This is a genomic window from Clostridium omnivorum (assembly GCF_026012015.1).
Taxonomy (GTDB): domain Bacteria; phylum Bacillota; class Clostridia; order Clostridiales; family Clostridiaceae; genus Clostridium_AX; species Clostridium_AX omnivorum.
Map to the genome: position 1 here is coordinate 510,686 of NZ_BRXR01000001.1, position 57,671 is coordinate 568,356.

General features: G+C 31.8%; 57 protein-coding genes, 1 tRNA gene, 2 riboswitches and 2 other annotated features (2 of these 62 running past the window's edge). Of the genes, 3 read left to right on the forward strand and 55 right to left on the reverse strand.

Translation table 11 applies throughout. The features are described 5' to 3' along the window. The 14 genes from bsdE14_RS02300 to bsdE14_RS02365 all read right to left on the reverse strand — a co-directional run. On the reverse strand, positions 1–119 hold the 5' portion of the coding sequence (locus bsdE14_RS02300) for a BMP family lipoprotein (protein ID WP_264848319.1). Its footprint begins 1,003 nt before the window's first position; only the first 119 of its 1,122 coding nucleotides appear in the window; it begins with the start codon at positions 117–119; its stop codon lies off the left edge, out of view. Positions 120–544: 425 nt separating this feature from the next. Continuing rightward, positions 545–1,699, reverse strand: a complete 1,155-nt coding sequence (gene grdD, locus bsdE14_RS02305; RefSeq protein ID WP_264848320.1) for a glycine/sarcosine/betaine reductase complex component C subunit alpha — start codon at positions 1,697–1,699, stop codon at positions 545–547. A gap of 27 nt (positions 1,700–1,726) precedes the next feature. Then, the gene (grdC, locus tag bsdE14_RS02310) at positions 1,727–3,274 is read right to left on the reverse strand and encodes a glycine/sarcosine/betaine reductase complex component C subunit beta (RefSeq protein WP_264848321.1); all 1,548 of its coding nucleotides are present in this window, start codon (positions 3,272–3,274) and stop codon (positions 1,727–1,729) included. A gap of 190 nt (positions 3,275–3,464) precedes the next feature. Beyond that, entirely contained in the window at positions 3,465–4,772 is a 1,308-nt protein-coding gene (grdB, locus tag bsdE14_RS02315; protein WP_264848322.1) for a glycine reductase complex selenoprotein B, read from the reverse strand. Between the two features lie 29 nt (positions 4,773–4,801). Beyond that, positions 4,802–5,269, reverse strand: a complete 468-nt coding sequence (gene grdA, locus bsdE14_RS02320; RefSeq protein ID WP_264848323.1) for a glycine/sarcosine/betaine reductase complex selenoprotein A — start codon at positions 5,267–5,269, stop codon at positions 4,802–4,804. 64 nt (positions 5,270–5,333) lie between these two features. Beyond that, the gene (locus tag bsdE14_RS02325) at positions 5,334–6,620 is read right to left on the reverse strand and encodes a glycine/sarcosine/betaine reductase component B subunit (RefSeq protein WP_264848324.1); all 1,287 of its coding nucleotides are present in this window, start codon (positions 6,618–6,620) and stop codon (positions 5,334–5,336) included. 112 nt (positions 6,621–6,732) lie between these two features. Continuing rightward, a complete protein-coding gene (locus tag bsdE14_RS02330; protein WP_264848325.1) occupies positions 6,733–7,065 on the reverse strand; it encodes a thioredoxin family protein in 333 nt (110 codons plus the stop codon). A gap of 84 nt (positions 7,066–7,149) precedes the next feature. Next, positions 7,150–8,082, reverse strand: a complete 933-nt coding sequence (gene trxB / locus bsdE14_RS02335) for a thioredoxin-disulfide reductase (protein WP_264848326.1) — start codon at positions 8,080–8,082, stop codon at positions 7,150–7,152. Positions 8,083–8,107: 25 nt separating this feature from the next. Then, positions 8,108–8,485, reverse strand: a complete 378-nt coding sequence (locus bsdE14_RS02340; protein WP_264848327.1) for a GrdX family protein — start codon at positions 8,483–8,485, stop codon at positions 8,108–8,110. A gap of 113 nt (positions 8,486–8,598) precedes the next feature. Beyond that, positions 8,599–8,655: riboswitch (glycine riboswitch) on the reverse strand. A 3-nt stretch (positions 8,656–8,658) separates the two neighbouring features. Further along, positions 8,659–8,759: riboswitch (glycine riboswitch) on the reverse strand. A gap of 145 nt (positions 8,760–8,904) precedes the next feature. Then, on the reverse strand, positions 8,905–9,744 hold the full coding sequence (locus bsdE14_RS02345; RefSeq protein ID WP_264848328.1) for a DegV family protein: 840 nt from the start codon (positions 9,742–9,744) through the stop codon (positions 8,905–8,907). A gap of 14 nt (positions 9,745–9,758) precedes the next feature. Next, the gene (trmL, locus tag bsdE14_RS02350; RefSeq protein WP_264848329.1) at positions 9,759–10,226 is read right to left on the reverse strand and encodes a tRNA (uridine(34)/cytosine(34)/5-carboxymethylaminomethyluridine(34)-2'-O)-methyltransferase TrmL; all 468 of its coding nucleotides are present in this window, start codon (positions 10,224–10,226) and stop codon (positions 9,759–9,761) included. 47 nt (positions 10,227–10,273) lie between these two features. Further along, the gene (locus bsdE14_RS02355) at positions 10,274–11,095 is read right to left on the reverse strand and encodes a Cof-type HAD-IIB family hydrolase (RefSeq protein WP_264848330.1); all 822 of its coding nucleotides are present in this window, start codon (positions 11,093–11,095) and stop codon (positions 10,274–10,276) included. Positions 11,096–11,240: 145 nt separating this feature from the next. Continuing rightward, entirely contained in the window at positions 11,241–12,341 is a 1,101-nt protein-coding gene (locus bsdE14_RS02360; protein ID WP_264848331.1) for an N-acetylmuramoyl-L-alanine amidase family protein, read from the reverse strand. A gap of 115 nt (positions 12,342–12,456) precedes the next feature. Continuing rightward, a complete protein-coding gene (locus bsdE14_RS02365) occupies positions 12,457–12,726 on the reverse strand; it encodes a hypothetical protein (RefSeq protein ID WP_264848332.1) in 270 nt (89 codons plus the stop codon). A gap of 176 nt (positions 12,727–12,902) precedes the next feature. On the opposite strand from bsdE14_RS02365, the gene bsdE14_RS02370 reads away from it, so the two are divergent. After that, a complete protein-coding gene (locus bsdE14_RS02370) occupies positions 12,903–13,400 on the forward strand; it encodes a hypothetical protein (protein ID WP_264848333.1) in 498 nt (165 codons plus the stop codon). Positions 13,401–13,484: 84 nt separating this feature from the next. Here the strand turns inward: bsdE14_RS02370 and bsdE14_RS02375 are convergent, their stop codons facing one another. Continuing rightward, entirely contained in the window at positions 13,485–14,090 is a 606-nt protein-coding gene (locus bsdE14_RS02375; protein ID WP_264848334.1) for an FMN-dependent NADH-azoreductase, read from the reverse strand. 165 nt (positions 14,091–14,255) lie between these two features. Here bsdE14_RS02375 and bsdE14_RS02380 point away from each other — a divergent pair, with 165 nt between their 5' ends. Beyond that, positions 14,256–14,636, forward strand: coding sequence for a winged helix-turn-helix transcriptional regulator (locus bsdE14_RS02380; RefSeq protein WP_264848335.1), 381 nt, complete (start codon positions 14,256–14,258; stop codon positions 14,634–14,636). 103 nt (positions 14,637–14,739) lie between these two features. On the opposite strand, the gene bsdE14_RS02385 is transcribed toward bsdE14_RS02380, so the two are convergent. The 5 genes from bsdE14_RS02385 to bsdE14_RS02405 all read right to left on the reverse strand — a co-directional run bounded on the left by bsdE14_RS02385 (position 14,740) and on the right by bsdE14_RS02405 (position 20,983). Next, a tRNA-Leu gene (locus bsdE14_RS02385) sits at positions 14,740–14,822 on the reverse strand. Between the two features lie 216 nt (positions 14,823–15,038). Beyond that, entirely contained in the window at positions 15,039–17,312 is a 2,274-nt protein-coding gene (locus bsdE14_RS02390; protein WP_264848337.1) for a transglutaminase-like domain-containing protein, read from the reverse strand. An 8-nt stretch (positions 17,313–17,320) separates the two neighbouring features. Beyond that, positions 17,321–18,487, reverse strand: a complete 1,167-nt coding sequence (locus tag bsdE14_RS02395; RefSeq protein ID WP_264848338.1) for a DUF58 domain-containing protein — start codon at positions 18,485–18,487, stop codon at positions 17,321–17,323. 1 nt (position 18,488) lies between these two features. Next, complete coding sequence (locus bsdE14_RS02400) at positions 18,489–19,427, reverse strand: AAA family ATPase (RefSeq protein ID WP_264848339.1); 939 nt, start codon at positions 19,425–19,427, stop codon at positions 18,489–18,491. A gap of 188 nt (positions 19,428–19,615) precedes the next feature. Continuing rightward, complete coding sequence (locus bsdE14_RS02405; RefSeq protein ID WP_264848340.1) at positions 19,616–20,983, reverse strand: VanW family protein; 1,368 nt, start codon at positions 20,981–20,983, stop codon at positions 19,616–19,618. Positions 20,984–21,166: 183 nt separating this feature from the next. Here bsdE14_RS02405 and bsdE14_RS02410 point away from each other — a divergent pair, with 183 nt between their 5' ends. Beyond that, complete coding sequence (locus tag bsdE14_RS02410) at positions 21,167–22,207, forward strand: M42 family metallopeptidase (RefSeq protein ID WP_264848341.1); 1,041 nt, start codon at positions 21,167–21,169, stop codon at positions 22,205–22,207. Between the two features lie 98 nt (positions 22,208–22,305). On the opposite strand, the gene bsdE14_RS02415 is transcribed toward bsdE14_RS02410, so the two are convergent. The 35 genes from bsdE14_RS02415 to bsdE14_RS02585 form a co-directional block, all read right to left on the reverse strand. Beyond that, positions 22,306–23,376, reverse strand: a complete 1,071-nt coding sequence (locus bsdE14_RS02415) for a TolB family protein (RefSeq protein ID WP_264848342.1) — start codon at positions 23,374–23,376, stop codon at positions 22,306–22,308. 213 nt (positions 23,377–23,589) lie between these two features. Then, on the reverse strand, positions 23,590–24,618 hold the full coding sequence (locus bsdE14_RS02420; protein ID WP_264848343.1) for a patatin-like phospholipase family protein: 1,029 nt from the start codon (positions 24,616–24,618) through the stop codon (positions 23,590–23,592). A gap of 92 nt (positions 24,619–24,710) precedes the next feature. Further along, positions 24,711–25,505, reverse strand: a complete 795-nt coding sequence (locus tag bsdE14_RS02425) for a lipid II flippase Amj family protein (RefSeq protein WP_264848344.1) — start codon at positions 25,503–25,505, stop codon at positions 24,711–24,713. Between the two features lie 103 nt (positions 25,506–25,608). After that, on the reverse strand, positions 25,609–26,271 hold the full coding sequence (locus bsdE14_RS02430) for a B3/B4 domain-containing protein (protein ID WP_264848345.1): 663 nt from the start codon (positions 26,269–26,271) through the stop codon (positions 25,609–25,611). A 57-nt stretch (positions 26,272–26,328) separates the two neighbouring features. Next, a complete protein-coding gene (locus bsdE14_RS02435; protein ID WP_264848346.1) occupies positions 26,329–26,739 on the reverse strand; it encodes a GNAT family N-acetyltransferase in 411 nt (136 codons plus the stop codon). A 39-nt stretch (positions 26,740–26,778) separates the two neighbouring features. Then, complete coding sequence (locus bsdE14_RS02440; protein WP_264848347.1) at positions 26,779–27,324, reverse strand: GNAT family N-acetyltransferase; 546 nt, start codon at positions 27,322–27,324, stop codon at positions 26,779–26,781. A gap of 145 nt (positions 27,325–27,469) precedes the next feature. After that, complete coding sequence (locus bsdE14_RS02445; protein ID WP_264848348.1) at positions 27,470–28,057, reverse strand: GNAT family N-acetyltransferase; 588 nt, start codon at positions 28,055–28,057, stop codon at positions 27,470–27,472. Between the two features lie 15 nt (positions 28,058–28,072). Then, positions 28,073–28,705, reverse strand: coding sequence for a class I SAM-dependent methyltransferase (locus bsdE14_RS02450; protein ID WP_264848350.1), 633 nt, complete (start codon positions 28,703–28,705; stop codon positions 28,073–28,075). Positions 28,706–28,783: 78 nt separating this feature from the next. Further along, positions 28,784–30,034 (reverse strand): MFS transporter, encoded by a 1,251-nt coding sequence (locus bsdE14_RS02455; RefSeq protein WP_264848351.1) that lies wholly within the window; start codon positions 30,032–30,034, stop codon positions 28,784–28,786. Between the two features lie 37 nt (positions 30,035–30,071). Beyond that, on the reverse strand, positions 30,072–30,797 hold the full coding sequence (locus tag bsdE14_RS02460; RefSeq protein WP_264848352.1) for a hypothetical protein: 726 nt from the start codon (positions 30,795–30,797) through the stop codon (positions 30,072–30,074). A gap of 42 nt (positions 30,798–30,839) precedes the next feature. Next, complete coding sequence (locus tag bsdE14_RS02465; protein ID WP_264848353.1) at positions 30,840–31,376, reverse strand: CDP-alcohol phosphatidyltransferase family protein; 537 nt, start codon at positions 31,374–31,376, stop codon at positions 30,840–30,842. A 159-nt stretch (positions 31,377–31,535) separates the two neighbouring features. After that, complete coding sequence (locus tag bsdE14_RS02470) at positions 31,536–33,851, reverse strand: immune inhibitor A (protein ID WP_264848354.1); 2,316 nt, start codon at positions 33,849–33,851, stop codon at positions 31,536–31,538. Between the two features lie 142 nt (positions 33,852–33,993). Continuing rightward, entirely contained in the window at positions 33,994–36,393 is a 2,400-nt protein-coding gene (locus bsdE14_RS02475; RefSeq protein ID WP_264848355.1) for a valine--tRNA ligase, read from the reverse strand. A gap of 72 nt (positions 36,394–36,465) precedes the next feature. Continuing rightward, positions 36,466–36,717 (reverse strand) — a binding site (T-box leader). 94 nt (positions 36,718–36,811) lie between these two features. Continuing rightward, on the reverse strand, positions 36,812–37,249 hold the full coding sequence (locus bsdE14_RS02480) for an NUDIX hydrolase (RefSeq protein ID WP_264848356.1): 438 nt from the start codon (positions 37,247–37,249) through the stop codon (positions 36,812–36,814). Between the two features lie 382 nt (positions 37,250–37,631). Further along, positions 37,632–38,057, reverse strand: coding sequence for an NUDIX hydrolase (locus bsdE14_RS02485; RefSeq protein WP_264848357.1), 426 nt, complete (start codon positions 38,055–38,057; stop codon positions 37,632–37,634). A 30-nt stretch (positions 38,058–38,087) separates the two neighbouring features. Next, positions 38,088–38,618, reverse strand: coding sequence for a GNAT family N-acetyltransferase (locus bsdE14_RS02490; protein ID WP_264848358.1), 531 nt, complete (start codon positions 38,616–38,618; stop codon positions 38,088–38,090). Positions 38,619–38,639: 21 nt separating this feature from the next. Continuing rightward, the gene (locus tag bsdE14_RS02495; RefSeq protein ID WP_264848359.1) at positions 38,640–39,236 is read right to left on the reverse strand and encodes a DUF5071 domain-containing protein; all 597 of its coding nucleotides are present in this window, start codon (positions 39,234–39,236) and stop codon (positions 38,640–38,642) included. Positions 39,237–39,327: 91 nt separating this feature from the next. After that, positions 39,328–39,933, reverse strand: coding sequence for a uracil-DNA glycosylase family protein (locus bsdE14_RS02500; protein ID WP_264848360.1), 606 nt, complete (start codon positions 39,931–39,933; stop codon positions 39,328–39,330). Positions 39,934–40,193: 260 nt separating this feature from the next. Beyond that, on the reverse strand, positions 40,194–41,873 hold the full coding sequence (locus bsdE14_RS02505; protein WP_264848361.1) for a M3 family oligoendopeptidase: 1,680 nt from the start codon (positions 41,871–41,873) through the stop codon (positions 40,194–40,196). A 125-nt stretch (positions 41,874–41,998) separates the two neighbouring features. Continuing rightward, entirely contained in the window at positions 41,999–42,187 is a 189-nt protein-coding gene (locus bsdE14_RS02510) for a hypothetical protein (RefSeq protein ID WP_264848362.1), read from the reverse strand. A 36-nt stretch (positions 42,188–42,223) separates the two neighbouring features. Next, positions 42,224–42,703, reverse strand: a complete 480-nt coding sequence (locus tag bsdE14_RS02515) for a hypothetical protein (protein WP_264848363.1) — start codon at positions 42,701–42,703, stop codon at positions 42,224–42,226. Beyond that, complete coding sequence (locus bsdE14_RS02520; RefSeq protein ID WP_264852207.1) at positions 42,700–42,909, reverse strand: helix-turn-helix transcriptional regulator; 210 nt, start codon at positions 42,907–42,909, stop codon at positions 42,700–42,702. The genes bsdE14_RS02515 and bsdE14_RS02520 overlap by 4 nt, the downstream gene beginning before the upstream one ends. Before the next feature lie 155 nt (positions 42,910–43,064). After that, on the reverse strand, positions 43,065–44,183 hold the full coding sequence (locus bsdE14_RS02525) for a Ger(x)C family spore germination protein (protein ID WP_264848364.1): 1,119 nt from the start codon (positions 44,181–44,183) through the stop codon (positions 43,065–43,067). Between the two features lies 1 nt (position 44,184). Beyond that, positions 44,185–45,264: a GerAB/ArcD/ProY family transporter gene (locus bsdE14_RS02530; protein ID WP_264848365.1), complete on the reverse strand. Its 1,080-nt coding sequence runs from the start codon at positions 45,262–45,264 to the stop codon at positions 44,185–44,187. After that, positions 45,257–46,720: a spore germination protein gene (locus bsdE14_RS02535; protein ID WP_264848366.1), complete on the reverse strand. Its 1,464-nt coding sequence runs from the start codon at positions 46,718–46,720 to the stop codon at positions 45,257–45,259. Before bsdE14_RS02535 ends, bsdE14_RS02530 begins: the two co-directional genes overlap by 8 nt. A gap of 185 nt (positions 46,721–46,905) precedes the next feature. Beyond that, entirely contained in the window at positions 46,906–47,640 is a 735-nt protein-coding gene (locus bsdE14_RS02540; protein WP_264848367.1) for a class I SAM-dependent methyltransferase, read from the reverse strand. A 37-nt stretch (positions 47,641–47,677) separates the two neighbouring features. Then, positions 47,678–48,223 carry a GNAT family N-acetyltransferase gene (locus bsdE14_RS02545; RefSeq protein WP_264848368.1) on the reverse strand — a complete coding sequence of 182 codons (546 nt, stop codon included), beginning with the start codon at positions 48,221–48,223 and terminating at the stop codon, positions 47,678–47,680. Between the two features lie 30 nt (positions 48,224–48,253). Continuing rightward, on the reverse strand, positions 48,254–48,877 hold the full coding sequence (locus tag bsdE14_RS02550; protein ID WP_264848369.1) for a DUF47 domain-containing protein: 624 nt from the start codon (positions 48,875–48,877) through the stop codon (positions 48,254–48,256). Positions 48,878–48,898: 21 nt separating this feature from the next. Continuing rightward, positions 48,899–49,951 (reverse strand): inorganic phosphate transporter, encoded by a 1,053-nt coding sequence (locus tag bsdE14_RS02555; protein ID WP_264848370.1) that lies wholly within the window; start codon positions 49,949–49,951, stop codon positions 48,899–48,901. A gap of 156 nt (positions 49,952–50,107) precedes the next feature. Beyond that, positions 50,108–51,994: a ribosomal protection-like ABC-F family protein gene (gene abc-f / locus bsdE14_RS02560; protein WP_264848372.1), complete on the reverse strand. Its 1,887-nt coding sequence runs from the start codon at positions 51,992–51,994 to the stop codon at positions 50,108–50,110. A 263-nt stretch (positions 51,995–52,257) separates the two neighbouring features. Beyond that, on the reverse strand, positions 52,258–52,383 hold the full coding sequence (locus tag bsdE14_RS02565) for a hypothetical protein (protein WP_264848373.1): 126 nt from the start codon (positions 52,381–52,383) through the stop codon (positions 52,258–52,260). An 88-nt stretch (positions 52,384–52,471) separates the two neighbouring features. Beyond that, positions 52,472–53,677 (reverse strand): tyrosine--tRNA ligase, encoded by a 1,206-nt coding sequence (gene tyrS, locus bsdE14_RS02570; protein WP_264848374.1) that lies wholly within the window; start codon positions 53,675–53,677, stop codon positions 52,472–52,474. Positions 53,678–53,870: 193 nt separating this feature from the next. After that, positions 53,871–54,132, reverse strand: a binding site (T-box leader). Positions 54,133–54,240: 108 nt separating this feature from the next. Further along, entirely contained in the window at positions 54,241–55,554 is a 1,314-nt protein-coding gene (hisS, locus tag bsdE14_RS02575; protein WP_264848376.1) for a histidine--tRNA ligase, read from the reverse strand. Positions 55,555–55,783: 229 nt separating this feature from the next. Further along, the gene (locus tag bsdE14_RS02580) at positions 55,784–56,710 is read right to left on the reverse strand and encodes a patatin-like phospholipase family protein (RefSeq protein WP_264848377.1); all 927 of its coding nucleotides are present in this window, start codon (positions 56,708–56,710) and stop codon (positions 55,784–55,786) included. A gap of 143 nt (positions 56,711–56,853) precedes the next feature. Then, a protein-coding gene (locus bsdE14_RS02585) for an SPFH domain-containing protein (protein WP_264848378.1) crosses the window boundary here: on the reverse strand, positions 56,854–57,671 show its 3' portion. It continues 124 nt past the right edge of the window; only the last 818 of its 942 coding nucleotides appear in the window; the start codon falls outside the window, past its right edge; its stop codon occupies positions 56,854–56,856.

Sequence of the window (57,671 nt, forward strand, 5' to 3'; positions counted from 1 at the left end):
TTAGTTGTTGATGGCTTGTTAGCATCTGTCTTTGGTGCTTCTGTTTTTGAGCAACCAGCAAATAATGTAGCAGCTACTGCTACTGTTGCAAATAATGCAACTAATCTTTTCTTACTCATATTAGTTCCCTCCTAATAATTTTGTTTGTTTGAATTGGTAAAGTATAATATTCTATAAAAGGATTAAAAATCCTTTTTATTAGACAAAAATATATTAACTTTTTTTTAACCGTTTACATAATTTTAATAAATATTTTTCATTCACTCTTAATAATATGTATTAATACACTACTAATTATACTGTATATGTAACCGCTTTATTCTTATAATAATAAAATATCTGTTAATTTAATAGCTGATTTTTTAAAAAATTCAAATATGTAAACGCTTTATCATCGATTAAAAATAATAGGTTGTAATTTAATAGTACAAGCCCACTTAAAAATATATCATAAGTGGGCTTAAAAATCAAGACAATTTGCACAATATTATTGAAATAGTTTTGTGCATAGCTACAAGTCTGTAATTTATTGTGCTCTAAGGAATTAGAACCCAGCTTTTTTCAAAGCTTCTACAGCTTTTTCACTATCTTCTTCATTTACTAATATTATTGGTCCAGTACAGCCCATTCCGCTTTCTGAATAAATGTTTTCCTTCCAAAGCGCCTTACAGGCATTATCAAGTTCAAGAATATCTATTCCTGGAATTGCAAAAGTTACAACCTTTTTTGGTGGCACTTTAACTTCTTCAGTTGAAGCAGCTTCCTTTTCCTTTGTATTTTTAGCAATGATATCTTTCAATCCTGCTTTATTAGCCTTACCAAATTCTTCTCTTGCCTTTTGAAGTACATTATTCTTAGCGCAAGTTGCACAGTATCTTAGAGCCTCACAAATCAGTGGTGCTCCTGATGCTCTGGAAACTATATTTATTAGCTTATCATAGTTCTCACCAATTCCTGGTCCATAACCAAAGCCTACTGTTTCATAATCTCCACCTGTGGTAAAGGATGAGAATATCTTTATAAGCAAGTTTCCTGTTAATGAGTCACATACCATAACATCAGGTGAACCCGCAAGTAAATCATTACCTCTCATTACAGCTCCACCATCAGCTCTTAGTGAATCAGCAAATTGGAACTGATAACCTTTTTCTTGAATTTCTTTTAATATCTTTTCAGTTTTTCTTGCACCATCAATATTTAGAATTCCCACCTTTGGATTTTTAATTCCAAGTGCTTTAGCAGTTGCTATACCTGATATAGCATTCATAACCATTCCTTCTACTCTATTTGTTGATGTAGTACCAGTGGTAGTAGAAATGATCATATCTTTTCCTCTAGCAGGAGTAACAACTCTTCCTACAGTAGACACTCCTATTGGAAAATCAAAGTGCTGAGTTACACAACCATCTAATTCGCCTTTTTCTAGAAGCGAAGTCATTAGTTTATGACCTTCCTCAGCAGTATTTGCTTCAATAGTTTCAAGTCCTGACTCATTTTTAGGCCCTATTAAAACTATTTTAAAATCATCATATTTTTCTGATGCCATTACTGCTGCTTTTATCATTTCATCAATACCATGCTCGGAGCCTAATATTGTTAATCCTATTCTTACTTTTTTACCGAAGCTTCCACTTTTTATTCCGTCAGCAATTTCATTAAAAACTTCAGCAATCATTTTTGAAGCCATGTTTGTATCCATTGTATCACCTCTTTTTTTATAGGAAGGCTACTGCTTTTTATCAGTTAAGTAAGCAGCAAAATCTTTCATAGCGTCTGCTACCATTAATTTGATTTCATCTTTGCTTACTCCTGCACCTTCAGCAGCTTCAGCATTTCCATTATTCTTTTCTACTAGTATTGAAACTCCATCAAATAGGTTAGTCATTCTACCAAGGAATAAGCTTCCTTTACCTATTATCATAAAGTTATCCATTTCACCAGCAAGCATTTTATCTCTTCCATGTCCAACTATTGGCACTCCTGATGGAATATGTCCTTGAGTTGGAGCAAATCCTGGGTATCCATGTTCAGTTACAAAACTTGGAAGATCTTTTCTATCTAATTGTCCTTTCTTAACTGCTAGAGCACCTATCATCTTATAGTTTTGAGTAGGTACATCTCCAGCACCTGCTGGTTCAGTTATATCAGGAGTTTGCATTTCTGGAGCAAACTTATTGATATCAGTAATCTTTAGTCCATTTTTATCTAGTGGATCAAGTACTAATGCTTCTAATACTGCTTGTGGTGAAGCTCCATGTCCAATTGTATGTCTTCCTATTACATCAGTTCTTAATATTGGATTTATGCCATCATTTTCAGTAACTAGGATTGCAAATCCTCCTAAGCAGTCTTCAAGTACTGGAAGTCCTTTTTTTACGTGGTCTTTTCCATTCATACCAAGCTTTGCAGTAGCTCCTCCAGCCACAACTACAACACTCTTGTAAATCCCTGATTTAACTAATGAAGCAGCTGTTATAAGTGCGTGGGTTGGGCCAGCACAGAAGCCTCTCATATCAGCACCAGTTGCAGCTTTAAGGCCAGCAACTTCTCCAATTGACTTAGCTATGTTTCCGCCGCCTCTTTGGTTCATATCACCAATAGCTTCTTCTGAGCACTCAATTATATATTCAATTTCATCAACATTAATTTCTGGATCATTTACTAAATGCATAAGAGCAAGTACTCCTGATGCCTTTACAGCTAAATTTTCCACCATTATATGTGATGAAAGATTCTTATCAAATTCATGCGCTCTTCTTACACATCCAACTAATTTTTCGCCTTCATATAATCCTTCAGCTAAGTGATTTTCAACAAGTGCTGCAATATTCTCAGCAGCTTCACCTTCACCTAAAGCTTCAACTTTTGTCTTTAATACAGGATGTGCATCAAACTTAGCTTTTACTCTGTCAGTAAATTCTTTTTCAAGCTTTACTAAGTCAAAAACATCAGAAAGCTTCATAAGTCCATAAAACTCGTCTTGTGGCATTATTTCTCCAAATTTACCGAATCTGTTTGCACCTTCTACATTTTCATTATGCCATGGTCTTTTTCTAACATTCAATTCTTCAGGTGTCATGTTTCCAATGTAAGTTTGATTAGGAGCATAACCTACAACTTCTTCAAAACTTCTTAAATGTTCTGGTATTTGCTTTAAGTATTCTGAATCTGGGTTAGTTTCTCTTTCTAATGTTTGAGTTGTACCATTATGAGTTATCATATCTGGTGTATTAACTAGGATATAAGATGCTTTTTTAATAACTGGGAAACTCATATTTTGCCCTCCTTATTCCTTATAGAGGCATAACTTTTTTGTATGTCTCTTTAAATATTGATATATATAAATATTTAATCTTGTCATCTCTGTTTTTTATCTATAAAAAATGGAGAATTAGGAGAATTAAATTATGTCATTTCCCCACTTCTCCACTTTTTACTTTATTTATATTTTTAATTAACCTTTACTAGTCTTCAAACACCTTTTGTCCTTCAACTGGAGTTTCAAGTGCTCTAAGAGCTTTTTCAACTAATCTCTTTCTTAAAGCATACTCATCCTTCTTATCTAAGCTTGGGTTTCCAAGTGGGTGAGGTATAGCAATTGTTGGAACTATTCTGTTAGCACCAACTGTTAGAGATATTGGAACTACTGTACACATATGAACAACAGGAAGACCTGCTCTTTCTATTTCTTTAACAAGCGTTGCACCGCAACGAGTACAAGTTCCTCATGTGGACGTTAATATAACTGCAGTAACTCCATCTGCAATAAGTTCTTTAGCAATTTGCTCTCCAAACTTCTTTGATGATGCAACAGCTGTACCATTACCAACTGTACTATAAAAGTATCTGTGAAGGGAACCAATCTTTCCTTCTTTTTCAAATTCTCTTAATACGTCTACTGGTATAACTCTATCATTATCAGCATTAGCATAAGTTGGGTCATATCCACCGTGTGCTGTTTCATAAGTTTCAGAAGTTAAATCATTAACTCCTTCAATATCATACTTACCAAACTTAGATGCACTGGAGGATTCTATATGATCTGGGTTTCCCTTTGGAACTGTACCACCTGAAGTTACTATAGCTATTTTAGCCTTAGTAATATCAGCTACTGGTGGGTTTGGTTCTACTCTATCGAATACTGGCATTTTAAACTCAGTAACGAATTCTTCACCCTTAAGCTTTTTAACAAGCATGTCAACTGCTCTTTTTGATCCTCTTTCAGTAGCAAAGAAATTCTTTCTTATTCCTCTTTCAATGTATCCTTCTTCAGCAGGAGCTCCTATTGCTTCACCCTTAGCTAGCTTAACTGCAAGTTTAGCTATCTTAGGAAGAGCGTCTCTCATACCTACAGCACTGTTTTTAGTTTCAACAATATATACAAATTTCTTGTACATATCAGCACCTGGATTTTCTATATACATAGCAGTTAATGCTGGTATATTTAGAGTTTCTTGTACTGCTGTAGCAATAGCTCCACAAGCAACACCATATCTTCCTGCGTTAAATGCAGGTCCTGCTATAAATAGGTCTGGGTTGTAACCCTTTATCATTTCTATTACTTCAGCCTTAGCTTGATCCATATTTTCATTGAAATATGAGTCTCCGCATATAACTGTAGCAACTATCTCAATGCCTTGAGCTTTTAAAAGACCATTAAGTCCCATACCTGGTCCTACGAATCCTTCTCTAACTTCTGGCTTTATATCTGCTTTTTCTTCTCCACCGATACCGGCGTAAAATTGGTTAATATAGTGAACGACACGTATCAAGTGTGCTCCCCCCTCTCGGAGTATTTTTTTTATTTGTATTGTGAATACTGATCTCTTACGTTCTTAACTTCACTTATTATAGCGTCTACGTCTAGAACCATTTCCATCATTCCGCACTGCTCATCATATACAGCTGCATCAAAATCTTCCTTAACTTCTGGCTCAACTACATGATACACTGCAAGGCCTAGTGAAACTCCTGCTAGTGGTCCTGCAAAAGTTGGGTCTCCAGCAGTTACTGTCTCAGCTGATAGTCCTGAAGCTTCTGCTTCAGCTCCACCTATTAAAACAACTACATTTTCTGCACCATACTTTTCAGTAATGTCTTTAACTCTTTGTTGGATCTCCAGATCCATAGCACCTGCAGCTGTTCAAACGAAGCATTCTGTTGAAGCGAATACTACTTCAGCACCAGCGGATTTAGCACATTCTTCAATAGCTGGTCCTGGTATACCATCTCTATCGCCAATTGCGATAACTTTTTTATCCTTTAACATAATATCCTTCCTTTCAATAAATTCTATTTGATGTATATTACCGTTATTAAAATCTTTTTTGTTATTAGAATCCTCTAGCAGTTAAGTAGTTAAATCCTACTTCACTAGTAGCTCCTGTAATAACTTGAATTTCTGCATTTATAGATCCATCTTCTCTTAAGCTTCCTACATAACCTCCAGCGATTATGTTAGCTGCTTCTGGGTGTCCTATAACTTTCTTCATTACAGGAAGTGTAACAACTTCATTAGCATTTCCTCCTGTTACTACTGCATCTCCCTTTGGAGTTGAGTCAGCTAGTGATTGAGAACTTCCATCTCTACCAGCATATTCATCAGTTATTAGAACAGTCTTTATTCCCTTATCTGTAATCTTGTTGCAGTTCATAACTAGGTCTGCATCAGGATTACCAAAGCCTTCTTCTGAAACTATAACTGCATCTGCTCCTAAGAATTCTACAAGTTTAGCAGTCATATCTGAAGATCTTTGCTTATCAGCAAGGTAAACATTTTCGTTTGTTATTACACAGCCAAGGAAGTTATAATCCTTTCCGTGTCTTTCATATAAATCTTCAATTACTGGGTGATTCATATGAACATATGATGGGTTCTTATCGCAAGCTGAAACACAGTTTCCACTAACTATAGCACCATCAAATACTTCTGTTGGATATATAAATGTTGGTATTATCTTCTTAGCATCTACTCCATAAACATAAGTGTCGTGAAGAAGACCTTGAGTTTGAAGCATATAAACATAAACTACCTTTGGAAGGTCTGGATATTGCTTAACTTGTTCAAGTAATGGCAATGTCTCATATGTTTTAACTTCATCTGGCTGAATATCCTTACCAGCTTTTCCAAGATAAGTAGCAGCTTTAAATCCAACTATTCTTACTGCTTCTTCATGTTCATGTTGTAGAACTCCATCTTTTGGTTCACAGATAATAACAACATTGTTAGTCTTAGAGAATGGAGTATATCTTGCTCCTTCACCACTCATGTCAATAATACCTTCTTGGAAACCAACTATTTTACCAGTAGTAACAACAGCTGCTCCCTTTAAAACATGAGTTCTTCCTGAACCAACTGTATCAACCTTGTTAATGAATCCAGGGAATATGCCACCCTTTCCTTCAACTTTAACTCTTGGTTCAATTACATCTTTTACTGGAATTATTCTTGTCTCCTCACCAGGCTTTGCCAAATCTACATCGATGGATTGTAATCTTTCATCTCCGCCAATTTCCTTTAATAACTCTTCTTTGTTTATATAAAGCACTCCATTTTCAACCTTTGTTGCAGCTGCAAACTGGATATCCTTTATATATATTTTTCCAAGTTCTAGACGCAAAGCGGTCACCTCCCTATAATTTTTGTTTATAATTTTCAACTACTTTTGTAGTTGTAATTACTTTAGTAATTTAGTGGAAAAAGCAGTGCGGTGAATTTTCCACTTTCTATTCTTAAAGAACGTCGTAAGTTTTCTTTATGAAGATTTCTACATCTTCTAAAGTACTGATTTTATCTGGAGTTACAGTATCAATTTTTTCTCCATTTTTGTATATTATCATAGTTGGAAGTCCTAAAACTCTTTGAGCTATAGCAACTCTTCTAGCAACACCAATATTTAAACTAGCAAACTTTATTTTGTCGCCATATTTGTGTTCTAATTCATGTACTCCAGGCATAAGTTCTTTACATATTTCACACTTATCTCCCCAGAAGTCTACAAATACAGGTTTTTCAGTATAATTAATAACTTCTTCTTCAAAATTTTCCTTATTTAATTCTATCATTTTCTTTCCCTCCATTTAATAATAGATTAACTAAACCTTTATTAAAAAATAGTATATATAAATTTAATGCAACCTATTTATGAATTAAGCCTCATTAAATTCATTTTCTATATAGTGTTCAGCAGTTGTAGCTGCAATTGCACCGTCAGCTGAAGCTGTAATTACTTGTCTTAGAGATTTTCTTCTAACATCTCCTGCAGCAAATACTCCAGGTATATTAGTTCTCATATCTTCATCAGTAATAATGTATCCAGTTTCATCAAGATTAATCTTTCCAGTAAATAGTTCTGTAATTGGAAGATATCCTACGAATACAAAGCATCCATCTACCTTTAAATCACTAGCTTCACCAGTCTTAACATTTCTAAGTACAAGACCTTCTAATATTTCATCTCCCTTAGCTTCATCAACTACGGAATCATATATAACTTTTATTTTTGGATTGCTAAGAACTTTATCTTGAATTGACTTAGCTCCTCTAAATTGATCTCTTCTATGAATTACAGTAACATTTTCAGCAAATTTAGTTAGATATAGAGATTCAGTTAATGCGGAATCTCCTCCGCCTACAACTGCTACATCCAATTCAGTAAAGAAATCTGCATCGCAAGTTGCACAGTAGGAAACTCCCTTACCTCTAAGCTCTAATTCATTTTTAAAACCAGCAAGTCTTGGATAAGCTCCAGTAGCTATTATTATAGTCTTAGCTTCATAAGTTTCTTTCTTTCCAACTACCTTCTTAATCTTGCCTGAGAAATCAACTTCTGTTATTTCATCCTTTACAAATGCAGTTCCAAATTCTTCTGCTTGTTTTCTCATTCTTTCTATTAGAGATGGTCCAGTACAATCTTCTATAGATCCTGGATAGTTCTCTAATTCATCAGTAGTAGCTGTCTGACCTCCAAATTTTCCTCTTTCTATTAAAAGAGTATCCATTTTTGATCTTGCAGCATAAAGTCCTGCTGCTAAACCACCAGGTCCTCCGCCAATTATTATGGTGTCATAAATGTGAGCCATAGTTATTCCTCCTCATTTTCTAATGTTATTTTAATACATTGTATATTAAATCATAATCAATAAGTTTAAAGTCCTCTAATACTCTTTCGTTCCAATTTGGAACTGAAAAATCTCTTAAAAATTTTTCTAAAGCACTTATGCTTTCTTCAATTATGTTTAAAGAAAAGTCATCAATAGTATTATCCGCATTTTTGGATATAATAACCGTTCTATAAGGAATTTCATTCGGTTTTATACTACTCATTAGCGGGTGAGTTAATACTCTGTGTCCTTTATGAACATAATCCCTAACTTTTTTGTATACTTCCATTACATTTTTTTCAATGTATTCAACTGTACAATTTTGTGCAAATTTATCCTTTGCCATTGGATTGTTAGTAATTATTATCATAGGTTCTATCATGAGTCTTCTCCTTGTCCATAAAGAATTTTCTTGTTTTTCTGTAAACAGCAGTGCAAATTAGGAACTTTTTTGAAAATAAAAAAACAGAATGCAAAGGCAATATAGCCCTTGTACTCTGTCTTGTTAACCTGAGAGATTTACTCCTTCGGTGCTTCATTAGCTTTCCAGAGGTATGTCCATTATCGGTACTTTTGCCTGAGAGATTCACACAACTCGGCTAGTTGAGCTTATTCCTTCGGCCGTCCATTAAAAGACCCTCTCCCGATAATATCATCCATATCATTATTAATTTAAAAAATCTGAATTAATTAAATGTTATCCTTTTCACTATCATTATATAACATTATTAGAAATATTTCTACTGGTTTATGAAATATTTATGTTAAATTTTTAACTTTTTTGAAGCCATTAATTCACTTTTAGTATTCCTCTATAAAAAAAACACCAGCAGCCCTTGTGCCTGAATGAGTTCCTACTACGCAGCCTACCTCAGCTTCAATAAACTCCTGTCTATTGTGTAACATGTTTTCTCTTAAAGCCTCTAATATTTCTTGATTTTCTGCATTTAAAACCATGCAAAATTCCCCTTGCTTAATTCTTTTTTCATGAACATAATCAATTAATGTTCTAATAGCCTTTTTAGTTCCCCTAACCTTATCCATAACAGCTATTTCTCCATTTTTCACTTCAAGTATAAGTCTTATTCCTAATGCACTTCCTATAACACTAACCGTCTTAGAGAGTCTTCCACCCCTAACCAAATTCTCTAAGCTTTCAAACGCTAATGCACTTTTAACATGAGGAATATCCCTCTTAATTTCATCTTCAATAGCTTCTATATTCTTCCCCTCACCTTTAAGCCTGCATGCTTTTAAAACAATTAAGCCAAGTCCTGAAGTAACATTTACACTATCAATTACTGTTATATCACTAGTTTCAAGCATATCTCTTGCGATACATGCAGATTGAAATGTGCCGCTCATCTTAGAGGATATATGAATGGATAAGATTTTATATCCTTCTTCTAAATATTTCTTATATACATCATAAAACCTGTTTGGATTTATCTGTGACGTAGTAGGAAATATATCACTCTGATTCATTTTAGCTATAAGTTCTTTGAAGTTTATATCAATACCATCTAAATAACTTTCATCACCAAAGGACACTACAAGCGGTAATACTTCAATATCATATTTGTCCACAAGTCCTTTTGGTAAATCCGCTGTGCTGTCCGTTATAATCTTAATCTTCTCCACTCATTCATCCCCCTCTATTTCATGTTTGGAAAATTCATCTGGCGTAGTGCTTCATATGCAAGTATTGCTACAGTGTTTGAGAGATTTAATGATCTAGTGCTGGTTTCTAGCATAGGCACTCTTATTAAATTTTCAGTATTGCTATTTCTAATTCTATCAGGAAGGCCAGCAGATTCTCGTCCAAAAACTACAAAATCTCCTGGTTTATATTGCACATCTGTATATATTTCGCTTCCCTTTGTAGTAGAAAAATAGAAAGTTGAATCCTTATACTTTTCTCTTAATTCCTCATAAGATTCATAAATTTCCATGTCTAAATACTGCCAATAATCAAGTCCAGCTCTTTTAAGATGTTTTTCATCCAAGCTAAAGCCTAAAGGCTTTATTAAGTGAAGCTTAGAATTGGTAAGTACACAAGTCCTTGCTATATTTCCTGTATTTTGTGGTATTTCAGGTTCAAATAAAACTATATTTAAATTCAAAATTTACGCCTCCTAAAACATTCATTTATTCAATAAAACAAATTATACTATATCAGTATAAACTTCTCAATAGCCTTAGCTACGCCACTATTTTCATTAGTATCTGTAATAAAATCTGCGATTTCTAAAACTTTCTCTTCTCCATTAGCCATAGCTATTCCTAAACCTGCATATTTAAGCATGGATATGTCATTTTCATTATCCCCGATACATATTACCTCTTCTTTATTAATATTATAATACCCTGCTAATATTTCTACGGCTCTACCTTTGCTTACACCTTTACACATAATCTCAATATTATTTTCCCTAGAACTTACAACTTCTAGTTCATCCTCTAATGCTAATTCGCTTTTAGCACTCTTTATCTTTTCAATATCATCATCAACAACAATACATTTTAAAATGCATTCCTTATTTTCCTCAAAAGTCTTTTCCCAATTATTAACTACTTGTATTTTTATCTGCATCTCTTTTGGTAGAGTCTTGTTCATCTTAAAGTATACTTCTGAGGAATATATTATTTTTTCAGTAAATACTGTATCTGATGTATTGAAATGTGGATACAATCCATATTTTTTTGCAATACTTAAAACCTTTTTGCAATTATCTGCACCAAGTACTGACATATAAATAATCTCATCCTTGTCTTTCTCCCTCACATAGGCACCATTTGCACATATCAGCGGTACCTTAGTGCCAACAATTTCTGCAAAATAATTTGCAGATGTAAACAATCTGCCGGTACATATTGCGACTTTTACTCCTCTATCCTGTGCCATTTTTATTGCCATTTTATTTTCTTCGCTAACCTTACCTTCATTATTTAAAAGAGTTCCATCCATATCTGTACAAAATAATTTATACATTTCATCAGCTCCTCTTGCTTTTATGATGTCAGATTAATTATAGCAAATATACTAAACTATAACAAAGTCTTCAATTTTATATCAAAAAAAGTTAAAGCATATAGGTTTTTCTTTTTATAATATACCCTATATGCTTTACCAACATTTATTTGTCATCTGCAGTTGCAGTTTTATCCCTACTCATATCAGTTTTTGATTTATTGTAATAATCTATTCCTTTATTTTTATCTGAATTCAAGTAGTTTAAAAGACCATTGCAAATATTGTTACCAAAGTTCTTTAATACTTCTTCTTTAGAAAGCTTATCTCTATCTTCTTCATTACTTAAAAAGCCGCATTCTAAAAGCACTGCTGGAACATTACTATATCTTAAAACTGCTAGCCTATCTTTTATTATACCTCTATCATACCAATTATCACTTTTTAGAATTTCCTTCTGCATTGTCTTTGCCAGTGCCATTCTTTCATCCTTTTGCTCACCTTTATCATTGAAATAATAGTAGGAAGCCACACCTTTATATTTACTTTCTTTATTGCTATTTATATGTACTGAAATAAAGGCTTCAGCATTAGCTTTATTAGTAATATTACCTATCTCCTTAAGATCAACCCATTTATCCTCATACCTTGTCTTAATGATCTTACAACCTTTAAAAATCAATTCTTTTTCTGCATAATTAACAATTTTATTGGTTAGGTCTTTTTCATATATATTTTTCAAATTTGTTCCCTTATCCACTCCTCCGTGTCCGGGATCTAATACAGCTACATGATTATAGGGTTTTTCTTTTTTACTTAATAACACAATTATTTTTTTCTTATCAGCATTATCTATATATATATAGTTATTTTCTTTAAATTGCTTATTAAATTTTAGTATTATTCTATTTTCATTTTTATCATAGGTTACATCCTTACCTTGTACCTTACTACTTGACTTTATATTTACATTGTCTATAGCATCCTTCATAACAGAAACCTCAATCAAGTCATTTTTTTCATCATAATTAAGTTTCTCAATGCTTTTTTTGCAATCAATTGTATATTTTTTATAGAACTCATTTTCTTCTAAAGTGATACTCCCATTTTTATCTGCTGCCAAGGCTACATTATCCATTAAGGCATGTCCACTGGCAGAATTAATTATTAAACTTAAAAGCTTTGATAATAAAATTATCATTATTAAGAAAATTAAACAAGCTACTGCAAACTTTTTTTTATTCACAATCTTAATTTTTTTATTCATTCTTAATCACACCCAGCCCCAATTTATTAATACTATATTATAACATCCTTCCAAAAATTTCAATCAAAAAAAACTTACCTCTATTTTAACATAATATTAAAATAGAGGTAACCTCTTATTCTATATAAGCATCTTCAACTTTAGCTACATAATGATCTAATCCTTCGTTAACAAACATTACAACCTTGGGCTCACCAGTTTTATCTAATCGCGCTGAATAAGCCTTAAGTCCCTCCCTATCCAATTCTTCACTTCTTTTTACCTCTATGTTCCCATCACTATAATAATCGTAATCGGAATAAGCATTAGTTATTTCAGTTTCTAGCTTATCTGCTTGACAATCAATATTTTTGATGTTTTCTAAAACTCTTCTAATGTCTGACATAGCCTTTCCTCCTATTTGCTTTTTTAACTTTAATTTAGTACTATTTTAGTATATCTTGAAATACTAATATTATTAGCTCATAGAAGGTAAAAGGTCTAAACAACCTTTTATGGGTAACTTGCGAGAGGCATTGAGCACGATTAAGTTACCCAGTGTTTCGAGTGGAAGGAGAAACCATGAAAATAGTATTTTTAAAAGTAACTCTAAAAGCTGCCTTTACTGAGAATCAACTTGTTAAAGGTGGATGGCAGGCAAAGGATCCAGGGAAATTATATACAAGATCAAAGGGTATTTATAGATTTAATTATATAGTTAAAACATTTGGCAAAATAAAAGTAAGTGAATTACATGCAGTATTAGATTCTGAAGAAACTATCTTAAACTACAATAATTTATCAGAATTTACTTTTGAAGACTGCTGGAGTATTTTGTGGAATAAAAGTTATACTCCAAATTCAGTTGAAATTATTATGAAAAAGAACCTATTTGATTACCTTATTAATCTAGGTTGGAAGCCTTCAGTACTTGGAGTTATTGATTATCTACAGGAGGATAATGAACTTAGCTACTATTATCCTGCTCCAGAGGGTGAAGAACTCTATAAGCTTGTCGACGACAATCCTTGCGATGTACTGAGTTATATTTCAAAGCTTCGAGCATTAAATATTATATAAACTTATATATAAGCTTTATAATATAAAAAAACTTCAACGCTGGCTTTAACCTAGCGTTGAAGTGCTGTATATATGATTCTCTCATTAAAAATTCTTTGCTTTTTCCTTAGCCTTTTCTATAGTCTTTCCAACAATAGCATTAACATCATTTCCTATTATGTCTAAACCATCTGCTGAAATAGTTGTAAAATCAGTTATTCCTAAGAAACCTAATATTGTTCTTAAATATCTGTCGCCCATTTCATAAGATGCTGCAGGTTCACTTGTATAATCTCCACCTCTTGAAGTAATATTAACTACCTTTTTTCCAGTACATAGTCCTACAGCTCCTGATGCTGTATATTTAAATGTAATTCCAGTAACTGTTATATAATCTATATATGCTTTTAGTATTGAAGGAATGCTTAAGTTCCAAAATGGTTCTGCAATTACATATTTATCTGCTTCTAAAAATTGATATGCATACTTTAATATTGGATGGTCTTTCCCTGTTCCTTCTTTAGGTGTATGCAATTCTCCAAGTTCTCCTTTTGGAAGAAATTCTATTCCTTCTTCATATAAATCCAAAGTGATAATTTCATCTTGAGGATTTAATTTCTTATATTCTTCAATAAAACTATCCGAAATCTTAAAAGTTCTAGATTCTCCCTCTTTCTTTGCATTTGCTTTAATGTACAATACTTTACTCATGTTTTTCCTCCTACCTACAATTAAATATTATTTATGTTTTCTTTATTATTCTCTGTGAATATTTATTTATTATGCTATAATAATATCAATTAAATATCTTTTTAACAAGTAGACACTTTTTAGTGCCATAGTACCCAAAAAGATACTGTAAAAGGAGCTGGTTTTATGAGTGAAGAAATAAAAAAACATGAGTCTTGTCATATGAAGGAACAATGCTTAAAATATGATACATGTCCTATGGTATTAGTGCAAGATTTACTTTCAGGCAAATGGAAAATTTTGATTCTCTGGTATCTTAGTTATAATACACTAAGATTCTCTGATATTAAGAGAAGATTACCTAATATAACGCAGAAAATGCTTACACAACAATTGAGAAGCTTAGAAGAGGATGGCCTGATATTTAGAACAGTTTATAACATTATTCCCCCAAAGGTGGAATATGGCTTAACAGAAACAGGTAAAAAAACAATACCTATATTAAACATGATGCACAGCTTTGGTTCAGAATACTTAAATGAAAATAATATTAATATTACTGAATAAATTTAAATACTAATTATAAGAACCACTTCAATTAAAATCAATTGACTTAATTTTATATAAAAAAATAAAACTTGCATGTCTTTATCACTGCAAGTTTTATTTTTGGTGCGGATAACAGGATTTGAACCTGCATGGTTTCCCGCTAGAACCTGAAACTAGTGCGTCTGCCAATTCCGCCATATCCGCATAATCATTTGTGCCATATAATAGATTATATACTATTAAAATAAAAAAGCAATTTTTTATTATCATCATCTTCTCTTAAAAAGTTACAATTATTGCAATTATATTAATTTCTCTTCAATTTTTATAATCTATGTCAATAATTATAAAAAAACATATATTTATCACTTTGTATCAAATAAAAGTACCAACTCTTTACACAAAGAGCTGGTACTTTTATTATATGCTTTTAGATTTAAATTTTACTTTAAAAAATTTTAATATAGCTGAGAAATTAATGTAAAAATACTTCTTAATAAAGTATACAAAAATGTTTTGCCTACGTTTTAAATGCTTTTCTATGAAGTTATAAAATTCCTTTTTATCAAATTCAAGTGCTGTTTTCTTTCCATAGAATTCTTCATACACTAAATTAGAAACTATAGTAAGTCTTGCCCTTAATTCTTTTCCGTTAACATTTTGTATAAATTCTACATCTCCAAGATAATCAGGCTTTACTATTCCTATGGTTTTTAATCTTCTCATACTATATAAATACAGTGGTATTATGCTATTTGAATTGATTATCCTTCTCTTTCTAATTAACGACCATAGAATTCTACCAATTGTTATAAGTAAAATTATTGAAATGAAATATATTAAAACCAATACTTTAAGTGAAAGCTTTTGAATCTCTGATCCTTCACTGCCATCTAAATTTTGATCTCTTCCATTTCTCTTTATATTTGAATTCATTCCACTTACATCTGGAGAATTCTGTGTATTATCTACCTTTTCTTCATTTTTCTTTTGTTCCCTAACTAAGGTTGGTCCATCTGGGACTGCATCTACTGTATACCAAATACCCATTTGCTGGTTTTCCATAAAAAGCACTTCAGTCCATGCGTGGGCATTTTCATTAGACACTACGTAAAGGCCTTTATCATCTTTTCTTTCTGTCATATTAAAGCCTTCTACATATCTAGCTGGTACCCCTGCTATTCTGCACATAACTGTAAGTGCAGAGGCAAAATAAGTGCAATATCCCTTCTTTTCAGTGAAAAGGAAATAATCAACAAACTCTTTTCCTTCCGGTAAATCAGAAACCTTAATTGAATAGGTGTAATTTGAACTCAAGTAATCCTTTATCTTCTTTACCTTTTCTAAATCATTTTTACTGTCTTTCGTAATATCATAAACTAATTTGTAAATTGCAGGGCTAATGTTGTCTGGAAGCTGAAGATATTTTTTATATGTTTCAGAATAATAAATTGGCCCTACACCTTTTGATGCTGTACTCACATCAGCGAGCTTCAACTTTCCAACCTCTGATATTTGCATAAACTTTACAGTATAAGGTTTTTGTGTCATGCTGCTGTTCATAAAAGTTGGAATATCATCATAAAATACATCACCCTTTTCAGGATTTAAATCCACAGCATAGGAAGGAGTGAAGTAAGTAGACGTATTTAATTCTTGAGGGTAAATAGTCATAGAACTTCCTGAATCCATAAGATATCCTTTTGAAATATCCAGAGAGTTCACAGTAAGCTTATCACCTTTATCTTTATAGCTGTACTTTTTCTCGCTTTGGTCCCAAGATGAACCATCATAATAATCTTTAATTGTTCCTATTAAATAATACGGTTTATCGCTTTTAACTTTAAATGCAGTCAAGTCATTTAAAGTTAATGAACCTCCAAGTCTATTCTTGTTACCATCATACCCAGAATATGATAAATCATATCTAATTTTCTTTCCCTTTAATTCATCTGTTTCCTTATCATTTGCAAATTGATTATGAAATCTACTCTTTATGCTTGTACTATATTTTGCTCCAAAATTTTGTGGCATAATAATTGAAAACTGAGCCACAGCTAAACAAAACAGTATCATGTACAAAGAAACCTTTTTGCTATTTAACATAACCCTTATTCCGTGTTTTCTCATGTTTGCAGAATTTTTAATGTAAGTATTAACGCAATAGGTAATAAGATTCAAAAACACATATTGAAACAAATAATTTTTAACATCATCTGTATAGCCTGTATACCATAATAACAGTATTATTGTTAAATTTAGAATTAAAATATTATTAGGAAGTCCCTTTGTCATCAAGAGCATATTAAATAAAATTATTAATGGAACTGCAATAGCAAAAACAGCCTTAAATTCACTAAAACTCGTATCAATTGTATTGTAGAGCTTTGTATTGATAGTATTAAAATTGTGGATTATATCATTGTTTATAAAATTTAGTACAATTCCACTTTTAAAATAGAAAAATACTAAAAGGCTTACTACTATTCCTAAGGTAAACAAAAACTTATAAAGGCCTCTTTTTAATACACTATGGTAAAACCAGTATATAAGCGTGGCACCAATAAATAGTGCTGTTATATATACATAGCTAAAGCCTTCAATTTTGTATGAAATTTTCATTAGCCTTAGTATAAAAATAAAGTTAATATAAGTAAGCAGTATAAAAATCTTATTTTCCTTTAACCAACTCATATTTTCACCTAATTTCCGGCTTTATTTATCATTTCATTAAAACTTAAACATTGTATACCAATTCTATTTAGAAATTTAATATTCTCAAGCTTACTTAAAGAATTTGCATAATAAAAAACAGTAAGATTGTAACCTTTGTCTTTCATCATAATAAGATTATCCCTCATGCCATCATCAATCCTTGCGGTGATAATTCCTATCCAACTTAGCTTTGGAATCTTATCTAAATTTGAATTAATATAGTTTATAAAATTACTTTCACTATCACTCTTTTGAGTTAGAAAAAATTCCATCAGTTGAATGAAATCCTCTCTGCTATCTACCTCAAACTTTCTTTCTATAAGTGAATTTATAAAAAGCTTGCTTTTAATACCCTTTAGCTGCATATAGTTTACAATAGATACACAAAAATCAACTAACGCCTCTTCTAATACACCTGAATTATCGTTATCAATATTGTCTTTACTCATATTTAAAAACAAATTACTTTCTTCTCCAGAAACAGTTTCAAAGTTTTTTACATATAATTCTCCATGCTTGGCACTTACCTTCCAGTTTACCCTTTTCAAGCTGTCTCCTTCATTATATTTTCTTATATCACGAGTACTATATGCATCTTCAATATTTGTCTTACTACTTACAGTATTTTTGAATATATCGCTGCCATTTGAAACAAATTTAGATATATTATGAACTCTGGGATATACTTTCATAACTGAATAGCTATTAATATGCTTACCCCGTTGAAAAATATAAAACATGTCACTAACACTGCAGTATATATCTCCAAAATTATAAATTCCTCTTTGATTAAATTGTACCTCATTTTTTATCCACTTGCTCTCATCAGGATTGAGACACAAGCAATCGCTAACATACTTGGAATTTATATTTGACATAGCGCTATTTTTTATCAAAACATATGGAGACGGAAGTATGCTATAATTCTTCACAATTGTAGAAAACTGTGCAGTGTCCCCTGCGCTATACATTTCTTTATCAAATCTAACTTGAACAGAAATTGCTTTAATTTGAGCAAATATATATATAAGACCTATAAAAAAGGTCAAAGCAATCCCATAAAATATGCAATAAGGCAAATTCCCACCTTGTATAAATGCAAATATAAAGGCAACTACAAGCAAGATAAGGAACTTTTTGCTAACCCTAAACATATTACTTCACCCTTGGAACAGGCACTGTTTTAATTATATCTAGTAGAACGGACTCACTATCATAATTGCTTGCCCTTGCAAGAGCTGAGACAGATACTCTATGTCCTAATACAAGCAAAACATTTTCCTTAATATCTTCAGGTATTACAAAGTTTCTTCCATTAATTAATGCTGTAGCTTGCGCAATTCTTAAAAGAGCTAAAGATGCTCTTGTACTTGTACCTAATATTAAGTATTTATTATTTCTAGTTGCATCTGCTATATTTGCTATGTATTCATTAATTTCATCAGATACAAATACTTCCCTAGCCTTTTTCTGAAGTGTAATAATATCTTCAGCACCAGCCACACTTTGAATTTCCTCAAGAGGTTCATCATTTCTATATATTTTTAATATTTTAGCTTCATCTTTCTTATCTGGATATCCTATTCCAACTTTTATCATAAATCTATCTAGCTGAGCTTCTGGTAAAACAAATGTACCTTCACACTCTATTGGATTTTGTGTAGCTAGTACAAAAAAAGGTTTTTGAAGTTTTATTGTATTATTTCCCTCTGAAACTTGTCTCTCTTCCATAACCTCTAAAAGAGCTGACTGAGTTTTAGGTGATGTTCTATTTATTTCATCTGCTAGAACTACATTTGCAAAAATAGGTCCCCTTCTAAATTCAAATTCCATTGTTCTCTGATTATAAATAGATATACCTGTAATATCAGATGGAAGTAAATCAGGAGTAAATTGGATTCTGCTATAAGTTAAATTTAGTGACTTTGATAGAGCTTTTACTAATGTAGTTTTACCTACCCCAGGTACATCTTCAATTAGAATATGTCCATCTGCTATTATTCCTTTTAGAATATTGTAAATCTCTAATCTTTTTCCAATAATTACCTTTTCAATATTGTATACAATATCCTTTATTAATTGTTGTTCATCCATTGTTAACGCCCCCCAAAAAACAATAAAAAATATTAATTCTTTCTAGCAAAAATATCAGTAAACTAATTATACCATATTATTAAATTTTTTCTATAAGCCCCTTTCATCTTCCACAAAAATAATCATTTAACAAAAAATCCCTTACACTATACAGTATAAAGGATTTTTTAATAATATACTATTTAATTTTATTGTTTTTTTCTTGTTCCGCGTTTTACAGTTCCATCTACTTTATTATAAGTTTCATTTGTGATTAAATCATGAGCTATGAGTTTTCCATTTTCATAAGTATTTTTATATACCCTAACCTTATATCCAATAGATGCTGGCTGTACGGTTTCGGTTACTCCTTCATCCATATTTGGATCATCAACATACTTCACCTCTGGCTGCATTGTGTCATATACCTCATTGACTAAGTCATAGGTTCTAGAAGTAAGACTTTTATCTGAGTAAACACTAAAAACTATATTTCTATTTTCAGTATAAGCTTCTATATATACTGGAAACTCTAAAGTATTTTTAAATTTATAATCTATATTGCCATAATCTACTGTAGCATCCATGCCTAATCCTATATAGTGAGAAGGAAGTGTATGATGAATTCTTTCCACAGTCTGCAAATTAGCTCTAATTGCTGCATTATATAACGTAGTAGAAACTTGGCATATACCGCCACCCAATCCTGAATCTACCTTATTTCCTATGATAACTGGTGCTTCCTGGAATCCTCGACTGGCAGTTCTTTGCCCAACTACATCATTAAAACTAAAGGTCTCTCCTGGCATTAATACCTTTCCATTGATAAAACTTGTTGCAAGAGATATGTTAGTAGCTCTTGCAGCGGTGGATGTTGAAAAGTTAGTACTAAAGCTTGAAAGTTTTGTATTTATTTTTGAAAGTTTGTCTCCAGTTATAGATGCTTGTACATCTTCTACAGGAGCTTGTATTTCAACATCGCCATTTAAGTCTCCACTAATTTTACTCAAAATATCCTTTTCCAAATTCTCTGTATTTAATTTTGAACCTTTTTTATCTGGAGTTATTGAAAAATTTCCCCTACTAACCATATTTATAGCAGCATTTGCAGGTTGTTTATCAATTTCCTTTTGCATTACACCAATCAACTCTTTAACAGGTTTTGAATCAAATGTAAAGCTACCGGTTAATTTAAACTGTTTGGGAGTAGGACTTTTAATAAGTTTATTTTTCTGTAATAGACCCTTATCTTTATTATAAGAAAATGCTTCGTCTACAATTTTTTCTATATTGTATTTTGCACTTAATTTTTCATAGTTCAATGTATATGTTTTTTCTGGGGCTTTAATGTTTATTTTTTTCTTTATTAAAGCATCTCCATACTTTTGATTTAATATGGCTAAAGCTTCTACTTTTGTTTTACCAGATAGATCTACATCTTCTACTTTAACACCTGGATATATTACATTATCATAAGCTTTAACTTTGTTACTAATATTATTAAATGAAATACCTGCTGCTACAGCTGAAACCAAAACAACTGATGCAAGAGTTATTATAATTACGTTTTTTTTCATGCAAACCACCTCTCTCCCTGTAACATTATACTATATATTTTCGAATATTAATATGAGTAATAAATACTTTTTCTTACCTTTTATTCAATTTTATTTTTTTTTATGTTAAAATTAATTTGATATAAATATAAATACGTAAATAAATTTATTTCGTTCAATTTTTTAGATGAAAGGGGTTTAATCATGAATTACAGCAAGGAAAAAATTAAGTATTATTTAAACAGCATTCTTACAATTCCTAGTCCAACAGGTTATACAAACAAGATAATGGACTACATAAAGGAAGAACTACATCTTTTAAGCGTTCCATATACTACTACTAACAAAGGTGCAGTTATTGTAACTATAAAGGGTAAAGATGATAATTATCAAAGAACTTTTTCAGCACATGTAGATACATTAGGTGCTATGGTTAAAGGATTAAAGTCAAATGGTGCTCTTTCAATAGTTCCAGTAGGCGGCTTCATGATGAATTCTGTAGAAGGCGAAAATTGTACTATAGAAACTCTTGATGGTAAAACTTACACAGGCACTATACAAACCATAAAACCATCAGTACATATCAGCGGTCAAGATGCTCGTGAACTAAAAAGAACTCCTGAAAATATGGAAGTTGTTTTAGATGAAAAAGTATCTTCAAAAGATGATGTAGAGGCACTTGGAATCAATGTTGGAGATTTTGTTTGTTTTGATGCAAGAACAACCTTTACTGAAAAGGAATTCATAAAGAGCAGACACCTAGATGATAAGGCAAGTGTTGGTATTCTCTTATATGCAATAAAATATATTACAGAAAATAATATTGAACTTCCACATACTACAAATTTCTTTATTAGTTCATATGAAGAAGTTGGACATGGTGCTGCTGCTGCTATACCTGAAAACACAAAAGAATTTATTTCAGTAGATATGGGAGCTCCAGGTCTGGACCAAAACTCCTCAGAATACAGTGTATGTATTTGTGCTAAAGATTCTTCAGGTCCTTATGATTTAGACCTTAGAAAAAAGCTTGTTGATACTTGCAAGGAAAACAACATTGATTATAAAATAGACATATACCCATTTTACGGTTCTGATGCCTCTGCAGCACTTGGTGCTGGTTGGGATATAAGAGCTGGACTTATTGGTCCTGGAGTATTTGCATCTCATGCTTATGAAAGAACTCATATGGATGCTGTAATTGCTACTCTTGATTTAGTTATAAAATATTCCACTGAAGAGTAAAATTATAAAAAAGTTGTTGTGCATGGAACCCGGTTTCCATGCACAGCAGCATCATTTATTTTTTACAATATAAAGGCTGATTGAAAATAATCAGTCTTTTATTTAAAGTTTATGTTATATCGAACTAGTTCAAAGTTACTAGTTTTTGAGCTATATCTTAACGCATAGAGTTCATCGCTGTTTTTCCCCCAAGTACTATCAAAAAAACTTTGCTTACTGGGAACTAAAAAATGCTGCTCCATATTAAATTTAATAGCTTCTTTTGCCCATTCTTTAATTTCAGAATCCTTGTCTTCAAACTCTTCCTTCGTTACTTTAATTTTTTTGTTATTGCTTATATTTGCTATCCATACATTTGAATAATCTTTATCAAGATATAAATTTTTATGCCATAAACCTTTTTTATATGCGGAGGTTTGTTTTTCAAATTTTGTATAGCTTATGTAATTGCTATCTGGCGACCATGCTGCATATTTTCCTATATCTATAAGTTTATTTTCCTTTGTCTGTAAATTCAGAGTATATATTTTTTCTTTAAGTTCATAGGCTAGTTTTATTCCATCATTGGATAATGAAGGATTATACCCTTCTATAATATTCTCATTGTTCTTGCCATCTTTTGAAATCTTATAAACTCCTGGTTCTTTTTCTACAAATCCATGTCCTTCTGGTCCTGGCAGCACAGTTACGCTAAAATAAATAATATCTCCATCAGGAGTAAAGTTAGGTTTAGCAAAAGTCTTTTGAGGATCCTCTGAAGAAATTACCTTTTTTATTTCGTTTGACTTCCTATCTAATATATATATCCCATTACTCCTTGCAAAAGTGATTAATTCATCGTCTTTCGAGTAAGAAGGGTTATAGCATCCACCAATTTTAGTAAGCTGATTTGTTTCATTGCTGCTAAGCTGCATTTCATAAATGTTATCTCCATTTCCAAACAATAATTTACTGCCGTCACTATTTAGTACCGGATTAAAGTAAATTCCCTCAGCTACTACAGCATTATTTTTTTCATAACTATTTAAGTTAGAGACACTTGTGCTTAAATTATTATCTTTATCATCCATTAAAGTTTTCCTTTTCTCTATACTCAAACTATTGAAATACAAAGCTAATGCTGTAACTAAAATTGCTACTATGCTAAATCTTATAAAATCCTTTTTCACTTGTACCCCTCCTTACTTTCTTTGAACTCATACTGGAATAAATTAATTCAAAATTATATTTCCAAATAAGTCAGCTTTTTATCCATAGGTACAAGTTATTATTTTAAATTTAATTGATTACAATCTTATACATAAGTCTTAATATAAAAAAATAAAAGACAGCCTTTTGCTGTCCTTATTGCTTATTTTTAACTATTTATTTTCTCTAGTAAATTAGGCCTCTCTTTTATTGCTGCTACCGTATTTTTCAGGTTTAGCATCTTTATTGAGCTTCCTTACTTCTCTCAAATTATTATTTATATTCATTAATTGCTTAAGCTTTTTTAATTCATCTTCCAAGGATTGCTTTTGAATAAGCAACTCTTCAAGTTTCATTTGTATTATTTCATATTTTTCTTCTAAAAACTCACCTATATCCTGTGATTTATCATATTCTTTAAATATTTCACTAAGTAACACTACTCCATCTTTATAACCTTCTAACACTCTATCGATAGCATCATGTCTTGAAAAATTTAAAGTACCTCTAAGCCATCCTCCTAAATCCTTTGATGGAATTAATTCAATTATCTTTGCACCCGGATAAAGGCTCTTATCTATTCTATTTCTTTTGTTGAAATATACTACAAATATTATATTACAACCAGAATCATAAAGCGGTTTAACTGGCACATTGTCAATTAAGCCACCATCCATATAGAACTTTTCATCAATACATTCGCGTTCAAAGACCAAAGGTATTGCAGAAGTGGCATGTAACAACGTTCTAAGCGAACTATTGTCAAAATCCTTAATATTAAAATAGTGGGCTTTAATGTCTGGTACTTCTGCACAGCAGATATAGCATTCCTTATCTATCTTTTTTATTGCTTCATAATCAATATACTCATCAATAAGTTCGTTAAGCCCATCTCTAGAAACAGTGCCATATTCCTTTAATCTTTCTTCCCATTCTAGTACGCTCTGTAAATTATTTCTTGATACACTTAAGCAAAACATATTTCTAAGTATAAGTTTTTCATCTATTGGAAGCATTTTTTCCTGAGATATATTTATCCATATATCTTCTGCAGCACTATATTTATCCTGAAAAAACAACATAGCATTTAATGCACCAATAGATGTACCAGATATTGCACTAATATGTTTATCAATACCAAAGGACTTTAATGCCTTCCAAACTCCAACCTGGTAGGCACCCTTCCCCCCTCCGCCAGCAAAGACTAAACCTATCTTTGACATAAAGTACATCACCTGCTTTGCATTTATATTTTATACTAACCATTATACTCACTAATACTACTTTTATAAACTAGAAATATAAACTATATAAATTATCTGAAAAATAATGTTATGAATTTAGCACCAGGTATAAGTAGTAATTGTCCTAAAAGTGTACCGATCAGTTTTGTACTAATTAACATAATTACTAATGTTTTTACGTCTCCATATTCCCTTTTCCCTCTGTAGGCTTCATCAGTAATTATTGAAGCCATAGGATCTATAAAAATAGTAAGCAGAATACTTGCTATTCCATTAATCATGCCAGAAGATGCAGAAACCGCTAATCTTTTGTCTGGAACATAAATCGAAGCATAATATGCAGCTAAAACGCCAATAGTATATATACCAGTTATTACTGCATTTATTAATAGCATCTTCTTAGGTATGTTTTTATATCTTAATCCTCTGATCATACTTTTGGAGGGCCTCACAGTACCATTCTTAATCCTCTTAATATTAGCTATGCTTAAAGATTGTATAACTAAACTTGGGATAGACCCTGTATCCTCAAGTTTTAGAACCGATTTTGAAAACACCTTTAAAAAAGTAGGTATAAGTACAATTCCTAAAATAGTTCCAATAGTTGATGCAGATATAACATATCTCATCTCATTTATAGGATTGTACTTAATTCTTATACTCTCTTCTATTATTGTTCCTATTAATGGTCCCTGCAGCATATTAGCAGTTCTTGAAATCAAAACTATAAGATTAAAAAGAGAAGTAGACAGTGCAAAATTTCCGTTCTTCACTGAACTTAATCTCACAGAATACGCTAATGTATCAATCAAATGTATAACAATAGTAAGAACTACCAGTTCTATAATTAAATTTGTTCCTATCATGACTCCCTCCCTGCTAATCAAGTATATCAACCTTAGCTTTTTATTATAATCTCATCCTCATATTTATCGTTAATTATTAAAATATTATTTTGGCTATTATATATTACTGAATTATCTTATACTCAATTTCTTCACCAGAAGCATACTTTTCAAGTAAATTCACAGCATCTTTTATATATGTATCCAGCTTTTCACTACCATTAAAAGAAATTATGTTCATCAATATATAATTTGTATCTTCAGTTATCATAGCTCTTCTAGAATCGGAAGTAGTACTCCCAAACTTTCCTTTTTCATCTTCAAACACTGGCAAGTTTTCTAAATTGATGCTGCCCCTTCCAATTCCCTCGTAGTTTTCGCCTATATCTCCTACTGTAAAGCTTATGCTAGCTCCTATATTATCAATGTCATAGGTTCCTACTGAATTCGCAGTTCTTAATGATATTAGATTATTAATATCTACAATGTTATTCACCTTATATAGTTCTAACCCCTTAACTAATCTTCTAATTAAAGATTCCGATGAAAGCCTATATTTACTTGGATCTTTTCCTAGCATTTTATATGCTTTTCTTGAAGCTTTTATGTTTTCAATTTCAAGTACATCCTTTAATTCTAATTTGTTTATAAATTTTTGACTTTCATCATTAATCTCTTCCCAAAGTTTCTCACTTGAATCACTAACTTTTACCTTTGCTTTAATACAAGCAATAGCAACCTCTGGGCATTTTTCTTTTATTTTATTGCTAATACTAATATTTATCATAAGTTATTAACCTTTCTATTTACTATATTATTTCCTAACAAAAGATAATTTGTAATGCTACAATACTTTACTAATTGTCACAATATCTTTTCTTAATTCATATCCAAGCTTTTCATAAAAATCAACAACCCCAATATTTGAGTTTTGTACCCAAAAGGATACTTTTACTACACCATTTTCTTTAAATTTATTTTCTAAGCATTCCATAAGTATTGTACCATAATCATTACCCTGATAATCTGGATGAACAGCAAGGTGATGAATTAATCCCCTTCGACCATCATATCCACCTAATACACACCCAATAATTTTATTATCTATTGTTCCAACCATGCTTGTCTCTGGATTCATAAAGATAAACTTTTGAATTTCTTCTTTACTATCTGATTTTCCTAAGCTTATGCCGCATTTCTGCCAAAGTTGATAGACCTCATAGTAATCTTCAATTTTCATATTTCTAATATTCATCTCACTACCTCCTATACTATAAGATAATAGGTAATCACACTACAATAATAGCGCCATTGTATATGAATCAATAAAAGTACCATCGGATAATAATTTATCCTTTTTTAGTGTTCCTTCTATTTCAAAACCTAATTTTAAATATAAGTTTATTGCCCTAAAATTATTAGCATCAACTTGAAGAGTAATTCTTGATATACCGTTTTCTTTTGCCCATTTAATTGATGTTTCCATAAACCTTCTTCCAATTCCTTTTCCACAATAATCTTTTAGAATTGCTATTCCTAAATTTGCTGAATGTCTTAGCCTTCTCCTAGCATTTCCATTAACTGCACAAGTTCCAATTATTTTACCATCAACTTCTGCTAGGATAAATAAATTTACTTCTGATTCTAATTTACTTTGAAGAAACATTTTTTCTTGCTCAATTGTCAATGTAAGTTCTCCAGGTTCTCTTAGTAAAAATGGTGTTTCATAATCTAGCTTCTTAATAACTTCGAGCAATTCCTCTGCATCATCAATATGTCCATTTCTCAAAACTACTATCTTCTCATCAAACTTATACTTCTTTTCTTCTATCTTTGACAATTAACTCATCTCCTTAGAATTTACCCTATAACATGCATATTCCTATAAGTAGATTATAAGTTATAATTTTACAATTTGCTATATAAAAAAGCTGCTCAATAAATTTAAGCAACTTAAATACTCTCAAGTCAATTAATCTAGCTGGCTATTTTATATAATATCGCATCATCTGTTTCCACTTAGATCTTTTGGCTGCTAGTACAAAGCCAGCTTCTTCAAAGGAACTAGGAATACCTGTCCATAGGAATGCAGCTGGAACTTTATTATCATAAGGTACACTAGGATAAGCTTCAACTATTTTAGCATCATTTAATTTGCTGTAATTAACTGCAGCCTTAATTAATTCTGTTGAGATACCCTTTCTTCTATATTGTTTTGATATATAAAGGCAAGTAATTGACCATACAGCTTCGTCATCTATTCTCTTAAAAACCCTGGAATTTTCAAGTCTTATGTATTGGTCTCTTGGTGCAACCGCACACCAGCCAATTGGCTTTCCATCTAAATATGCCAGCACTCCTAATGTCTCATTTTTCTCTACTAAGCTTTTTATTGCGCTTTTATTTAACTCACCTTTTTGTTTCTCAAACTCCGACTTTTTTAACCTCCAAGACATACACCAGCAGCCGCCACAAGCTCCATTTTCTCCAAATAACTCTTCAAGGTCATTCCACCTATTTTTGTCTAATGAGTATACAGTTAAGTTTATTTCACTATTTTCATACACTAACATTTTTTCTCCTTATCACTATTTGTTTAATTTTTTTACAGCTATCTCCCACGCTATTTTAACCTTCTTATATCTATTAATCTCATTTTCATTAATGTATTCAATTTTCCATTCCTTAAAAAGTTCTCTCAATTGCTTCTCATTGAAAAATCTCTTTAGTTTGCCTTCAATATTATAATAGTTCTCTTCTATGCTTAACCCTTCTCCAGCTCCATAATTTTCATCATTAGTGGAGTTAACCCTGCAAAGAAAAAGCCCTTCCTTCATTAACACCCTATTTATTTCCCTTAATATACTTTGAGTTTCATTCCAAGTAAAATAATGCAATGAAAGATCAGAAATTATTACCTGTGTACTGTTATTTTCAAAAGGTAGTCCATCTTTGAAATCAAAGCATTTTATATTCAAATTATTAGTATAATGGCTTAGCTTTTCTAATGCTTCCTCTGAAAAATCACAGGAGATTACTTCATATCCCCTTTCTATGAGATAAAGAGTATCATTTCCAGATCCGCAACCAAGGTCAATAATTGGGATATCTTTCGATTTCATGAGTTCTTTTTCATATTTATCTAACCATAAATCATATGTAGGCATTTTATTTAAAACCCCATCATAAATTTTATTCCAAATGTCCTTTTGCTGATCCATTTTATAGTTCTCCCTTCCAATATATAAATCGTATCAATGTATTAATAAACCATTAGGCTGTAATAAATTATATTTATTTTATACAGCCTCGGTTTCTGGAATTTCCTGAATTTTATTATCCATCAAATAAAGTCTATACATTAGAATAGCTGCAATAATAGAAATTCCACCTATAAAAAGCCATAGATTTCTAATGTTTGTATATTTAACGTATATTCCAGCTATTATAGGTCCACCCATAAATCCTAGCTTCCTTATTATTGGAAATATTGAATTAAATCTTCCTCTATGTGAAGCTGGTGAGTGATCAGCAATATATACATTAGTGTTAGTTGCAATTAACATTTCTCCCATTGTCCAAAGCATTGCTGATATTACAAACAAAGCATAGCTATGTATAAAATAAATCATTCCAAAACCAGCTGCATATAATATTCCTCCTATTGCAATACATAAAGACGCCTTCATTTCTTTAGTCATTACAGTTAAAAACATTGGAATAATGCTGCACATTACTGCATTAACTGTCATCAAGCTTCCAAAGATTGTCGCTGAATTCTTTCCAAATATCTCTCCAATTTGAATAGAAAGTCCAAAATTGAATTGAGAAAATACTATAAAGTATATAACTATTATGAAAGAAAATAAAAGTAAAGTTGGTCTTTTAAGTAGTGCCTGGAGTAGTGTACCTTCTTCGGATTTTTCCAACTTATTATGTCTCTCCGTTGATTTTTCTTGTTTTGCTGGCATAGTCTCAGAGATAAAAATAGCTACAAGTATTACTGAAATAAAAGTTGTAATAGCATCTCCTAAGAAAAGCCAATTTAAATAATTGTTATATAAGAAGCCTCCTAACAGCGGTCCAACTGAAAAACCTATATTCAAAGCCATATACTGCAAAGAAAAAGCTGTGTTCCTTTGCTCTCCTTCTGTTATATCCGTAATAATAGTACTGTAAACAGGTAATGAGTAGCCACCAAGAAAATTTGATATAATTAGTAAGCAAGTCAAAATAATTGGATTTCTTGTAAGCACACATAAGATTAAAGCTGCCGCAGAAGCAGTCCTAAATATAATAAATATCTTCTTTCTTCCTACAACATCAATCAACTTTCCTCCATGTGCTGAGGCCAATAAGCCAACAAAGCTGTTTACTGCCACAATTATTCCTACTACCTCAACATTCATGCCTATAGAATAAGTTAAAAACATAGTTAGAAATGGAGCTACAAAGTTACCTAGATTATTGATTATTGATGCAAAAAATATGATATAAACACCCATAGGCATATTTTTATATGGCAGCAATAATTTTTTTAGACTTTTCATATATTCCCTCATCCCCTTTGCGCTAAAATACCCACTGCTATTTAGTAGTCCATTGAATATTTAGACTAGAATTAATATACTGAGTACTTTTTCCTGTTTCTAAATCCATAATATATTGCTTTTTCTTACCCACAATTAGCCCTAATATTTTCCCAAAATCATTATAAACTAGATATTTCCCATCAGGAGATAATCCTACTGGTCTATAACCTGTAAATTTATCAGAATACATACCAATAAACCTCTTTATACATTTTTCTTCACCATTACTCATCATGTAAATAGAACCTTTTTTTTCATAAACTTCTACCTTGGCATTTTTACAGGAAATATAGTCTGTATCCATTTCAACTACTCGATAATCATCTAAAACCTTCTTTTCTTCTGGCTCCTTAATGTAAACTGGTGTAGTTTCACCTTCCTTAATACCAAGAATACTAAATTTTCCTTTATATACTGCTTCAAACTCTATTTGTCCAGTTTCAGGTAAATAACAAAAATCTATTATATTATCATTTTTATCACCATTATCATAATTACCATTACCTACGTTGCTATAAATTAGCTTTTCATTTTTCATGTTTGCATCTGCTTTATATAAAATTAAAACTCCGTCAACTCTCTTAGTATAATATATTTGTCCACTTAGGTTATCTAAAATTTGAGAGTTTGCTGACATATCAATCTTATTAATAATTAATGGTATCAAAAGTGCAATAATTATAGCTATTACAATAATTATTTTCTTTCCAGCAATTTTCATCAATTATCCCCCCCTTTTATGCGTGATTATATGAATTTATTATTAAAACAAAATGCTTCTTCTGTTTAAATCAGGTTCTGCAAATTTAATAGTTATAAGCAGCTCTTCAGCAGCAGCAGCAAATGCTGTTATCAATACTATCCATAGTATAAGTCCATTTTGAGTATACAAAAACCAAATAGGCAGAAAAAAAAGCATAAAACCAGCTGCCTTATTTGCAATTGTATGAACAAAAGTAATCTTTTTATATTTTAATTTAGTAAACAACATATTTATAAGTCGTATAATTATAATTAATATGAGTGCTGCTAAATGCACACCTTCCATAATTGATAAATACAGCTTTAGAAATATGAAAATAAATATTGTATAAAATACAAAGTCAGCAATTGAATCTAATTTTGCGCCTAAATCACTTTCACATCCAAACCTTCTGGCTATTATACCGTCACATACATCAGTTATACCAACTACAATATAAATAGCTTCAAAACCACTCGGAACATGCATAAGTGGAATCAATAATAAAGACAATATAATTCTCAATATAGAAAGTATGTTGGGTACATATCTTATCATATAAAACTCCATTCTATGTTAATTATAGCTTACGAACTAACCTATATGTTGATTATAAACCACTATTTTACATATTGCTATATAAAAAAATCTTAAAGCAAAGGGATAAGTCTTATAAAAACTCATCCCTATTTGCAGAATTTTATGGAATTTTTAAATCTACTTTCTTACAGTTATAGTTGCTGTAGAATTATCATTAGTCTGAGCAGCTATATCTATCTTTAGTCCAAGATTAGGAATATTACGCCCTACATATGGAAGTGAAGAATTAAGGTAATTAGTTGTATCTGTAAAGGACGGATATGCTGCTAAGCTATTGTCTGTTGTAGTACGAGTAGAAGATGTAATAGTAAATTTGTTTTGAGCATATTTACTAAAAGCTGCATCCTTCATTTGGAATAGGTTATCAGCGTAGTAAGCTTTTCTTCCTTCTGTATAAGTTATATTATTCTGATCTGCATCAACTATTCCTAAAAAGCCATTACCTGGATGAGTCCCTGTCCAGTTGTCTGAATAGAAGTCATCAACATACCAAAGTACTATTCCTGGGTCATAAGCAAAGACTCCTCCGCTAACGGCATTGTGAGCTAATGCCTTATCCACTCCATAATAACTTCTAAGCTCAGCTAGGTAATATTGTTTAGTTGTTAGAACCCCGTTAGTTTTTGAAAAACCTACAAAGCTGAAGCCTGAACTTGTATCTGGGTCATCTACATACAAGCTTTTTTTCGCTGCAGTAATATTAATATTATCAATATAGAAGCCAGCTCCATAAACAGCTTCATCTGTATTATAAGTAAATTTCAGATATATGTTCTTTCCTGCATAAGCACTTAAATTGAAGTTTGCAGTAACCCAACCTCTTGAGGTACCTGTAATAAGATTGGTTACATCCACTACTGCATCAGCATTATGAGTGGTAGTAGTAATGCTTCCTGGTATATCTGTCCAAGTTGTACCATCTGTACTTACTTTAACTGCTCCGTAATCCCATCCTTGCTCTATATCATACCAAGCACTGAAAGTTAAAGCCGGCCTAGTGCCTGACGGTAAATTAATAGGTGATATTGTTTGCATAGAAGTTGCAACCTTTTCACCATCCTTACCTTTACTTCCCCAGTAAGCTAAGGAACCTGTAGGTGGTGTAACAACTTTTGTCTCTTTATCTGGTAAGCTAATTCTAACAGCCTGCTGCTCTCCTGTAAGCAGATTGTTATCGCTAGCCTGTCTTAGATTTATTGTAGTTCCTAAGGAAGTCAATGTACTAAAATCAATTACAGCAGCCTTCTGCCAACTTCCACCATAGCTTGCTTGAAAAAATTGCTTAGCATAGGGGCTAAAGCCTGAAGGTTCTGTTCCTGGAACTGTTCCATTCCAGCTACCTGAAGACATTATTGACCAAGCAGCTATTGGCTCGCCAGTTGAGGAACTATATTGGGTATCATATTCGTCAGGAAGTCCAAGATCATGCCCAAATTCATGTGCAAATACACCTGCTGCTCCATCCTCTGGCTCAAGGGTATAGTCAAAAGCAGCATAAGCTGTTCCTGGAATTTGATAGTTTTCACCTAAATCCCATCTATGTGACCATATTGCATCCTCAGCAAGACTTCCACCACCTGCTTCTTCACCTACACCAGAATGAATAACCATAACATGGTCTATTATTCCATCAGGTTCGTTGTAGTTTCCATCTCCATCTATATCATATCTATCTTCCTTGTCAAAGTTTGCTAAATTTAAATTAGGGTCAGCTGCAGCCTTTGCTAGAGCTTCCTTAACTAAATCTCTAGGTCTTAAATCATCACCATTAGCATCATTACCGCCATAATAAGCTGCAGTGTTAGATGCGGTATACCAACCTGCAACCTGCCCTTGAACTAATAAGCTTCCTCCTGATTGAGCTAAGTAATACTGTTTCATTGATATGAGATTTTGTCCATTGGGTCCAACATATCCGTTGTCACCAAAAATCATATCATTAAAATGTGCTGTATTGTAATCAGAATAATACATATCAGTTTCAGTTGGTTTTATATTATTGTGCTTAAAGTCGGAATAATCAATTAGCAGCACAAGTACGTTAACAGTCTTTGAAGGAGTAGTCACTGATGAAGTACCCTTCTTCATATAGTTTGCTAATTTTTTACTTTGTGCAGCCTGCAAGCTCTTTTGCTTTTTTGATATTGACTTAAGCTGGCTTCCCTTAGCCTTCTCATTCATGTACTTAATAAATGCTTCATGTGCAGCTTGATTACTGGCATCCTTAGATATCTTTCCTTCCTTTTTAAGCATCTCAATAATTTTATCTTCTCTTGCGATACTCTGATCAGTTGGTCCTCCATACTTATAGAACATATTCTCACTGTAACCTAGATCAGGTTCTACTTTTGCATTTACTTTAGCATTAAAACTAGTAGTGCCAATAAGTAAAAATAGTGACGTTGAAATGGCTAAAAGTTTTTTTGATAACATTGAATTCCCCCATAATATAGTTACATACTACTTTATGAGAGCAACCCAAGCTGTTATTACTAAAGGTAAAAATTTTATAATACAAAAAATAATTACAGACAAAGCATCTTTTTATTATATTATGCTTTGCCTGAAAAATATTTTACTTTATATCAACGTCACATTGATAACTTATGCTATATTTTATTTCTTCAGCCCAAGTACATGCTTTGATATCCCTTAAGGTTTTCTGGAGATAATTAACTTGTTTTTCTGGAATACTTATATTAAGAATATTTATCTTTTCCTTTAGAGAAAGATTTCTTTCTGATTTATATCGTCTTACTTCACCTATTAATTTTTTAATATTTTCTCCAAAGCTTAATATATCTTCATTATTTGTGTCAGCTTTCATATTCCACTGCAATTTATGAATGGAAATTGATTTTTCAAATTTCCTATAAAATGACTGGTATATTTCTTCTGTGATAAATGGTACATATACAGCATAAAGCTTTAAAAGCTCTAGTAGCGTATTATATAGGGCATACTGTGCTGATATTCTCTCTTCCTTTCCATGTATTTCTGGTTTATAAAGTCTATCCTTTACAATCTCCAAATAATTATCACAAAAGTCGTTCCAGAAGAACTCATCTATTTCGTGTTTTGCAAGTCCAATCTCATAATGATTTAAGTATTCTTCTGCTGTTTTCCCCAATATCTTAACTTTTTCAATTATCCAAGAATCAATTGGCATTAGCTCTTTAGGCAGCATTCCATTGTAGTCCTGCAGCTGTATAATACAAAAATTAGCAGCATTCCAAAGCTTTGTCAAAAACCTCTTAGATGTTTTTAGTTCATCCTCTGAAAACATAGTGTCTGTTCCAAGCTTTGCTCCAGCAGCCCAATATCTTAATGCATCTGCAGAATGCTTTTGTATTAGTTCATTTGGAGAAGAAGCTGCATTATTTTTCGATTTGCTTATTTTCTCGCCCTTCTTTGCTAAAACAAAACCACATACCATTATATCCTTCCAGGGTAATTGACCAGTATGAAATAGGCTCCTAACTATTGTGTAAAATGCCCAGGTTCTTATTATTTCATGTGCTTGGGTTCTCATACCCATTGGAAGAAGCTTTTTTGTTATATCTTTTTCCGTATTCCATTTTGAGTTTATTAGTGGCGTCAGTGAAGAAGTTGCCCAGGTATCAAAAACAGCAGTTTCTGGAGTAAATGTAGTGCTGCCACAAGTGCACTCTGAAGAAGGTTTTGATTCTAAAGGATTTACTGGTAATTCCTCCTCCTTTGCAAATATAACCTTTCCACATTTGCTGCAATACCAAAGAGGAAATGGTATACCAAAGTATCTTTGCCTTGAAATGCACCAATCCCACTTTAAATTCTCTACCCATGTTATATATCTATTTTTCATAGATGCTGGATACCAGTTTATTTCATCTGCAGCTTCTAAATACCTTTCTCTTTCGCTTAAAATATCTATATACCACTGCTTTGAAGGTATTATTTCTATTGGCTTGCCGCATCTCTCATGGATTGAAACTGTGTGAGTTATTACTTCACTTTTTTTTAATAAATTTTTACTTTTCAGTATTTCAATAATTTTTTCTCTTGCACTAAAAACTGTTAAACCACTAATTAGTGGAACATTATCTGCTACTCTGCCATTACTTTCTATAACTTTTCTATAAGGCAGCTTATGCTTTTCATACCATTCAACATCTGTAATATCTCCAAAGGTTGCGCACATTACTATTCCTGTTCCCTTTTCTAAACTTGCGTTTTCATCTGAAAGAATAGGTATTTCATAGTTGTATAATGGAACTACTGCATTTTTTCCTATATATTTTAAATATCTTTCATCTGATGGGTTTATAAATAAACAAACACATCCATAAAGCAGCTCTGGTCTAGTGGTTGCAACTATTAGTTCCTCCCCATCAACCATAAAAGGTATATAATTAAAAGTTGCTTCCTTTTCTGCACTTTCAAGCTCTGCTTGGGCTATTGAAGTTTGACATGTTGTACACCATAAAACCGGCGACTCTTTAATATATGCTTTACTGGCCCTTGCCATATCTAAAAATGCCTTTTGTGATATTTTTCGTACCATAGGATTAATGGTTTCATACTGAAGGCTCCAATCTACGCTAAATCCCATGGATAGCCATAGCTTTTTAAACTCTTCTTCGTATTTTTTTGTTGTTAATAAGCATTTATCAATAAATTCACTCCTTGGCATGGATACAGCTCTTGCATTTTGCTCTTTTTCAACAAGTCTTTCTGTTGGTAGTCCATTATCGTCAAAGCCAAAGGGATAAAATACTTCCTTGCCCAGCATTCTTTGAAATCTAGCAATAATTTCTGCCTGGGTATAAGAAAATATATGTCCTATGTGAAGACTGCCGCTTATTGTTGGCGGTGGAGTGTCAATTGAAAAAGTTTCCTTATCACTATCATTTTCATATTTATATATATCATTATTTTGCCAATATTCCTGCCACTTCTTTTCTGACTCTGCTGGATTATATTTTTTATTAAGCATTTGCAATACCCCCTAATTTTTAATTTTTCTCTAACTGCGCATTTAGAGAAAATAAAAAACCTTCGTCCTAACTAAAAGGACGAAGGTTGAATCTCCGTGGTACCACCTAAATTTGTACAAATGTACACACTCAATATAGTACGGGCATATCTGCCGATACCATTTCCCTTCTAACGGTAGGAACTCCGTTAAAGCCTACTCACCCAAAGTTTTCGGTTTAAAGCTCCAAGGCTACCTTCATCACATCCATCATGGGAAATTTCCACCATCATTCCCTCTCTTTATTTCAAGTATGCAATTACTCTTCCTCATCAAAGCCACTATTTGTTTAATTAATAATATAATACTAACCTCAATAAATATTGTCAACAGAAATTTCAAAATAATTCAATATATTTAGAAACTTAACATTAATAATTTATTGCTCTTTTAAAAACTCTAATACCCTTTTATGTAAAAATGGCTGAATCAAAGGGTAAGTTAAATCACCCGGTATATTATCAGCTAATTTAATTTCGCTTATTTCAAATTGAAGACAGCTGTCTAATTCCTCTACCTCTGAATAAAATAGCTGCCCATAGGATTCTGTGTAATTTATATTTTCATCTCTCTCTACTGAATAGACACATACAGGAGTCATATTAAACCTTGTAGCTCCAGTTTCTTCAAATAACTCTCTTGAAGCCGTATCATTAATATTTTCATTTTCTTCTCTATGCCCTCCAGGAATTTCAAGGGTCTGCCTATCCTTGTGCCTAACATAAATCCATTGATTCTTATACCTTGTCATAATTACTGCAAACAATAATTTACTATCCTCTATAGTATTTAAATCGTAAAAGTTAATTTTAAACATACAATTTTTCTCCCTTATAATTAGCTGGAATTTGGTTCTTCATCAATAAACTAATTTCTAATTATAAATATTATTATATTGATATTTCTAAAATGTCAGTTATTTTACTAAAATCATATTCTTTCAATATGCCTGCACTTGGATCATAGTATTTGCCATCAAAGAATATAATCAAATGTGCTTTTATATTTATAATACAGCATTTAGGAAGATCTATATCTTGTTTTACGTTGTAAATTATTTTATCTGAGTGAGCTATTCCAACTTAATCCTTCCTACTTATATATTACAAAGATGCCCTTCTAGAAAAGATATAGAACGCTGGTTATATTTTTCTATCAACATCTAATTTAAATTCTGGCTGCGTCACATATGCAAAATATTATACATTCCCATCATAATTTAAATACGCTTGAAAACGCTGACGGATGGCTGGTGTTGTAATCATTTCAAGCACTTTATCTTTCGGTATCCAACACGACTCTGAATTTTCATCTGAAGTACACAACTTTCCATCAATAAAAGTACAAATAAAATCCATCATTACCTTGGTAGGTACTTCTTTAACCCCATTATATCCTTTATTCGTTGCTATATTTGATGAAATTGCAAAGAGTTTTTCTACTTTCACATCAATTCCGCTTTCCTCTTTTATTTCTCTTGCAACTGCCTCAATAAGATTTTCTCCAACCTCAACCTGTCCACCTGGAAAAACCCATCCTCCGTGATATGTCTTTACTAATAGGATTTCCCCCTTATCATTTTCAACAACACCTGCTGCTGCAACAATATGTGTTGGCATTATCATTTACCCCACCCCTTTATACCTTTGAAATTATTACTGACAACCTATCTCATTAGGATTTATGAGTATATAATTCATTTTATCTTCACATCTATCATGCATATTATAAAAGTGCTCGTCACAATTTATAAATTCAAACCCTAATCTTTCAAATATCTTTTGCATCCTAATATTTGAACCCATTGTATCAGCATATATATTTTTTAATTTAAGTGTACTAAACACATACTCTATTGCCAATTTAACTGCCTCTGTCCCATATCCAAGGCCCTTATAATTATCATTAACAAGAGCAATTCCAAGCTCGCATCTGCTTTTTTTATAATCAACCCTTTTAAAAGATATCTCACCAATTGGAGTACCATTAGGTAAAAATATTCCAGCCCTAGGATACCATGATTCCTTTTCAGTAATTAACACATATTTTTCATCTACTTTTTCTTCGTCATAAACATAAGGATTAGGATCCATAACTGGATCAGCAACATAGCTTTTCCAATACCTATGATATTCTTCCCTTGAGAATGTTTTAAGATAAATATTATCACCCTGAATGTTAATCATAGTTTCTTCCTTTCAGACAATTTATTTTTCAATTGTCCCTATGAATTCATCAATATTTTCTACCAGGTCAAGATATAATTCCCTTTTCCTTTTGCTAATGGATAAAGCCTTTTTGCTATCAATAAGTTCATACTCATTAAGCAGCTTTAATGCTTGTAAATCAACACCTTCGATTACAAGATTATTATTCATAGTAATAGCTAGTTCTAATAAATTATCCTTAATTTGAGTTCTTAATTCCTTGTCCCATTTACTTACTACCTCAGACAATAGCCATATTATCCAAATTCCATCCCCTGATTTTAATACTTGTTTAACATATGGAACTATGACATCATCTATTGTAACTAATAATCCTACTATTTCCTTTGAGCCAGGCCAGTTCATATCTTGAATCCATTCTAAAAGACCGGGAATTATGGATTTAACCCTTGGATATCCAATTTGCTTTAAAACTATTGCTGCATTTCCCCAGTAACTCTTTGATACTGGCTGTAAAAGCATGTATAATTTTGACTCTTCAATATTTACAAGCTGGCTTATTGCATAATCCTGTAAGTATTGTGGTGCCTCTAAATTTAAATTACTTATATATTCTTCTATTTCAATGTTATCCATCGATCTCTCCTAATTTTTAAATCTATATATTAAGAATTTTATATTTCAACCTTATCTAAATAACCATTTATAATTTTTAAAATTGTTGATTTTATTTATATTTTACAATTCCTGCGTATTCAAAAGCGTTCCTTATATCTTCAGCTATCATAATTCTCTTGCTCTTCTCAATATTAAAGCTATCTCCAGTCTGGGTATAAGATGGGAAAAACCGAATGCCATTTGAGCTGTAAATTTCTTTTCTAATTTTATAGGTTGATCCGCTCCGAATAACATTAGCTCCGTATTTTCTCTTAAATATATAATTAATGGACTTTATAGCAAAGTCACCCATACACATAATGGACTTTACATTTTTAAATGGTTCAATCTCTTTTTCTAAAACCTGACTACACCTTTTGATTGTAGCAGCTGAAACAAGATAATCTTTCTTACTGCACTTTATAGCAGTTGTTAGATAAATTCCTAATTCATTTAGCTCACTAATAGATTCTATATGATATCCAGCATCATCTAATGCTTGGCACGTTGTTTTAAAAAATGCAGCTTGCTCAGTAGTATAAAAAAAGTCGTTCAAATTTTTAGGTAAAGCCTCTGAAATCATTAAGACTTTGATGTTACTACTGGATATTTTTGCAGTAGGCAAAATTGCCTCTAAATTTACATCTATACAATTTCTTTCACAATTACACTCCAACTAATATTACCTCCATTAAAAATAATAATTTCTCTTTTGCCTAAGCATTTTTCAATTACTCATGCTACATCTTACTTATATATAGATTATAGACCACATTTTTACATAGTTCCATAAAAAATCCTTATTCAAGCTGAATTATACCGTTTTGTTTCTATTTAGCATACATGTTAAGAAAAAAATAATTCCGGCAGACTTATTATCCTGCCGGAATTTCTTTGTAATCTTACTTTTCAAGCTATGCATTTGATGTCGCAATTCTATAATTTAATCTTCTCTACAAGCTCCTCCATAAATCCATCTTCAAAAGGACTTCTAAGACCAACATTATGGAGCATATTAGGGAAATAATCTTTTGCTGATTGCAGACAAAATGCATAATACTTTTGCCAAGCCCCCTGATAGTTTTCATCCATTAGAGCCTTAAACTGAAGTGCACATGTCTGTGCAAGGCAATAATCAATGTAATAGAAGGGCCAGTTATATACATGCTTCTGCATCTGCCAAGTACGCCCATCACCATAAAAGGCATCATATTTAAAAGCAAGATGGGGCTTATATTCTTTTTCTAGTTGCTTCCACACATCTCTTCTTTGTGCAGGACTTAGCTCTGGCTTCGTGTATACTATTTCCTGGAACTCATCAATCATGCATCCGTATGGTATAAATGCAATAGCATCTTCTAGATGCATTTCTCTGTAATCATCAGCTCTTTCTCCGAAGAATAAATCCATCCATCTTTCTGTAAAAAACTCCATTGACATTGAGTGAACTTCAGCAGTTTCACTGGTTATGTTGTTGTGCTCTACTATTTCATCATTTCTTGTTACAAATCCTTGGAATGCATGACCACATTCATGGGTTATAACATCCACATCTCCACTTGTGCCGTTAAAATTAGCAAATATGATTGGTGCTTTATAGAGTTGAAGCATATCCATATAGCCGCCTGTAGTTTTATTAGGTCTTCCTAATACATCGAATAGCTCATGCTTTAACATAAAGTCAAAAAATTCTTTTGTTTCGGGAGACAATTCACTATACATTTTTTTGCCTGCAGCAAAAATATCATCTGCAGTTCCAACAGGAATAGGATTTCCTTCAGCAAAATAAACATTTTCATCAACATAATCAAGCTTTTCTAAACCAAGACGTTTTCTTCTCTCTTCATGCATTCTAGACGCAAACGGAACAAAATACTTCTTAACTTGATTTCTAAAGTTAGCTACATCATTTTTGTCGTATGAATTACGTCCCATAATATAATAACCTAGTTCAACATAATTATCATATTTCATTGACTTAGCCTGTGCATTACGATTTGCTACAAGCTTATCAAAAATTTCGTCTAATTCATCAGCAATGGTAAGCAGCTTTTCACTTCTAATCTTTGATGCTTCAATTCTTGTTTTCCTATCCTTTGAGTGTATATATTTTCCTAATAATGAAAGATTCAGTGTTTCTCCCTTGAATTCAACTTTAGTTTGTGCAATTAATTTATTGTATCTTGATGTAAGCGCATTTTCTTCCTGCTTAAGAGAAATAAGTACATCATTAAACGCTTTAAGTTGAATCTCTATATCCTTAAAGGTAACTTGTCCTATTTTGCTCTCAAGATAAGTTCTGTATTTAGAATTATAAAGCATCTTTTGATACTTCACTTCAAAGCTCTGAATTTTAGGAGATATTTCATCGTAATACTCCTGCTCAGCTTCATAAAATTCATTTGAAACATCACCATCATGTCTCATTCCAGCTAAAATCATTGCAGTTCTAACTTTTGCCATTAACGCATAGTATTTTTTATGTGCCAAAAATTGTTCTTCCCCATCTTTTGCATCATTAAATTCTTTTGCTATTTGTGATGCTTCATTTTCAAAAGCTTCAATTGTTATTCTTTCGTATGGTAGTCCTGATAATATAAAATTCTCATTTTGCATCGTTATGACACCCCCTAATATTTATTATATATTCCATTATATAACTTTTAAAGTTTTTTCTTAAAATATTTATAATAAAAAAGCCCACCTAGCTAGTGGACTACAAAATTTTATTATTTCACATATTATTTCGACAATAATCGATTAAATAGTGACTTTTTATAATTTCTTAATCTAGATAAATCATGCCTTTCGGAGTATACTCCAATAAGAATTAAAGCAATTCCCAAACCAGCAAATAGACCTTTTATAAATTCCGGGAATAGCTTAAACTCATTTGAAAATAAGAAAATACTATTAAATAACAATCCCAAACATATATAATTATTAAGTTTTTTCATTTTATTTTCTCACATTCTTTTACTATAATACTTAAATGCAAACATATAAGATAGAATAAATACGAAGATTATACATATAAGTACCTGAAATAATACCTGATTAAACAGGCCGCCAATTAATGCAGCCGCATACGTTACTACAAGCATCACATAGGCTGATGTTCTAATTGACTTGTTTCCTATTTCTTGAATTCTCTCATCTGTATTACTGAGCCTACTTTCCTTTAATTTATTCTCATCATTAAGTAGCATTCTATTTTTAATCCATAGGATTACTCCTGCTACAAAAAGACCTGCTCCAACCCCAGAATATACTCCAAGCATATGCTCATTAATGGATGTTTTTAAATAGGCTTTTGTGCCAAAACCAACTATCATTGTAATAATTCCTATAATTATAAGAGCTACCATAGCTTTCATACGATTCCTTATAACTTTCCTGTATTCCTCATTATTTCTTGCATTACATCCACAAAAAATCCCTCTCATAAATTTTCATCCTCCTGATCAAAAATAAATACTTCTTCAATAGATACCTCAAAGAACTGCGCAATTTTGTGTGCCAATATTAAGGATGCATTATATCTTCCATTCTCTAAAGATATAATTGTTTGCCTTGTGACATTCACTGCATCTGCAAGCTCATTTTGAGTTATCTTCCTTGCTTTTCTTAACTCCTGTATTCTAGTCTGCAATTTATCACAACCTCTCATTAAGTATAGTTTGCTTTACATTTAAAGTATAGTACGCTTTACACTAAATGTCAAGCACACTATACTTTCTATTTCTAAAAAATAAGATGTATGCTAATTTCAGTTAACATACATCTTTATCTATTTAACCTTAATAATTATCGTATTACACCATGATTGCTTATATTAACATTAACTTTAACGTTAAAAACTACATCCTTATAAGCATTTTCCCAATTAATCTTTTCCCAATAGTTATTATGCTTAGCCCTTATAATATCACCTATTCCTATAGGATCACTACCTACTTCTTGTGTATACTTTAAAACTTTTTCACATAAGTCTTTTATTTCTGCTGAAATAACTCCCTCTACATATTGCTCAAAATCACTATCGTACATTTCATTCCATTTAAATTCTGCAATAGCGGCATTTAAATTTAATGATATATTAACTACAGGTTTATTATCCAATATATTTACAGAAAGCTTACGCTTTACTTTATTAATACTTATAGCGCATCCTTTCTTATTATTCTCTTGTTCCTTCTCTGTGAGTCTTTTAGAAATAAAAATGGTACCTTTCATTTTTCCCATCATAGCTAATAAGAAAGGGGTTTCTTTTGTATCAATTTTTCCTACTAGTTTATCACCTGAAAACAATGCAGTTCCAGTAACTTCAACACCCTTTCCTTTATCGGTCTGAAGTTTTATTATTGGTATAATAGGGTCTATACCTGGTGAAAAATACTGTGTGCTAAATTGAAACATTCTTGTCTCAGGTACATAGGATGACTTAATGTTGCTCCTAATCAAATCATGGATATAAAATGCAGGGACAGGTTTATCTCCATATCCTTGCAAGACTTGAAACATTTCCTTAGGACTTCCCTCAGTTATTAAAACAAATGCAGTTGGAGGATCAGTAGAGTCACGTTCAATTACTTCAAACAAGTTATTAATCCCTTTTTTCGCCAGAGAATCATCTATTAAAAATTGCTGTATTTTCCCTCCTTCAACCACCTTGGCTGATGTTTTTCTAGCTTTTTCTCTGAATTCTCTAAGCATGGCTCCATTTGAATAAATTAATTCAGTCCTCTCTTTCGCGGTCATATCAACTACAGGAAGAGTAAAGGATATTAACATATCATTGGTATTGTATGTTTCAAAACCTACCTGCAGTACAAACCCAGACTTTTCGTATATCTTTTGATCCCAGCAACCAGTTAAATTTATAGACATTATTATAATAAGCAAAAAAATTATTGTTTTTTTCACTCTATATTTTCACCTTCTTTCTGAAGATAGATATGAAAAAGGTGATAACAATAATAAATACTACTATCATTCCAATACTTCCTGAATATTCTGTGTAAGCATAAGTTGACTCAAAGTTTTTAGGTATTCTACTTATTATTATTTCTACTACGACCACAATAAACAATAATGGATTTCTTTTTTTTACTTTAAACAGCATTGAAATACTATAATAAGATGAAAATAGATATGCACGCACAGTGGAAGCCATAGTTGGAAACCAAAATAAAATGTATAGTGTATCCAACCTTTCAATAACAGGTACCTCTATTGCCTGCTCCATATTATAAACAGGAAATACAAGCATACTTAACTTTGTTTCTCCAAACACCATTATTGAAACAATTACTGATACAGCGTAATATATTGTTGTAAAAATTAAAGATATAACCATATACTTAGGAGCATTTGCTTTATCTTTAATATTAGGATATATAAATGCTATTAATTCAAATCCAAGAAATGAATATGAACTCATTTTAATTCCTTGGATTATTGGCATGAAGCCTGCCTTTCCAACTGGCAGCAAATAAGTATATCTTGTATATTTAAGAACTAACAATAAAGTTATAATTAAAATAAAATAAGAAAAAAGCAGCATAACAGCAAATCTGCAAATAACCTTTAATCCCTTTGAAATACCATATATTGTGGATAACAAAATTAGAAGAGTAATAACTATAGGCGGTGTAAGCTTAAGTATAATAATATTTACAGCTTCCTCAAAAACTCTCAAGGTTATGCCTGTTATAAATAATAAATATAATATAAAACCTAAGTTGAGGATAGCACCTAAAATTTTCCCATAAATAATATTATTTATTTCAAAAATTGACTTATTTGAGTAACCTTTTAATAAGTACGTAATAAATAAACCTTCAACTAGGCATATACCACCTGCACCAATCACTGAAATCCAGCCATCATGACCTACCTTCTGAGCTAGAATAGAAGGTAAAGTTAAAATACCTATACCTATTTGCGCAGACACTATGAAACCCATTAGCTGTACAGATGTAATTTCATGTCTAGGATTATTCACCTTCACCACTTCTCCTTTTTCCAATAGGTTGTGCTGTATTAGGTCTTCTTTTCATAAACTTCAATGGAAATCTTATTATTGTATCCTTAATGTCTCTGATTTTTAATGGCATTATTGGTGCAAAATATGGCTGACCTAAAGATTCCAAGGATAATAAATGCATTAAAAGCAAAGAAAAACAGGTAATCATTCCAACAATTCCAAATAGAGAAGCCATAAGTAAAATAAAGATTCTTAATACTGTTATTGCCATGCCAAAATCATAGTTTGGAGTAACATAAGATGCAATGGCCATTATTCCAACTACAATGATAAATAAATTACTTACAATGCCTGCTGATACCGCTGCCTGACCAATTATAATACCTCCAACAACACCAATAGTAGCACCTATGTATGTAGGCAGCCTTATTGAAGCTTCCCGGAGCATTTGAACTGTAAATTCCATCATAAGTGCTTCGGCTACAGGAGGAAATGCAACAGTTGCCCGTGATTTTCCCAATTGTACTAATATATCAGTTGGAATTAAATAATATTGAAAAGCTGTTATTGAAATATATAAGCCAGGTAATGTTAAGGTAGTTATCACACTAAGAAATCTGACAAATCTTATCATTGTACTTGGTATCCAATTACTGCTGTAATCATCAGAGGCATCAAAAAAGGAAAAAAAAGAAATAGGTGCTATTAGCGCATATGGGGTACCATCTAATAGAACTACAACTTTTCCCTCTAATAGAGCTGCTACAGATTTATCTATCCTTTCAGTAGCTACATATTGAGGAAATACTGAGGGTTTTGAATCTGTTATTAGCTGTTCAATATAACCTATAGATAGCAATCCATCAATTTTTATATTATTAATTTTGTTATAAAGGTTGTTTACTATTTTGGGATTAGCTATTCCCTCAATATAAGCTATAGCTAAACTTTGATTTGTTACATTTCCTAAAACTATAGATTTATATTTAAATTTACTGCTTCTAATTTTGATTCTTAGTAGTGAAATATTTGTGTTTAATGACTCAATAAATCCATCATGAGAACCACGTACATTTTTTTCCCCTTCTGGCTCGCTTATGGCTCTTTTTTCTACGTTCATTAAATCACATACAACTGCAAAATTAACTTCATCAATTAAAAAAACTATTTTTCCTTCCAGCACCGAAGTTACAACGGAATCAATATCATAGCATAATGAATTGTTTAGTGTAGGAAGATATTCTACTATACTTATGTCTGATAATAAAGAATAGTCCATCATCATAAGTGGCCTTATAAAATCCCTCTGAAGCAAATCGGAATTCATAAATTCCTTAATAAATATAAAACATCCTTTTCTCATTTCTTTTAACGCCACTTGCTTTTGTATTATATCTGGACAATCAGTAAAATAAGAATTTAAAGCTTTTAAGTTGTTTTCTAATCTTAAATCCAAGCTAATGCCTTTCTTCAAATGTGCGTCACATCCCTTTACAGCATATATGTTTTTCAATGTAAATATTTTGACCTGTGATTATTATAGTCAAGTCAATGTTTAATTATGTAAATAAAAGCTGGGCATGCAATTTTACCGGGACTATTTAATAAAAAAAGCGAATAGACATTTAATTCTATCCGCAAACTTGTATTCCATTAAAATTAACTTTTTCTGCATATAAACATTACTTCAGTTGCACCAAAAATTCCTATATTGTATAGTTTATTTCTCAGCTTTTCCAAAGTATCTAAATATCCTAGTCGCTGTTTTAAATCACTTATTTTATTTATTTTTGCTTCCAAGGCCTTAAAACATTGATCTAGAATTTCCTTTTCTTCTTCTAGGTTTTCACTGTTTTCTTGTTCTTCATGAGTATTATACTGAAACATATCAACTTTTTCTAGGTTGAGATTCCCTACTAGTTTGACTAGTTCCTGTAAGGTAAAGGTCTTATTATGACATCTTCCAAATAAAGTATCTAGTTCACCTTGAAGATGGTGAACTGCAACATGTGAAAGCTGCTTCTCAGATTGATTATCTGATATCATTTCATTAATTATAATAATTCCGTTTTGCTTCACCACCCTTTTAATTTCATGTAGTACTTTTTCTTTATTAGGTAGATGATGAAGAGTGTTAGAAATAGAAATTACATCCACACTGTTATCTTCAAATTCTATATTCTCGCCAGACATACGCATAAATTCAATTCTGTTATCTCTATTTTTTTCTATAGCCTTATCTACAGTTCCCTGCTCTGTATCTATTCCAATTATACTACTATATCCAGGTAAACTTTCTTTCAGTACTTCAATAAAATCTCCGAGGCCTGTACCAACATCTAAAACCTTTAAATTCTTAGATTCTCCGCTTAATATATTTTTTAATTTATCCATGCTTTCCCCTCTTAAAATATAATCTTTATATACCTTTTTACTCTATTACATCCTCGACTTTTATTCTCCATATCATGTGGTCAGAACCTTCTGCCCAGTAATCTTTTAAATGGTACTCTGGCTTCCCAAACTTTTTAGTCCATATCTTTTGTGCACTTTTATAACCACTATCAAAGCAAAACTCTTTTATTCCGTTTTTTTTCATTTCAATGAATATAAGATTAAGCATCCTACTTCCGATACCTTGCTTTTGATAGTCAGGGTGCACAAACACAGTTCCTATTTCAGGGATATCCTTTAACTCTCCATTTGTACATGAATGGATTAAATCATTTGAAGGCCCATACTCAATTGATCCAACTATCTTATCGCCTTCTTTAGCGATTAGAAAAAATCTATTCTTCCCATTACTTTCTATATCTTGATTTAAGCATCTTCTCTTATCCTTAAATTCTTCTAGCATTGTATCAACTAAATCTAAAATATCATTTTTTCTAAATGTATCTCTAAGTACAATTTGGAAAAAATCATTAATTAATTCAGTATCCTCAATTCTAGGTCTGCTAATTTCTATATTAGTCATATAATATAACCCCTTACTATTAGATTGCCATTAAGAATTTTTCATAACAATATTTTCAATATCATTTGCTACGTCTTCACAGCTGTCACAACACTTTTCTAATAGATGGTATATTTCTTTATAAACCATTAAATCTATTGGATCTTTTGTATTTTTGAAAAGACTTCGCATACTGCTTATATAAAGCTGGTCTCCATCTTCCTCTAAACGGTTCACTTCTATGATTGCATCATGAAGAGTTTTTGACTTTTTAAAATTCTCAAATTCCTTTAATGCTGAATTTAACGAATTACAGCATTTTATAATCAATTCAGTAAATTTAAATATCTCTGGTCTAATAGCTTGTACATCATACATCTCTATAACTATTAAAACATCTTCTATTGAATCTATTACAGTATCTATATTATCAGCTAGGCTTATTATATCTTCTCTTTCTATTGGAGGTAAGAATTCTTTCACCAATCTATTCATTATTTCATGTCTTTCATCATCGGCAGAATGTTCAATTGAATGCATTTCTTTTACTTTTGCTTCTATAGTATCTACATTAAAATCTTTTAATGTAGAATTCAAAAATTCAGCAGCTTTTACTGAAAAATTTGATAACTCAACGAATGCCTTAAAATAACTAAAATCTTTATTATTCTTCATTTTTAATTTTCCTTTCCCTCATTAGAATACTTTAACAAATAAGTAGGCCATTAAAAATCCAACAATACCACACCCTGGGAATGTTAATACCCAAGCTAAAACCATTTCTTTTACTATACCCCAATTAACAGCAGAAAGTCTTTTTGAAGCTCCAACCCCCATAATTGCAGTTGTTTTAGTATGTGTAGTACTTACAGGAATTCCGAATATAGAAGAAACTAATAAACAAAATGCCCCAGCTAAATCTGCTGAAAACCCTTGATAGGTTTCTAGTTTAACCATATCCATTCCTACTGTTTTAATAATACGGTAACCTCCAATAGAAGTACCAAATGCCATCACTAAGGAACAAAGCACCATAAGCCATATTGGAATTGTAAAATTAGTTACGTTAGTTTGTCCATTTGCAAGGAAAATTCCAAGCATAAATACACCCATAAACTTTTGTCCATCTTGTGCTCCATGCATAAAGGCCATTGCTGCACCACCAGCAACTTGAGCATACTGAAAGAAGGGTCTGCTCTTCCTCTTATCTATACGTTTAAAGATAACCTGTATTATACGAACTACAATAAATCCAAAACATAGACCCATAATAGTTGACATAAGCAGTCCATAAATTACTTTTATCCATTCATGTCCATTGATTCCTGAAATACCTCCTTGTAATGCTATTGCAGCTCCAGAAATTCCTGCAATCAATGCATGGCTCTCGCTGGTAGGAATACCAAACCACCAAGCTGCTGTAGCCCACAGCACTATACCAAACAAAGCAGCACACAGAGCAATTATTGGGTCTTTAGAATTCCCCCCAAAATCGACCATATTAAATATGGTTTGTGCAACTGTTGCATTTAGCATAGTCATAACCAATACCCCAAGGAAATTAAAAATAGTAGCCATTATTATGGCTTTTTTAGCACTAATAGCTCTTGTAGAAACACAAGTTGCAATTGCATTAGGAGCATCAGTCCAGCCATTAACTAATATAACACCCATGGTTAGTATTACTGTTATTAGTAATGCGGGGTTTGTAATTAGCTGATGTAAAAAACTATTTAAAGTAATGCTCATTTTAACCATCCACTTTCTTACTATTTTGTTATTAAAAACAGTCCTAAGAAAATCTTAACACTAGCTTTACATAATATCAATTATCTTAATATTTTTTAACTTATACTTAACATTACATCTTTTACTATGCCTACTACATTCACTATGCAAATTCCATTAATATATGTTCATCCATTGTTCCATTACTTCATCTAGTTTTGATTGGATACTTTGTTTTTCTTCGAAACACTTTTGAATAAGTATATAGTCCGTGCCCTGTGAGTTCATTTTTAAATCTAGCTTTGCTATTTCTTCCTCAAATTCTGCTATCTGTTCCTCTAGCTTTAATCTAAGCTTTTCCTTTTTCTTTTCTTCATCCTCAACTTTAATTCTATGAGGCTTTTCTTTTTTTGCTTTATTCTTTTGAACTTCGCTTTCTTTTAATGAAGCCAGTTTCTTCTCACGGTAATATTCATAATTACCAAGATATTTCACCAAGTTTTTATTTTCTAAGCAGACTATATAGCTGCATAGTCTATTAATAAAATATCTATCGTGAGAAATAAATAGTATTGTTCCCTCAAAATCTAGAAGAGTTTCTTCTAAGGTTTCTATAGAATCAATATCTAAATGATTTGTTGGCTCATCTAAAATTAATAAGTTTACATCCTCAAATAGTAATTTGCTTAGCTTTAAGCGGCTTTTCTCTCCTCCAGATAGAGATTTTACCTTCTTAAATACACTCTCACTAAAAAATAGATATTTAGCTAGGTATTCCCTCGCCTTTCCTTCAGATATAGTTATTCCATCTCTAAAACACTCCAGCACTGTTGCTTCTTCATTCTCAAAGGTAATCTGTTGAGGAAGATAGGCTGCTCTCACATTTGCTCCAAACAGTGCCTCTCCTGTATCAGCACTTTCCTCGCCTAAAAGAATTTTAAGCAATGTAGATTTACCACTTCCATTGGCTCCAATTAAGGCAGCTCTCTCTCCATACCTTATAAGCAATTCTCCATTTTTAATTAAACATTTTTTATCAAAAGACTTTACTAAGTTTATTATTTTAACAGCTTCTTCACCGGAACGCTGAGTTTGATTTACGGTTAGTTTCATGTTTTGCTTTTCCAGCATAGGCTTATCTATCTTCTCCATCTTGTCTAATCTCTTCTGCATACTAGCAGCTCTTCTAAAAAATTTATTATTATCCGCTCTTATGGCCCAGTCTCTCAAATCTTTGATTGCTTTTTCCATTGCTTTTATTTTCTTTTGTTGATCTTGAAAGGCTTCAAATTGAAGCATAAGATTTTGATCCTTAGTTTTAACAAAAGAGCTGTAGTTGCCTATATAAGTCTCACTTTCCATATCTTCAACTTCTACTATTTTTGTAACTACTCTATCTAAAAAATACCTGTCATGTGATACTACAAGTACCATTCCATTGTACTGCTTCAAATATTCCTCTAACCATTCCACTGCATCCACATCTAAATGGTTTGTTGGTTCGTCTAATATAAGCAGCCCTGGGCTTTCCAGCAGCATCCTTCCAAGCACAACTGAGGTTTTTTCTCCACCGCTAAGTATATTAAAATGCTGGTTTATTAAAGCTTCACTGAATTTAAGCCCGATACACACCTTACTAAGTTTTTCTTCTCTATCATAGCCTCCCATAATTTCATAGTGCTGCTGTAGCTCGCTATATTGCTTTAGTGCTCTATCTAGCTCATTTGCTGTTAGACTTTTCATTATTAATTCCAAGTCTTTCATCTGCTTTTCAATTACTTTTACCTTTTCAAAAGCAGAATTCAATACATCATTTACAGTGTAACTGTCAGGATAGCTTGGTATCTGTGCTAGATAACCTACAACACAACCTTTTTTTATCATAACACTTCCACTGTCCGGCTTTTCAATACCTGCTATGAGCTTTAAAATTGTGCTTTTCCCACTGCCATTTCTACCTACAAGCCCAACCTTTTCAGAGGTTTGAACCTCAAAAGTAATGTTTTTTAATACCTGCGTAGCACCAAAATATTTTGCTACTCCATTTAACGCTAATTCTATCATTTTATGTATCCTCCCTTGAATAAGGGTAAGGTATGCTGCCCGAATTGTTATTATGTAGCTACATATATTTTTTAATGCAAATTAGAATTTATCTAAAGTTAACAAAGCTTTGTACAAATTGTATTAAGATAAATAACTATTAATTTTGCTAAATAAAAACCGGGCAAGCAATTTTACCCGGACTATTTCTAAGAAAATATAAAAAATCCAGGCAAGCCACCTCACCCGGATTATATTTTTAATTAAATCTGGTTAAAGATGATTTACTTGCTTAAATATAGATTATATGCATTTTTGGACGCACTTCTCCCGTGACCAAAATTATCTGCTGAAATTTTGTTAGAAGTTGGCATTATCTTGTGCATAATATCTACTAAGCAACCGTTCATCTTTAATCCTCCTTTTTAGTATTTACATATTTAGTATGATAAATAAATTATAATGGAAAAGGAGATTAAAATCAACCAAAATTTGTATTTATGCATCAAAAATTATCCTTACTATTTTTTTCTTACCTACTTGAATAACATCTCTGTGTTTAAGCTTGACTTCATTTATGTCAATTGTTTTTTCTCCATTTATTTTAATTCCACCTTGAGCTGCAAGTCTTTTAACTTCACTATTTGAAGAAAGAAGTTTCGCCCCTACTATCACATCTATTAGCTTTGCTTCATTTTGTGCTTTTATTTCAGGTATATCTTCTGGTATTATATTCTTTTGAAATAGACTCTTAAAGTACTCTTCTGCATCTATGGCCGCTTCTTTCCCATTGTAAAGAATTGTTATCTCCTTTGCTAATTGCATTTTTATGTCTCTTGGGTTTACCTTATTATCTTCTAAGTCCTTCTTTATAACATTTATCTCATCTGGATGCATATCAGTTGTAAGATCAAAATATTTTCCTATGAGTTCATCCGGAATTTGCATAGCTTTAACATACATTTCCCTAGCACCCTCATTAATGCTGATGTAGTTTCCTAGACTCTTGCTCATTTTTTCTTTACCGTCTAATCCCTCTAGTAAAGGCATAAATAGAGCCACTTGACTTTCCTCACCATAATCCTTTTGTAAGGTTCTTCCCATAAGTATGTTAAACCTTTGGTCTGTACCTCCAAGCTCTATATCTGCATTAATTGATACTGAATCATATGCTTGCATTAAAGGATAGAAAAATTCATGAATTCCAATACTTAAATTTTGATTAAACCTATTCTTGAAATCTTCCCTTTCCAGCATTCTTGCTACAGTATATTTTGATGCCAGCTCAATAACCTCTTTGAAATTAAGCTTAGCAAGCCATTCACTATTGAATCTTACTTCAGTTTTACTAATATCTAGTATCTTAAATATTTGTCTCTCATAGGTTTTTGCATTTTCAAGAACCTGTTCCCTAGTTAGCTGTTTTCTTGTTTTTGATTTTCCGGTAGGATCACCTATTGCACCTGTAAAATCACCAATGATTATTACAGCCTTATGACCTAAATCCTGAAGCTGTTTTATTTTTCTTAGTACCACAGCATGCCCTAGATGTATGTCTGGAGCTGTAGGATCAAGTCCCAGTTTAATTATAAGTGGTCTATTTTCTTTTATAGAATAAGTAAGTTTTTTCTCCAAATCTTCTTGGTTAATTAACTCAGCAGCGCCTTTTGTAATAATTTTAATCTGTTCTTCTACACTTTTCATTTTTTTCTCCTTTCACTCGAAACACTGGGTAACTTATTCGTGCCGATTCCCATCGGCAAGTTACCCGTAAAAGTCCATAATTCTTATTTGCACCACACTATAGCCCAAAGGATAAATACACAACATAAAATAAGTGATTTAATTTGGCATGAATATTATTGAAACAAATAAAAAAACCCCCGTCCTTTATTATCTAAAGGACGAGAGTATAATCCCGTGTTACCACCTTAATTTATCAGTATCTCTCAATACCAACCTCTTCAAGTACAATGCATATGCATGATACTCTATCGCTATAACGTGCGAAGGGAAACGTCAGCAGCCTACTACCTTAATTAAGGATTTGGTGTGATGCTCAGAGATGTATTCAGATAACAGTTCTTTGCTTCTTTCCACCTGCCAGAAGCTCTCTGTGAAAGACCTTGTATCCTACTCTTTCTCATCAGTGCATTTTATTATCCATTTTTATTTATTATACTAATTCTTATAGATTAATGCAACCCTTAATATAAGCTGCTTGTGATTTTTTCCAATTAGGTGCAGTAATATATTGTACATTAGGCTTATTTAACTTTATTTATTATCTCATCAACAGACAGCTTGAATTGCTCTCCAACTTTCATGTCCTTAAGAGTAAGTTCATTTGTTTCAATTTCATCACTGCCTATTAATATAACATATGGTATTCCAAGTTTATTCGCATAGTTCAGTTTCTTTTGAAGCTTTCCACCTTCAAGATAAACCTCAGAAGCAACATCGCTTTGTCTAAGTTTATTCGCAACACCTATGGAATATGCAGTATTTTCATCCATTGGAACAACTAACACCTTTGTTAGGGTTGCTGCTATTTCTTCTTTGAAGAAGCCAGCTTCTTTTAGTTGATAGAATAATCTGCTTAAACCTATTGATATACCTACTCCTGGAAGCTTTTGAGTAGTATAATATTCTGCTAGATTATCATATCTTCCCCCTGAACATACTGAACCTATTCCAGGATAATCATTTAAAATAGTTTCGTAAACTGTTCCAGTATAATAGTCAAGACCTCTAGCTATCTTTAGGTCTATAGCAAAATTCTTTTCTGGCACCCCAAATTGTCTTATGTAAGATACAACTTTGGAAAGTTCATCAAGCCCTGCAGCAAATTCCTCATTTTCTATGCCTAACTTTTCAAGGGAGGCTAAGATATCATCATTACTACCTTGAATATTTATAAATTGCTCAATCTTTTCAATAGCTTCATCTTTAAGCCCAACTTCCTTAAGCTCACTCTTTACTGCATCCATTCCAATTTTGTCAAGCTTATCAATTATTCTAAGAACTTCTACCTTGTTTTCTACAGCTAATGAATCAAAAAATCCATTTAATACTTTTCTATTATTTATATGAATAGTAAAAGAATCAAAGCCCAGAGCAGTAAAAGTAGAATATATTATACTTGGAATTTCAGCATCATTTATAACGCTCAATTTGCCATTTCCTATAATATCTATATCACATTGATAGAATTCTCTAAATCTTCCTTTTTGATTTCTCTCGCCTCTAAATACCTTTCCAATTTGATATCTTCTAAATGGAAAAGTAAGCTCTGACATATGCTGAGCTACATATCTTGCAAGTGGTACCGTTAAGTCAAATCTAAGTGATAAATCACTATCTCCTTTATTAAATCTATAAATTTGCTTTTCAGTATCCCCACCACCTTTAGCCAAAAGTACTTCTGACTTTTCTATAGTTGGTGTATCCACTGGTATAAAACCATATTTTTCATAAGTCTTTCTAATTGTGTCCATCATCCTATTAAATATAACCTGATCCCCTGGAAGGAACTCTAAGAATCCTGGCAAGGTAGAAGGCTTTACTATTTGTTTACTCATAATAATTTCCTCCAACTTCTAGTTTAGTGCGTTAAAACAATAACGTTAAAACAATAATATAATCATAAACTATTTAACAGAAAAGTTCCATATTTTTCAGCAAAAATACAAAAAATTTTTTAAATAAAATATGTTGTTTATAAAAACTCTCTATCTTATTATTATCTATTTCCAAAATCCTATTTGCAACCCTTTTTATAAAATTACTAAAGTAATTCTCATACCATGGTTATATTTTACTAATTGCTCCATGCATTTTTACATAAGTTTCAAAGCTGAAACTATCTAAAAACTTTCTAGCTGAGTTGTATCCGGAATCATATAGCATTTTAGACTTTTCTTTTGATATATTAAATTCTCTAGTCTTTACATTCATAGTTGGTATAGATACTATTCTCATTAAATCTTTATCTCTTACAAAATAATCTTCTCTTCTATTTACCATAGTATCGATAATATCCGAAGCAAAGGTAATTACATCATTTTCTTTATTGCTATTATTAATATCGTCTTTATTAAGTTTTATTCCGAAAGTTGGCCATCTTGGCATTCCATCCACATCAAAAATCCATACAGGAAAATTGCTTGATACTCCACCATCTACTATATAACTTTTTCCCATACTACTATTCAGTATTACTGGCTTAAAGAAGAATGGAATACTAATACTCATTCTAACTGCCTTTGCTATATCAAATTCCATAGGATCAATACCGTATATGGATAATTCATCAGGTATTATTATCATTTCCTTTCTAGTTACATCAGATGCAATAATTTTCAATCTAGATTTACCATTAAGGCTTACATCCTTAAACTTAGTTCTTCCTTTCCTCTTCAAAAGCTCACTAATCCACTTTTCAATTTTATCGCCGTTATATATGCCATATTGAAAAAGAACACACAGTATATCACCTATAATAGGTATTCTATTTAATATATGTTTATCAAGTAAAGCAGAATAATCCACACTATCAATTATGTTCTTTAGCTCTTTTCCTGAATAACCTGCTGCCAGTAGTGCAGCAACAATAGCTCCTGAAGAAGTACCAGCTAAGTTCATCCACTTATATCCATTGTCCTCTAAACAACTCACGGCACCTATAAGTCCTATACCTTTAACTCCTCCGCCCTCAAATACACCATCAGCGTACATTAATCTTCACCTCTATTTTTACTATCTAAATATTATATGAAGAATAATTTCATTTGCTACTTAGGCTCCAATGATATATATAAAGCCGTTCACTTCAGTAGAAATGTACGGCTTTATATTTAAATATTTATATAGTTATATATTTACTTCTTATCCTTAATCATCTCAGCTATAGCTGCTATGCTTCCAAGTGAAGATAATGTTTCATTAGGAAGTATAAGCTTGTTAGCAGGATTCTTTGCCATTTCTTGAAGGGCTTCAACTTGCTTTAAAGCTATTACAGTTTCATTAGTTCCAGAATCAATTATTGCCTTGTTAACCTTATTGATTGCTTCAGCTTGAGCTGTTGCTATAGCTTCAATAGCCTTTGCTTTACCTTCTGCTTCAAGCAATTGGGATTCCTTTAAACCTTCAGCTCTTCTAATATTAGCTTCCTTTTCAGCTTCTGCTTGAAGAATTTTAGCCTGCTTTTCACCTTCGGCTCTAGTCATATCACTCTGCTTTTGTCCTTCAGCTTGTAAAATTACTGCTCTCTTATCTCTTTCTGCTCTCATCTGTTTTTCCATTGCCTGTTGAATTTCAGCTGGTGGAATTATATTTTTGATTTCTACAGAAAGAATTTTAATTCCATATGCATCTGTAATTTCATCAACTACATTTAAAAGTTCTGAGTTTATTTTGTCTCTGCCTGATAAAACTTCATCAAGTGACATGTTACCAACAATATTTCTCATATTTGTTATAGTTGAATATACTATACCTGACTTATAGCTTTCAATATTATAAACTGCATCTCTTGAATTCATAACTTTATAGAATATAACATTGTCAATTGAAATCTTAACATTGTCTTTAGTGATAACACTTTGAGGCTCAATATCTAATATCTGCTGCTTAGTAGAAACCTTTCTTCTTACAAAGTCTATAAAAGGTATTACAAAGTGCCAGCCTGGTTCTAATA

Excerpts from the sequence above, each read along its gene's own strand:
- bsdE14_RS02340 (WP_264848327.1), bottom strand. The coding sequence starts at position 8,485 with ATGATAGAACCTATGATAATAATTACTAACAATCCAATGGCAAAGGAT.
- bsdE14_RS02390 (WP_264848337.1), bottom strand. The coding sequence starts at position 17,312 with ATGAGTTGGTTAAAGGAAAATAAGATTTTTATACTGCTTACTTATATT.
- bsdE14_RS02420 (WP_264848343.1), bottom strand. The coding sequence starts at position 24,618 with ATGTCAAAGATAGGTTTAGTCTTTGCTGGCGGAGGGGGGAAGGGTGCC.
- bsdE14_RS02445 (WP_264848348.1), bottom strand. The coding sequence starts at position 28,057 with ATGTTAGTGTATGAAAATAGTGAAATAAACTTAACTGTATACTCATTA.
- bsdE14_RS02565 (WP_264848373.1), bottom strand. The coding sequence starts at position 52,383 with ATGAACGGTTGCTTAGTAGATATTATGCACAAGATAATGCCAACTTCT.
- grdD (WP_264848320.1), bottom strand. The coding sequence starts at position 1,699 with ATGGATACAAACATGGCTTCAAAAATGATTGCTGAAGTTTTTAATGAA.
- bsdE14_RS02545 (WP_264848368.1), bottom strand. The coding sequence starts at position 48,223 with ATGACTAATATAGAAATTAGCAGACCTAGAATTGAGGATACTGAATTA.
- bsdE14_RS02455 (WP_264848351.1), bottom strand. The coding sequence starts at position 30,034 with ATGAAAAGTCTAAAAAAATTATTGCTGCCATATAAAAATATGCCTATG.
- bsdE14_RS02450 (WP_264848350.1), bottom strand. The coding sequence starts at position 28,705 with ATGGATCAGCAAAAGGACATTTGGAATAAAATTTATGATGGGGTTTTA.
- hisS (WP_264848376.1), bottom strand. The coding sequence starts at position 55,554 with ATGAGTAAACAAATAGTAAAGCCTTCTACCTTGCCAGGATTCTTAGAG.
- bsdE14_RS02465 (WP_264848353.1), bottom strand. The coding sequence starts at position 31,376 with ATGATAAGATATGTACCCAACATACTTTCTATATTGAGAATTATATTG.
- bsdE14_RS02505 (WP_264848361.1), bottom strand. The coding sequence starts at position 41,873 with ATGCAAAATGAGAATTTTATATTATCAGGACTACCATACGAAAGAATA.
- bsdE14_RS02485 (WP_264848357.1), bottom strand. The coding sequence starts at position 38,057 with ATGATAATGCCAACACATATTGTTGCAGCAGCAGGTGTTGTTGAAAAT.
- bsdE14_RS02470 (WP_264848354.1), bottom strand. The coding sequence starts at position 33,851 with ATGTTATCAAAAAAACTTTTAGCCATTTCAACGTCACTATTTTTACTT.
- trxB (WP_264848326.1), bottom strand. The coding sequence starts at position 8,082 with ATGGCTCACATTTATGACACCATAATAATTGGCGGAGGACCTGGTGGT.
- bsdE14_RS02540 (WP_264848367.1), bottom strand. The coding sequence starts at position 47,640 with ATGGATAAATTAAAAAATATATTAAGCGGAGAATCTAAGAATTTAAAG.
- bsdE14_RS02515 (WP_264848363.1), bottom strand. The coding sequence starts at position 42,703 with ATGAGAGGGATTTTTTGTGGATGTAATGCAAGAAATAATGAGGAATAC.
- bsdE14_RS02395 (WP_264848338.1), bottom strand. The coding sequence starts at position 18,487 with ATGTTTAGGGTTAGCAAAAAGTTCCTTATCTTGCTTGTAGTTGCCTTT.
- bsdE14_RS02460 (WP_264848352.1), bottom strand. The coding sequence starts at position 30,797 with ATGAAAATTGCTGGAAAGAAAATAATTATTGTAATAGCTATAATTATT.
- bsdE14_RS02430 (WP_264848345.1), bottom strand. The coding sequence starts at position 26,271 with ATGATAAATATTAGTATTAGCAATAAAATAAAAGAAAAATGCCCAGAG.
- bsdE14_RS02435 (WP_264848346.1), bottom strand. The coding sequence starts at position 26,739 with ATGAATATTAGAAATATGAAAATTGAAGATTACTATGAGGTCTATCAA.
- bsdE14_RS02405 (WP_264848340.1), bottom strand. The coding sequence starts at position 20,983 with ATGAAAAAAAACGTAATTATAATAACTCTTGCATCAGTTGTTTTGGTT.
- bsdE14_RS02375 (WP_264848334.1), bottom strand. The coding sequence starts at position 14,090 with ATGAGTAAAGTATTGTACATTAAAGCAAATGCAAAGAAAGAGGGAGAA.
- bsdE14_RS02410 (WP_264848341.1), top strand. The coding sequence starts at position 21,167 with ATGAATTACAGCAAGGAAAAAATTAAGTATTATTTAAACAGCATTCTT.
- grdC (WP_264848321.1), bottom strand. The coding sequence starts at position 3,274 with ATGAGTTTCCCAGTTATTAAAAAAGCATCTTATATCCTAGTTAATACA.
- bsdE14_RS02380 (WP_264848335.1), top strand. The coding sequence starts at position 14,256 with ATGAGTGAAGAAATAAAAAAACATGAGTCTTGTCATATGAAGGAACAA.
- bsdE14_RS02370 (WP_264848333.1), top strand. The coding sequence starts at position 12,903 with ATGAAAATAGTATTTTTAAAAGTAACTCTAAAAGCTGCCTTTACTGAG.
- bsdE14_RS02580 (WP_264848377.1), bottom strand. The coding sequence starts at position 56,710 with ATGTACGCTGATGGTGTATTTGAGGGCGGAGGAGTTAAAGGTATAGGA.
- bsdE14_RS02425 (WP_264848344.1), bottom strand. The coding sequence starts at position 25,505 with ATGATAGGAACAAATTTAATTATAGAACTGGTAGTTCTTACTATTGTT.
- bsdE14_RS02360 (WP_264848331.1), bottom strand. The coding sequence starts at position 12,341 with ATGAATAAAAAAATTAAGATTGTGAATAAAAAAAAGTTTGCAGTAGCT.
- bsdE14_RS02365 (WP_264848332.1), bottom strand. The coding sequence starts at position 12,726 with ATGTCAGACATTAGAAGAGTTTTAGAAAACATCAAAAATATTGATTGT.
- bsdE14_RS02355 (WP_264848330.1), bottom strand. The coding sequence starts at position 11,095 with ATGTATAAATTATTTTGTACAGATATGGATGGAACTCTTTTAAATAAT.
- abc-f (WP_264848372.1), bottom strand. The coding sequence starts at position 51,994 with ATGATAGAATTAGCGTTAAATGGAGTAGCAAAATATTTTGGTGCTACG.
- bsdE14_RS02555 (WP_264848370.1), bottom strand. The coding sequence starts at position 49,951 with ATGAGCATTACTTTAAATAGTTTTTTACATCAGCTAATTACAAACCCC.
- bsdE14_RS02330 (WP_264848325.1), bottom strand. The coding sequence starts at position 7,065 with ATGATAGAATTAAATAAGGAAAATTTTGAAGAAGAAGTTATTAATTAT.
- bsdE14_RS02480 (WP_264848356.1), bottom strand. The coding sequence starts at position 37,249 with ATGTTTAAAATTAACTTTTACGATTTAAATACTATAGAGGATAGTAAA.
- bsdE14_RS02475 (WP_264848355.1), bottom strand. The coding sequence starts at position 36,393 with ATGCTTAATAAAAAATATAATCCAGCAGAGTCAGAAAAGAAGTGGCAG.
- bsdE14_RS02400 (WP_264848339.1), bottom strand. The coding sequence starts at position 19,427 with ATGGATGAACAACAATTAATAAAGGATATTGTATACAATATTGAAAAG.
- bsdE14_RS02550 (WP_264848369.1), bottom strand. The coding sequence starts at position 48,877 with ATGAAGAATAATAAAGATTTTAGTTATTTTAAGGCATTCGTTGAGTTA.
- tyrS (WP_264848374.1), bottom strand. The coding sequence starts at position 53,677 with ATGAAAAGTGTAGAAGAACAGATTAAAATTATTACAAAAGGCGCTGCT.
- bsdE14_RS02490 (WP_264848358.1), bottom strand. The coding sequence starts at position 38,618 with ATGATTAACATTCAGGGTGATAATATTTATCTTAAAACATTCTCAAGG.
- bsdE14_RS02495 (WP_264848359.1), bottom strand. The coding sequence starts at position 39,236 with ATGGATAACATTGAAATAGAAGAATATATAAGTAATTTAAATTTAGAG.